At 43.4% G+C, this 57,671-nt stretch carries 40 protein-coding genes (1 of these 40 only partly in view); 10 read left to right on the top strand and 30 right to left on the bottom strand.

What is annotated here, in order from left to right:
• Both F3J22_RS04990 and F3J22_RS04985 read left to right on the top strand, forming a co-directional pair.
• On the top strand, nt 1–561 hold the 3' portion of the coding sequence (locus tag F3J22_RS04990; protein WP_167014900.1) for a YafY family protein. Its footprint begins 414 nt before the window's first position; 561 of the gene's 975 nt are visible here — the last part of the coding sequence; its start codon lies beyond the left edge, outside the window; its stop codon occupies nt 559–561.
• A gap of 161 nt (nt 562–722) precedes the next feature.
• Entirely contained in the window at nt 723–1,325 is a 603-nt protein-coding gene (locus tag F3J22_RS04985; RefSeq protein WP_167014898.1) for a GyrI-like domain-containing protein, read from the top strand.
• A 6-nt stretch (nt 1,326–1,331) separates the two neighbouring features.
• Here the strand turns inward: F3J22_RS04985 and rnc are convergent, their stop codons facing one another.
• From rnc to F3J22_RS04970, 3 genes are all read right to left on the bottom strand, one after another.
• Nucleotides 1,332–2,012 carry a ribonuclease III gene (gene rnc, locus F3J22_RS04980; RefSeq protein WP_240155003.1) on the bottom strand — a complete coding sequence of 227 codons (681 nt, stop codon included), beginning with the start codon at nt 2,010–2,012 and terminating at the stop codon, nt 1,332–1,334.
• A gap of 61 nt (nt 2,013–2,073) precedes the next feature.
• Nucleotides 2,074–3,327, bottom strand: a complete 1,254-nt coding sequence (gene fabF / locus F3J22_RS04975; protein ID WP_167014896.1) for a beta-ketoacyl-ACP synthase II — start codon at nt 3,325–3,327, stop codon at nt 2,074–2,076.
• 23 nt (nt 3,328–3,350) lie between these two features.
• Nucleotides 3,351–3,587 carry an acyl carrier protein gene (locus tag F3J22_RS04970; protein ID WP_012788038.1) on the bottom strand — a complete coding sequence of 79 codons (237 nt, stop codon included), beginning with the start codon at nt 3,585–3,587 and terminating at the stop codon, nt 3,351–3,353.
• A gap of 445 nt (nt 3,588–4,032) precedes the next feature.
• On the opposite strand from F3J22_RS04970, the gene F3J22_RS04965 reads away from it, so the two are divergent.
• Genes F3J22_RS04965 through F3J22_RS04955 form a run of 3 tightly spaced genes read left to right on the top strand, consistent with a single transcriptional unit; the run spans nt 4,033 to nt 9,587 of the window.
• Nucleotides 4,033–5,100, top strand: coding sequence for an efflux RND transporter periplasmic adaptor subunit (locus F3J22_RS04965; protein ID WP_167014894.1), 1,068 nt, complete (start codon nt 4,033–4,035; stop codon nt 5,098–5,100).
• Nucleotides 5,101–5,115: 15 nt separating this feature from the next.
• Entirely contained in the window at nt 5,116–8,235 is a 3,120-nt protein-coding gene (locus F3J22_RS04960) for an efflux RND transporter permease subunit (protein WP_167014892.1), read from the top strand.
• Nucleotides 8,236–8,252: 17 nt separating this feature from the next.
• Nucleotides 8,253–9,587 (top strand): TolC family protein, encoded by a 1,335-nt coding sequence (locus tag F3J22_RS04955; protein ID WP_167014890.1) that lies wholly within the window; start codon nt 8,253–8,255, stop codon nt 9,585–9,587.
• Nucleotides 9,588–9,795: 208 nt separating this feature from the next.
• Here the strand turns inward: F3J22_RS04955 and F3J22_RS04950 are convergent, their stop codons facing one another.
• Nucleotides 9,796–10,695, bottom strand: a complete 900-nt coding sequence (locus tag F3J22_RS04950) for a glycerophosphodiester phosphodiesterase family protein (RefSeq protein ID WP_167014888.1) — start codon at nt 10,693–10,695, stop codon at nt 9,796–9,798.
• 266 nt (nt 10,696–10,961) lie between these two features.
• Between F3J22_RS04950 and F3J22_RS04945 the strand changes: the two genes are divergently transcribed.
• Both F3J22_RS04945 and F3J22_RS04940 read left to right on the top strand, forming a co-directional pair.
• Nucleotides 10,962–11,501, top strand: a complete 540-nt coding sequence (locus F3J22_RS04945; RefSeq protein ID WP_167014886.1) for an RNA polymerase sigma factor — start codon at nt 10,962–10,964, stop codon at nt 11,499–11,501.
• A gap of 2 nt (nt 11,502–11,503) precedes the next feature.
• On the top strand, nt 11,504–12,868 hold the full coding sequence (locus F3J22_RS04940; RefSeq protein ID WP_167014884.1) for a S41 family peptidase: 1,365 nt from the start codon (nt 11,504–11,506) through the stop codon (nt 12,866–12,868).
• A 59-nt stretch (nt 12,869–12,927) separates the two neighbouring features.
• Here the strand turns inward: F3J22_RS04940 and F3J22_RS04935 are convergent, their stop codons facing one another.
• The 26 genes from F3J22_RS04935 to F3J22_RS04815 all read right to left on the bottom strand — a co-directional run bounded on the left by F3J22_RS04935 (nt 12,928) and on the right by F3J22_RS04815 (nt 51,238).
• Entirely contained in the window at nt 12,928–13,656 is a 729-nt protein-coding gene (locus F3J22_RS04935) for a hypothetical protein (RefSeq protein WP_167014882.1), read from the bottom strand.
• A 69-nt stretch (nt 13,657–13,725) separates the two neighbouring features.
• Nucleotides 13,726–15,087, bottom strand: a complete 1,362-nt coding sequence (locus F3J22_RS04930; protein ID WP_167014880.1) for a hypothetical protein — start codon at nt 15,085–15,087, stop codon at nt 13,726–13,728.
• A gap of 85 nt (nt 15,088–15,172) precedes the next feature.
• Nucleotides 15,173–18,298, bottom strand: a complete 3,126-nt coding sequence (locus F3J22_RS04925) for a TonB-dependent receptor (protein WP_167014878.1) — start codon at nt 18,296–18,298, stop codon at nt 15,173–15,175.
• A 74-nt stretch (nt 18,299–18,372) separates the two neighbouring features.
• Entirely contained in the window at nt 18,373–19,281 is a 909-nt protein-coding gene (locus F3J22_RS04920) for a FecR family protein (RefSeq protein WP_167014876.1), read from the bottom strand.
• Nucleotides 19,282–19,358: 77 nt separating this feature from the next.
• Nucleotides 19,359–20,000, bottom strand: coding sequence for a hypothetical protein (locus F3J22_RS04915; protein WP_167014874.1), 642 nt, complete (start codon nt 19,998–20,000; stop codon nt 19,359–19,361).
• A gap of 110 nt (nt 20,001–20,110) precedes the next feature.
• A complete protein-coding gene (locus F3J22_RS04910; protein WP_167014872.1) occupies nt 20,111–20,539 on the bottom strand; it encodes a hypothetical protein in 429 nt (142 codons plus the stop codon).
• A gap of 11 nt (nt 20,540–20,550) precedes the next feature.
• Nucleotides 20,551–20,679: a hypothetical protein gene (locus F3J22_RS30670; RefSeq protein WP_255492045.1), complete on the bottom strand. Its 129-nt coding sequence runs from the start codon at nt 20,677–20,679 to the stop codon at nt 20,551–20,553.
• Complete coding sequence (locus F3J22_RS04905; RefSeq protein ID WP_167014870.1) at nt 20,669–21,082, bottom strand: hypothetical protein; 414 nt, start codon at nt 21,080–21,082, stop codon at nt 20,669–20,671. The genes F3J22_RS30670 and F3J22_RS04905 overlap by 11 nt, the downstream gene beginning before the upstream one ends.
• On the bottom strand, nt 21,079–21,432 hold the full coding sequence (locus tag F3J22_RS04900; protein ID WP_167014868.1) for a hypothetical protein: 354 nt from the start codon (nt 21,430–21,432) through the stop codon (nt 21,079–21,081). Before F3J22_RS04900 ends, F3J22_RS04905 begins: the two co-directional genes overlap by 4 nt.
• A gap of 50 nt (nt 21,433–21,482) precedes the next feature.
• A complete protein-coding gene (locus F3J22_RS04895; RefSeq protein WP_167014866.1) occupies nt 21,483–21,851 on the bottom strand; it encodes a hypothetical protein in 369 nt (122 codons plus the stop codon).
• A gap of 4 nt (nt 21,852–21,855) precedes the next feature.
• Entirely contained in the window at nt 21,856–22,611 is a 756-nt protein-coding gene (locus F3J22_RS04890) for a hypothetical protein (protein ID WP_167014864.1), read from the bottom strand.
• A gap of 1,056 nt (nt 22,612–23,667) precedes the next feature.
• Nucleotides 23,668–23,964 (bottom strand): hypothetical protein, encoded by a 297-nt coding sequence (locus F3J22_RS04885; RefSeq protein WP_167014862.1) that lies wholly within the window; start codon nt 23,962–23,964, stop codon nt 23,668–23,670.
• A 459-nt stretch (nt 23,965–24,423) separates the two neighbouring features.
• Nucleotides 24,424–24,843, bottom strand: coding sequence for a hypothetical protein (locus F3J22_RS04880; RefSeq protein WP_167014859.1), 420 nt, complete (start codon nt 24,841–24,843; stop codon nt 24,424–24,426).
• 9 nt (nt 24,844–24,852) lie between these two features.
• Nucleotides 24,853–25,908, bottom strand: a complete 1,056-nt coding sequence (locus F3J22_RS04875; protein WP_167014857.1) for an RHS repeat-associated core domain-containing protein — start codon at nt 25,906–25,908, stop codon at nt 24,853–24,855.
• Complete coding sequence (locus tag F3J22_RS04870; RefSeq protein WP_167014855.1) at nt 25,886–26,149, bottom strand: hypothetical protein; 264 nt, start codon at nt 26,147–26,149, stop codon at nt 25,886–25,888. Before F3J22_RS04870 ends, F3J22_RS04875 begins: the two co-directional genes overlap by 23 nt.
• Before the next feature lie 358 nt (nt 26,150–26,507).
• Nucleotides 26,508–26,984 (bottom strand): hypothetical protein, encoded by a 477-nt coding sequence (locus F3J22_RS04865; protein WP_167014853.1) that lies wholly within the window; start codon nt 26,982–26,984, stop codon nt 26,508–26,510.
• A 58-nt stretch (nt 26,985–27,042) separates the two neighbouring features.
• Nucleotides 27,043–35,466: an RHS repeat domain-containing protein gene (locus F3J22_RS04860; RefSeq protein ID WP_167014850.1), complete on the bottom strand. Its 8,424-nt coding sequence runs from the start codon at nt 35,464–35,466 to the stop codon at nt 27,043–27,045.
• 4 nt (nt 35,467–35,470) lie between these two features.
• The gene (locus F3J22_RS04855; protein WP_167014848.1) at nt 35,471–36,202 is read right to left on the bottom strand and encodes a hypothetical protein; all 732 of its coding nucleotides are present in this window, start codon (nt 36,200–36,202) and stop codon (nt 35,471–35,473) included.
• A 2-nt stretch (nt 36,203–36,204) separates the two neighbouring features.
• On the bottom strand, nt 36,205–44,145 hold the full coding sequence (locus tag F3J22_RS04850) for a PA14 domain-containing protein (protein WP_167014846.1): 7,941 nt from the start codon (nt 44,143–44,145) through the stop codon (nt 36,205–36,207).
• Between the two features lie 34 nt (nt 44,146–44,179).
• Nucleotides 44,180–45,274 carry a hypothetical protein gene (locus tag F3J22_RS04845; RefSeq protein ID WP_167014844.1) on the bottom strand — a complete coding sequence of 365 codons (1,095 nt, stop codon included), beginning with the start codon at nt 45,272–45,274 and terminating at the stop codon, nt 44,180–44,182.
• Between the two features lie 9 nt (nt 45,275–45,283).
• Nucleotides 45,284–47,326, bottom strand: coding sequence for a hypothetical protein (locus F3J22_RS04840; RefSeq protein ID WP_167014842.1), 2,043 nt, complete (start codon nt 47,324–47,326; stop codon nt 45,284–45,286).
• 689 nt (nt 47,327–48,015) lie between these two features.
• Nucleotides 48,016–48,282 (bottom strand): hypothetical protein, encoded by a 267-nt coding sequence (locus F3J22_RS04835; protein WP_167014840.1) that lies wholly within the window; start codon nt 48,280–48,282, stop codon nt 48,016–48,018.
• Nucleotides 48,283–48,335: 53 nt separating this feature from the next.
• Nucleotides 48,336–49,256 (bottom strand): ankyrin repeat domain-containing protein, encoded by a 921-nt coding sequence (locus F3J22_RS04830; protein ID WP_167014838.1) that lies wholly within the window; start codon nt 49,254–49,256, stop codon nt 48,336–48,338.
• Between the two features lie 56 nt (nt 49,257–49,312).
• The gene (locus tag F3J22_RS04825) at nt 49,313–49,747 is read right to left on the bottom strand and encodes a hypothetical protein (protein WP_167014836.1); all 435 of its coding nucleotides are present in this window, start codon (nt 49,745–49,747) and stop codon (nt 49,313–49,315) included.
• Between the two features lie 34 nt (nt 49,748–49,781).
• Nucleotides 49,782–50,378, bottom strand: coding sequence for a hypothetical protein (locus F3J22_RS04820; RefSeq protein ID WP_167014834.1), 597 nt, complete (start codon nt 50,376–50,378; stop codon nt 49,782–49,784).
• Nucleotides 50,379–50,482: 104 nt separating this feature from the next.
• Nucleotides 50,483–51,238, bottom strand: a complete 756-nt coding sequence (locus F3J22_RS04815; RefSeq protein ID WP_167014832.1) for a carboxypeptidase-like regulatory domain-containing protein — start codon at nt 51,236–51,238, stop codon at nt 50,483–50,485.
• A gap of 180 nt (nt 51,239–51,418) precedes the next feature.
• Here F3J22_RS04815 and F3J22_RS04810 point away from each other — a divergent pair, with 180 nt between their 5' ends.
• The 3 genes from F3J22_RS04810 to F3J22_RS04800 all read left to right on the top strand — a co-directional run bounded on the left by F3J22_RS04810 (nt 51,419) and on the right by F3J22_RS04800 (nt 57,567).
• Nucleotides 51,419–52,354, top strand: coding sequence for a ribose-phosphate pyrophosphokinase (locus F3J22_RS04810; RefSeq protein WP_167014830.1), 936 nt, complete (start codon nt 51,419–51,421; stop codon nt 52,352–52,354).
• A 237-nt stretch (nt 52,355–52,591) separates the two neighbouring features.
• Nucleotides 52,592–56,071: a SusC/RagA family TonB-linked outer membrane protein gene (locus F3J22_RS04805; RefSeq protein ID WP_167014828.1), complete on the top strand. Its 3,480-nt coding sequence runs from the start codon at nt 52,592–52,594 to the stop codon at nt 56,069–56,071.
• A gap of 11 nt (nt 56,072–56,082) precedes the next feature.
• Nucleotides 56,083–57,567: a SusD/RagB family nutrient-binding outer membrane lipoprotein gene (locus tag F3J22_RS04800; RefSeq protein ID WP_167014826.1), complete on the top strand. Its 1,485-nt coding sequence runs from the start codon at nt 56,083–56,085 to the stop codon at nt 57,565–57,567.
• Nucleotides 57,568–57,671 lie beyond the last annotated feature (104 nt).

The following is a 57,671-nucleotide window of genomic DNA, read 5'->3' as shown; positions in this document are numbered from 1 at the left end:
AGCTTTCCGAACAAATTTCTCTCAGACCTTCAGCATGCTATTGGAAATCAACATGTTATAAGTTTAGAGTATTTTTCTATTAAAGATGAGGCTGCTACGAAGAGAGATGTAGAACCTATCGGGATATTTCATATGAGCGCCAAATGGCATCTGATAGCCTGGTGCCGGCTGCGCGGCGGTTACCGCGACTTCAGGGCCGACCGTATCCGGAAGCTCCATACAATGGGCGAGCGCTTCGACAGAAGCCACCATGTGACGCTAAAGGACTACCTCGATCGTTATCATAGGAACGACCAGGAGCGGATGCAGGAATTCACCGTGAGGATGCGCAATCAGGTGCTTCGCTTTATTCACGATCAGAAGTACTATTATGGCCTTGTTTCCGAGAAAAACCTGGGGGAAGAAACAGAAATGGTATTTCTCCAGCCTTCTGTCGAGTATATCCGGCGCTGGCTGATCATGTTTGGGAATGATGTCACCATCGTTGCCCCGGAAGAGTTAAAAGCGGGAATGAAAGAGCTGGCGAAAGAGCTACAGGACCATTATCTCACCGAAAAATAAATAAAAAGCGGGCTCATCTACCTAAAAATGCCAAAAAACAGGCATTTATCTCACAAAATCACAAATAATAAAAAGCAGGCTCCTGACATAAGGCTGTCATTTGCCGGTTGTTGTTTTGTATAGAAAAATAAAACCCTGATTTCTTACTAAAACTAACCGCGATGGACAAACTGGATCTTACCAAGGCCTACAGGAGCTACTATACAGCAGGCACATCAGCAGAGCTGGTACATATTGAAGATGCCTTATTTCTTACCATTATTGGTCAGGGCGACCCTGATGGAGCTGTTTTCAGCACCGATGTGGAAGCCTTGTATACCGTTGCGTATGCTATTAAATTCATTAACAAGGCTTTACAAAAGGATTTTGTAGTAAGCAAGCTGGAGGGTAATTGGTGGGTAGATGATAAAAGCGTAGATCCCCTGACGGTACCCCGGCATTTATGGCGTTATCAGCTGATGATACGGGTGCCGGACTATGTAGAAGCGGCGCAGCTGGTGCAGGCAGTTACTACGGCAGAGAAGAAAAAGAACAATTCCCGGTTAAGGGCGGTGGATTTGAAAAATGTGGAAGGGGGCAGGGCGGTACAGGTGCTGCATATCGGGCCGTACAGTGAAGAGCCGGTGAGTCTGGCTAAGATGGAAGCCTATGCGAAGCAGCATTTTCTGCAATATATGGGGCCACATCATGAGCTATATCTTTCTGACCCGCGGAAGATAGTACCGGGGAAACAGAAGACGATATTAAGGCATTTTGTAAGGTAAGATGAATTAATCTTTGGAATCGTCGCCGAGGCCAAGGATCTGAATTGCCTGGGAGGCGGCTATCTGGCTGGCATCTTTTTTATTAAAGGCTTTACCGCTACAGATCAGCTGGCCGTCTACTACGGCGCCTACTGTAAATATGCGTCTGCCGTTATCCATTTGTTCTTCCAGCAGTTCAAATTCGAGGGCTTTGCCGTTTTTATTGGCCCAGCCGTACAATTTGTTTTTGTGGTTCATCTCAACGCTCTCGAGTTGTTCGAGGTCGATGTAGGGCATGATAATGCGGCGATGAACGAACTGTTGGGTTTTATTGTAACCTTTATCGAGGTAAACAGCTCCTACCAGGGCTTCCAGTGTATTTCCGAATATCTGGGAGATTTTGAGGAAGCTGTTATATTTATCGTAGATGGTGAGTTTACGCAGCCCCATTTTGATAGCGATATCATTCAGTTGCTGGCGGTTTACTATTTTAGAGCGCATCTCTGTGAGATATCCTTCTGTTTTGTAGGGATATTTTTTGAAGAGGTAGTCGCCTACGATTGCTCCGAGGATGGCATCGCCGAGGTATTCCAGCCGCTCATTGCTTTCGAGAAATTTCTCTTTGCTGGAGCGGTGGCTCAGGGCTACCTCGTATAGCGCAAAGTTACCGGGCGGGAAGCCCAGTAAGTTATGCAGCTCTTTATACAAGTGCCTTTTTCGAGATACAAGTCGATATAGAAAACCTGGCAGTAAATTCACACAATCAAGATCAAGGAACAAATTTTTTGAAAATAACGGAGGCGTTATGTCCACCGAACCCGAAGGTATTGGACAGACCGGCTCTTACTTCTCTCTGTTGTGCGGTGTTAAAGGTAAAGTTTAATTTAGGATCCAGCTGAGGATCGTCGGTAAAGTGGTTGATGGTTGGAGGCACGATTCCGTTGATAATCGACAGTATCACAGCGATGGACTCTACAGCTCCTGCTGCGCCGAGAAGGTGTCCTGTCATGGATTTGGTGGACGAGATATTAAGATTATATGCGTGTTCACCAAACACGTGCTGGACAGCTTTAATTTCGGCCACATCGCCCAGAGGGGTGGAGGTACCGTGAACGTTGATATAGTCGATATCGCCGGCTTGCATACCTGCATCTAAGAGTGCCTGTGTCATTACGTTACGGGCACCTAAACCTTCAGGATGCGGAGCGGTGATATGGTAAGCATCGGCGGTAGCGGCGCCACCGGCGAGTTCAGCATATATTTTGGCTCCTCTTTCCAACGCGTGATCCAGGGATTCCAGTACCAGTGCACCGGCGCCTTCGCCCATTACGAAGCCATCGCGATCGAGGTCGAAGGGACGGGAGGCAGTTTTAGGATCATCATTTCTTTCGGATAGCGCCTTCATGGCGTTGAAGCCGCCAACACAAGGTTCATTGATGACATTTTCAGAGCCGCCGGTAACTACCACATCCGCTTTACCATAGCGGATATTGTACATTGCTTCAATGATGGCATTGGTAGCGGATGCACAGGCTGAGGCCACAGAAAAGTTTGGCCCTCTGAAGCCGTGGCGTATCGAAATAGAGCCAGCAGCGATATCAGTTATAAGCCTGGTAATGAGGAAAGGGCTGAAACGGGGTGTCCCGTCGCCGGTATAAAATTCTTTCAGCTCGTTACTGTAGTTGATCATACCACCCACACCTGTGCCCCAGATAACACCAACTCTGTCTGGATTGACATTATTAGCATCTATCTTGGCATCAAGTATAGCCTGATCTGCGGATATAACCGCTGTTTGGGTAAAGGGGTCCATTTTACGGGCCTCCTTCTTGTCCAGGTAGTTAGTAGGATCGAAATTCTTCAGTTCGCAAGCAAAACGGGTTTTGAACTTGGAAGCGTCAAATTGCTTGATAAAATCCGCGCCGGATACACCGTTCGTCAATCCGTGCCATGAATCGGCCACAGTATTGCCGAGCGGTGTAAGAGCGCCTAAACCTGTAACGACAACTCGTCTTGGTTGCATTAAAACAATTCTGATTAGTAGGATTATTTTACGTGTTCTTCCAGGTAAGCAACTGCCTGGCCAACAGTAGTAATAGTTTCAGCTTGTTCGTCAGGAATGGAGATGTTGAATTCTTTTTCGAATTCCATGATCAGTTCTACCGTATCCAAAGAGTCAGCGCCTAAGTCGTTGGTGAAGCTGGCTTCAGGAGTTACCTCGGCTTCGTCAACGCCCAATTTGTCAATGATGATCTTTTTAACTCTTGATGCAATGTCTGACATAATTTTAAGTGTTTTTGGTTTAAAACTTGACTGCAAAAATATAATTTTTATTGAATTGCCAACAGGAAGGCCAAATTTTAACTGCTCAAAACCCTCGAAAATCGGAGCAAAGTCAATACAGTGAACACTTTACGGATTTTCTGAATTTAAGATTTAATAATAAAACCATACTAAATTTCCCCGATATTCCTACCACTCATATAATATAATAGGACAAATTTCCATTCAACCGTTTATTTCGCCTTTTATCTAAAGTGTTAACGCTATTTAACAGTAGCCGGTTCCCAACAGCTCTGCCATTTATTAAATTTGTCGGGCTTATAGAGGAAAAAAGCTATCAACGTTAGTAGGTTTTCTAATCAGATAGTGCTGTAGTGCTGTGCTTGTAAAACGATTTAGCCTTTCCTATACGCCGATCATCGAATTTCTAAACGCTTAATATTTAATGGCCAACACCAAACGAACCTTCCACGCTATAGCTGTAGTGGGAATTGCTGGTATCGCCTGTCTTTTTGGTTGCGACAGGGCTGGTAGTAAAAAATCTTCTGAACCCGCCAAGGCCCCTGCCAAACCGCAGGTTGTCATTGATGCATGGATTGTCAAATCATCTGCCATCGACCAGTACATCGATGCCAGTGGTACATTGCAGAGTAATGAGGAAGTAGAGGTAAAACCCGAAATTAACGGACGTATCACACACCTTTATTTTAAAGAAGGTACCAATGTGAAAAAAGGCGACCTGCTGGTAAAAATCTATGATGAAGACCTGAAAGCCCAGCTGCAGAAGCTGAAATTACAGCAACAATTAGCCAAAACTACCCTGGAACGCCAGGAAAATCTCCTGAAAATCAACGGTATCAGCCGCCAGGATGTAGACGTTACCCGTAACCAGGTAAGCGCCTTCGCTGCTGATATGGACTATACACAGACGCAATTACAGAAAACTGAATTACGTGCGCCCTTCAGCGGACGCCTCGGTTTACGGAATGTTTCTGAAGGTGCCATCGTTTCTAACAGCGTGGTAATCACCACCCTGCAACAGATAGACCCGCTGAAAATCGATTTTACCGTGCCTGAGAAATACAGAAATGTCATCAAAAATGGTGATAAACTCCGTTTTACAGTAGCCGGCGACGTTAGTGAGTACCAGGGTAATATCTATGCCATCGATCCTAAAATCGACCTGAACACCCGTACAGTGAAATTACGTGCCATGGTTCCCAATAATAACGGCAACCTGTTCCCGGGCTCCTTCGCGAAAGTTAGAATCAACCTGAAAGATCTTCCCGCAGCTATCATGATTCCGTCCCAGGCCGTTATTCCTGGTACCCGTGATAAGAAAGTTATCGTGGCTGACAGTGGCAAAGCCAAATTTGTGATTGTGGAAACCGGTATCCGCGATGAAAGTAATGTACAGATCACCAACGGCCTCAAACCTGGCGACACTGTCATCACCTCTGGTATCCTCCAGCTGAAACCTGGAATGCCGCTGAAGTATAACAAGATCCAATAATCTGAATAACGTATTATGAGTCTGCCGTCCTTATCTCTTAAACGGCCCGTGCTGGCAATTGTGATGAATATCATTATCGTGATATTCGGTCTTGTGGGCTTTACTTTCCTGGGCGTCAGGGACTTTCCTGCCATCGACCCGCCTATCGTGAACGTACGCACCTCCTATGCAGGTGCCAACTCCGATATTATTGAAACACAGATTACCGAACCGCTGGAAAAACAAATCAACGGTATCGCCGGTATCAAAAATATTTCTTCCAGCTCCAGCCAGGGTAGTAGCAATATTACCGTGGAATTTGAACTGGGACAGGATCTCGAAGGTGCTACCAACGACGTGCGTGATAAAGTTTCTCAGGCACTCCGCAGCTTACCTCCCGATATCGACGCGCCACCTGTAGTATCCAAACAGGACGCCAACTCCGACGCGATCATCTCCATGACCGTACAGAGTAATACCCGTAACCAGCTGGAAGTAACGGAATACGGTACCAACGTACTCCTGGAAAAACTCCAGACCATCCCGGGCGTTTCCCAGATCCAGATATGGGGTGAGAAACGTTACGCCATGCGTATCTGGATGGACCCGTCCAAATTATCTTCCTACAGTCTGACCCCTTCCGACGTGCAGGCCGCCCTGCAACGCGAAAACGTGGAACTGCCTTCCGGTAAGATCGCCGGTAACGCCACCGACTTTACGGTGCGTACCTTCGGCCGACTTGTCAGCGAAGACGATTTCAATAACCTGATTGTGAAAAACGTGAACGGCAGCGAAATCCGTATCCGCGACATCGGTCAGGCCGTGCTGGGACCAGAAAATGAAGAAACGGTGCTGAAAGAATCGGGTATCCCGATGATCGCGCTGGCGCTGATCCCTCAGCCAGGCTCCAACTATGTAGCCATCGCTGATGAGTTCTACAAACGATTTGAACTGCTGAAGAAAGAAATACCGGAAGATTATAAAGTAGATATCGCGATGGACAACACCAAGTTCATCAAGAAATCTATTGAAGAGGTAGAAGAAACGCTGCTTATCGCACTCGTGCTGGTAATCATCATCGTATACCTCTTCTTCCGTGACTGGCTGATGGCCTTCCGTCCGCTGATAGATATTCCGGTGTCCCTCATAGGCGCCTTCTTTATCATGTATGCCTGCGGCTTTACCATCAACATCCTCACCTTGCTGGCGATCGTACTGGCAACGGGACTTGTGGTGGATGACGGTATTGTGGTAACAGAGAATATCTATAAGAAGATTGAAGCGGGTATCCCGCGTATGCGTGCTGCCCGTGAAGGTTCGGAAGAGATCTTCTTTGCGGTTATCGCCACATCGATTACGCTGGCATTCGTATTTCTCCCTATCATATTCTTACAGGGCTTCGTTGGACAGCTGTTCCGTGAGTTCGGTATCGTGGTAGCAGGTGCGGTATTGATTTCCGCATTTGTGTCCCTCACGCTGACGCCTGTACTGAACGTAAAACTGGGCCGTGCCACACATACACACTCCTGGTTCTATACCAAAACAGAACCTTTCTTCCGCGCCATGGAAGATGGATATAAAAAGTCGCTGGATGCGTTTATGCGTTTCCGTTGGACCGCATTTTTGATTGTATTGGTTTGTCTGGGCATGATCTATGGCCTGTTCAAAGTATTGCAGTCGGAGCTGGCTCCGCTGGAAGACCGTGGCCAATTCCGCCTGTCGGTTACCGCGCCGGAAGGAACATCCTACGACTACATGGATAACTATGTGGACAGACTCACGCAGTTCATGGCCGACTCTGTACCGGAGCGTAAGATCGTGCTGAGTGTGACCTCACCTGGATTCAGCGGTGCAGGTGCTGTAAACAGTGCATTCGTGAACGTAATGCTCACCGAGCCAAATGAACGCAGCCGTTCCCAGAAAGAAATCGTGCAGATGGTAAACAGGAATATGAGCCGTTTCCCTACCGGTAAAGTATTTGCCATTGAACAGCAAACCATCCAGGTAGGGCGCCGTGCCGGCTTACCGATCGCATTTGTACTCGAGCATATCAACTTCGACTCCTTATCCCATGTACTTCCAAGGTTTATGGACGAAGTAGGTAACAGCCCGGTATTCCAGGGAACAGACGTAGACCTTAAGTTTAACAAACCGGAATTACGTATACATATCGACCGTAACAAGGCCACACAGCTGGGTGTATCCGTACAGGACATCTCCCAGACCTTACAGCTGGCCCTGAGTAACCTCCGCTATGGCTACTTTATCCGTAATGGTAAACAGTACCAGGTAATGGGGCAGGTGTTCCGCCGCGACCGCGATGACCCTAACGACCTACAGAATCTTTACGTTCGTAACAGCCGTGGGGAAGCTATTCAGCTGGATAACCTGGTGACCATCGAAGAGGAGACCAGTCCGCCGATCATCTACCACTTCAACCGATTCAAGTCTGCGACCATTTCTGCCGGCCTGGCTCCTGGAAAAACCATCGGAGACGGTATTAAAGAAATGTACCGCATTTATGAAAAGCTGAAGAAAGAGAATGTGCTGAACGATAACTACAGCACTGCATTGTCAGGTTCTTCCCGCGACTATGCGGAAAGTGGCTCCAATACCATGTTTGCGTTATCGCTGGCATTGGTACTGATTTACCTGGTATTGGCTGCGCAGTTCGAAAGCTGGATAGATCCGCTGATTATCATGATCACGGTACCACTGGCCTTTGCAGGAGCGTTGTTATCACTGTGGATATTTGGTCAGACATGGAATATCTTCTCTCAGATCGGGGTAATCATGCTGATTGGCCTGGTAACGAAGAACGGTATCCTTATCGTGGAATTTGCCAACCATAAGCGTGAAGAAGGTTTAACGAAATCTGATTCTGTAATCACGGCATCTTCCATGCGTTTGCGTCCGATCCTGATGACGAGTCTGGCAATGGCGCTGGGTGCATTACCTATTGCCATGTCGCTGGGTGCTGCGGCTACCAGCCGTATACCTCTGGGTATTGTAATCGTGGGCGGTATTATCTTCTCCCTGATCCTTACCCTTTATGTAGTTCCTGCGATGTACACTTACCTGAGCCGTAAAAAAGCAGGGAAACCAGCAGAAGAGGAAGAAGAAGAAGAAACAGCGGTGCTGAAAGTACATGCATAATTATTATTAAACAGATTATGAAAAAGTATATCGCTAAAATTTGTTTGTCTGTAATGTGTTTCATGGCTACTATCACGGTAGCCATGGCACAGCAGCAGGTGCTTACACTTGAGCAGGCAATCGATGTGGCATTGAAAAATAACTATAATATTCGTCTGGCGAAGAATACTGCAGAAGTAGCAGCTAACGATTACGCCTATGCGAATTTCGCGTTTGCACCACGGCTGAATGCCACTGCCGGCACCACCTGGAACAGAACTGCCACCAAGCAGGAATTTGCCAACGGCACCAAGCGTGATACCAGCGGCATCAAAGGCACCAACGTTAATGCCAGCGTAAACCTTAACTGGACGCTGTTTGACGGTCTTAAAATGTTTGCCACCAGAGATAAGCTGGACGCTATCCGTTCGCTTGGCGAACTGGCCATCAAAGACCAGATACAGAATAGCATCGCCACCGTTATAGGCGGATACTATAACATCGTACAGGAAAAACAACAGCTGAAAGCATTGGCAGAACAAATGTCTATCTCTGAAGAAAGAGTAAAACTCTCTGACGCCAAGTTTACCACAGGCCTGGGACCTAAAACAGACCTGCTGCAATCCAAGGTAGACCTGAACGCGCAGAAAGCATTATATCTGCGCCAGCTGACTATAATAGAGCAAAGCAAGGCCTTACTGAACCAGCTGATGGCCGTTCCATCAGGCGCTACGCAATATGATGTAATGGATTCTATTCCGGTAAACATGGCTTTGTCGCTGGGAGAATTGCAGGACAATATCTCTAAAAATAACACCAGCATTAAAGTACAACAGCAGAATGTTACCGTTTCTTCACTGGCGGTAAAAGAAAGCAAAGCAGATTACTTCCCGGTAATCTCCTTTAACTCTGCCTATAACTTCAACAAAAATACTTCTAATGCAGCCTCCAATAACTTCAGCCCTAAATTCAACAGGAACGGCGTATTGAACTATGGCTTCACCGCTGCCATTCCGATCTTTAACGGCTTTAATGTTAAAAGGCAGGTACGTAATGCACAGCTCAACCTGGAATATCAGAACATCACATTAGATAATGTGAAATCCCAGATAGACCTCGGACTGGTGAATGCATTCAAAGATTATGAATATTACAAACAGGCGTTCGCGTTAGAAGAAGAAAACCTCGACCTGGCAAAAGAAAATATGATGGTAGCGCTGGAACGCTTTAAGCAAGGGGTTTCTACTACCATTGAAGTAAAACAGGCGCAGCAAAGTCTGGAAGATAGCTATTACAGGTTGATACAGGCGAGATATAATACCAAGCTTGCCGAGACGGAGTTGAGGAGATTGAATAGTTCGATTATACAATAATGTTTTTTTCAGATTATATAAAAATCCCCGATAGCGAGTGCTGTCGGGGATTTTTTATTATGTTTTGTTTTTGCACCCGATACCTTCGGTATCGGGTGGGGGCTGCCCCGCTCCGCGGTGCCGCTATCTCCTGGAAGAGTCGTGATAGTGTCTCCTTCAAAACGCAGGTATTATCACGGCAATCGTATCCATGCCAGGGCCGCAATAATTATTTTTGCTGGTAGCTACCAACTATTTCAATCAATCTATTCGGGTAATTGGTGATAATACCATCTACGCCCAAATCAATCATCTTCTTCATATCATCCACTTCATCAACCGTCCACGGTAATACCTGTACTTTTTTATCATGGGCTTCCTTTACCAGGTCCGCAGTAACCAGCTGAAATGCGGGACTGTAGATATTTGGTGTGAATCCCAGTGTTTTGATATTAGTCTCAAAAGATTCCTTATTAGCAATCAGCCAGGCAGTTTGCTGTTTAGGAAATTTCACGTGCAGCTGCTGCAGGGTGCGTGGATCAAAAGACTGAATCGTTACCCTGCTGGCAATTTTCTTCTTGTTAATGACACCCATTACCAGGTCAACAAAAACATCGGGAGCAGGATTCAGTTTGCCGTCGCCCTGTGCCTCAGACTTGGTTTCTACGTTGTAATAAACCGGTGTGAGGTGATTTAATTTCACGTAATGCTCCACGCTATCAATCAGTTCAGCCAGGAGTGGACGATACGTTTTAAAATTCTGCTGTTCCGGGAAACGGGCATTGTGTTTGGTACCTGCATCGAATTTACGGATGCTATCGTAGGTCATGGAGTAGAGCAGCAGCGTCTTTTGCTCATCCTTTGTAATTTCGGAACCATCAGGCTTAAGCATGAAGGCCGCCGACATAAAGGCATCATGAGACACCACTACTTTATTATCTGCAGTAATGATGCAGTCCAGCTCCAGCGTGCGCGCACCCAGCTTCACCGCATTGATCATGGCAGGAATGGTATTTTCCGGCATCAGGCCCATTCCACCGCGGTGTGCCTGCACATCTAATTTCGTTTGTGCCTGCACGTTACCTGTAAACAATGCAGCGCTTAATAACATAGGAAAAATAGCTTTCATCGTTATATCTGTTCGTTGTTTTAAAAATAGTATCTGCAAAGTAAAACCGAAAGTATCTGGCTAAAAAAGACAGTAGTACTAAGTTAACAATTTAGTAATAAATCCGTTGATGAGCTGGCAATGCTTTTTGCAGAAAGAACTAACGGTACCGGCTATAGCACGATGTCTGTCATTTCTTCGTAAATGCGCTATGACACAGCATTTCTTAACATTCCTGTAACATTCGTATTTTATATTTATACAGCGAAACGCGTCAACTGCGAACTATGTCTGATAGCCCTGTCAAATCCAAATTTGAAAGTCTCTTTGCCAACAACAATGAGAAAATTTACCGGTTTGCCCTGAAGCTCACCGGCGATGCATCGCGGGCACAGGATATAACCCAGCAATGCTTTATCCGCCTGTGGGAGCATATAGATAAGGTTGAAGAAGGACAGGATATATTTCCGTTATTGTTTGTATATGTAAAGCACCTGGTTATCGATGAAGCCCGCAGGCATTATCGGGAGAAGAAGTTAATTGCAGCAGCCACCGAAGAGCAGAAAACACAGCCATCATCGGATGATAACGTAGAAAGATATGTTATCCGTAAAGAGTTTGACCAGCAGATGAACAGCGCCGTACAGCAACTTCCGGAACAACGAAAAAATGTGTATATGCTTAGCCGTTATCATGGCTATAGCAATAAAGAGATTGCGGATAAACTATCTATTTCTGTAGCCACTGTTAAAAACCACCTGGGACTTGCCATGCAGGCCATCAAACAACAGGTGAGTGCCCATTTTGATATAGAAAAATCCCGGTAATTATGCGTACCTACTGTACTTTGTTAGCAGCCGGCCTGACCATTTGTTTCAGCGCCTGCCGACGTGATGCCCCCGTTAGTCCCGCCCCGCCCACAGGACCGGTTACACAAGCCGAAGTCAACACCTGGATATCCGATAGTTTACATCATTTTTATTTGTGGAACCAGCAACTGCCAGCAAAACCGGATACAGGGCTGACTCCACTCAACTTTTTCCTCAGCATGCGCCATGCCGCAGACCCCTTTTCTGTGTTGTATAATCCGGATGATGCCAGCACCTTACAAACATCTTTATACACTAATTTCGGGATAGACATCAGCGTTATTGACTTTCCGGCCTCGCCCAGCGGGGTTATTGCCGTAGTGAAATTAGTTACCCCTAATACATTTGTGGCTACTAAGTTCAGCCGTGGCAGTTATATATCCCGTATCAACAATACTCCCGTTACCGCTGCCAATGCGGCCCAGCTGGTAGCACAAGTATTACAAAACAAGACAGGCTCTTTTACTCCGGCCACCTTTTCAAATGGCGTACTTACAGAAGAAACAGCAGTACAGCTGGATTTCGGCTACCCAAAAGACAAACCCATATATACGGCCACGTTATCATCTGCCAGCAAAAAAATCGGATATCTCTACTACAACTCTTTTAACGACAATTACAATACAGACCTTGTCAACATCTTCCGAAATTATATCTCTACAGGAATAACAGACCTTATACTTGACCTGAGATACAATACCGGTGGCAGTATTGCGGCGGCCGCGCTATTATCGGCACTGATCACTGATGGCATCAATGAGAGCAGTACCTTCATCCAGTTATCAGGGAATAATATACAGGGCAGTTATAAGATGAGTTTCGGAGAAACAATGGCAGTTCCGGAAAGTGGCGTTGCCATTAAGTTTGCTGACATTTCCAATGCACGGCTGCGACTTTCCAGGGTATACATTCTTACTTCTCATCAAACTATTTCAGCGGCTGAACTGACTGTTAATAACCTCAAGCCCTATACGAAAGTGATACAGATTGGCGCTGCCACCTATGGCAAAGACAAAGGCGCCGTTATTGTAAGAGACCAGCGGAACCCTAAGCGGATCGTCTGGGTGATGCAACCCATTACTTACCTGCTTAGCAATGCCAGTGGTCAGGGTGGCTATACTGGCGGTCTTACGCCGGATTATACTGTCGATGAGATGAGTAAACAGCCCCTGGCAGAACTGGGTGATCCTGCTGATCCATTGATTGCAAAAGCAATAGCTTTAATTACCGGCAACGGAAGGGCCACCACCAGTGAAAACCTTGTAGCTACGTACTTCCAGGCGCCGGCAATTGCTAATGAGGTGATCATTCCACACAAAAAATAAAGCCATTCCTGATAGGAATGGCCTGGGACAGCAAACATATATTACACACAAAATTCTTTCTATAACATTGTCTGTGTTGTTTTTATTGTTCCATTGGTATCTGCAATAGTTGCAAAGTAGATGCCAGCATATATTACATTCGCGAAAATGAACATATAAGGCGTACGTGGCAGTGGGATCACTTGCCCGGTGGCAGGATCTTTTAAAATACCCACCCATTGATATTGCTTGCCCGTAGCATCTTTAAAGGGTAATGTCAATGTGATGGGATATAATTTTTTATTACTGAGACCTTTCAGCAACACAAAATCAGTGGTTATATTACCAGGCACTTTTAAAGAGGCTATCTGCAGGTCGATGACGTCGTATTTATAGTAAGTACTGAGGTTCAGATAGATCTGAAAGGTCAGCGAATCAGGGCTGACAGTGGTAGCAGGCATGAAACCGCTCATCCCCAGCGTGCTGCTGGCCATGATACGGAATTCCTGTTTAGTATTAGGCAGGATAGTAATGGTAGTATCAACAATCAGAGAATCGGTACCAGCCTTATAGAAACCCAGTTTCCCAGGTGTGTTGCTGGCTTCTTTCATAAATCCTTTGTAGGAGTCTGTCAGTGCTGAATCCATCAGCTGTCCGTTCCATTTCACACTGATAGCGGGCGTTCCTGGCAATGCCATAGATCTATACGACACCTGTCCATAATACACTTCTTCAGGTGAAGCGCCTTTGCGACAAGCTACAAAGGAGAAAACTAAGAGTGCAGCGATTACTAATTGTTGAATACGCATATAAAAATTCATTTGAAAAATAGGGGCCGGCAATTGCTTACCGGCTCCCTGGTAGTTTTAAACAAAAAATTAGAATCTTGACCAACCATCAGCCCAATTAGCATCGTTCGCAAATGCACCCGCACCAGCAGCTGCAGAAGAGAAAGTAGGTTGATAGTTAGATGGAGCATAAGGCACGCGAACAAATGGGAAGTTCAGCTCAGCCAATGCATTAGGATTTGTACTAGCATCTTTCAGGTTAGATGAGCAACCAACGCTCCAGGTAGTAGATGTCCATACACCAGACAGCTCGTAAGCGTTAGGGTAAGTATAGGCATGTACGTAGTTGTTGCAGAATACATCTTTACCAGCATTGTATTTGTTATATGTGCCAGTACCATCCAGAGAAATACCTACGTTGAAACCAAGGAAGATAGAGTTGGTGATTTCAAACTCAGAATTTCTTCTCAGGTGAGCAGCGCGGCCGTATTTACCAGTACCAGAAGGCTGGCCATTGGAGATGTTAGCTTTAGCAGCAGTAGGCAGACCAATGATGGTGATGAAGTCATATTTAGGACGGGTGATAGGCAGGTTGTTAGAACCACTTGCATCGTTATCACTTTCAAAACCGTTAGATTGGCTAAGGTCTGCACGGGTTGTATCAGACATACCGATTGATTCAGTGATAGAACCAGTGTAACCATTATCGGTATCAAACATATCATCCAATGCATCTACTGCGATCAGGTGAGAAGCGTTTACAGTACCTCCGAAGAATTCGAAAGCATCATCGTTGGATTTGTATACTTCGATGTAGTCCAGAACAGTACCAGAACCAACGCCACCCAGGGTCAGACCGTTGATTTCGTTGTTAGCAGACAATGGATAACCAGCGTATTCGATACGAACATATTTCAGGATACCAGAGTTGTCGTTATCGATTTTTTCGGAAGGATCGCCATACTGAGCATTGGCCAGTGGCGTACCAGGGATACCTTCGATCGTAGCGATAGAAGGCCAGTTAGTAGTAGCACGGCCCAGGATGATCACACCTGCCCAGTCACCAGATATAGGTGTAGAGCTGGCAGAGGTGAATACAATAGGGGATGTAGCAGTACCTTGCGCAATGATTTTAGAACCACGGGTGACAATCAGACCACCGCCTGGGTTACCGCCAGTAGTATGGTCGCCGAGTTCACCCAGGAGGGTAGTACCAGCCTGGATAGTCAGTTTAGCACCGTTAGATACATAAACCAGACCACTCAGGGTATAGGTTTTGGAGGCTGTCAGGTACAGGTCTGAAGTGATTACGCCTGTGATAGTGCTATCAGAAGCGAGGGTACCTGCCAGTACCGGACGATTGTTACCGGCATCTTTCTTACAGGAAGTTGCCAGGAACATACCAGCGAGGGTCATTGCTGATAATGTTGCAAATAAGGTCTTTTTGTTCATGGATTTTGTCTTTTGAGAGTTTTCTTTTGTTTAGATACTTACCTGATCAGGGTGCTGTATTACGCGTAAATTATTTTGAGTAAAATCAGAATTTATAGGTAAGCGTAGCGCTATAAGTACGTCCCGGAGCCAGTCGGTAGTTAATCAAATCACGGGACGACTGGTATTCCATTTCAGATTTAGAAGGATTTTTAGGAATTACTCCCTGAAACATATTCTGATATACTACACTATAACTATTAAGGATATTAGCCATGCTCAGTTTAATTTCCATTCTATTGCGAAGTAGTTTTCCTGAAATCTGTGCATCGAGTGATTTCAGCGGTTGTTCTATGAAAGAGTTCTGCCAGGTATCTACCGGACGGAATACCCTGTTGGTAACGAAGTTGTAGTTCATACTGGCAGTGAATACCGGCAGATCATAGTAGATACCTGCATTCATCATATAGTTGCTTGCTCCTGACTGCGGACGGTGTTCATATGCACCCACTTTTTCCATTACACGTAACCTGGTATCATCATTTTCATCACGGATAATAGTAGTAGATAATGGTTTCACCCATGCATCGAGGTAGGTAAAATTGCCATACAGGGTGAAATTGCGCAGTACAGGCACATTGGTGAAAGCAAACGACTTACGCACTTCTACCTCTAAACCATAGTTATCAGCAGATTTATTATTTTTCAGATTAAAAATTCTATTGCTACCCTGTTGATAGATCTCCATTGGATATTCCAGCTTCTTCATAAAAACAGAAGCGGACACAATATCTCCAGGGGAAGGATACCATTCATACCTGAAATCATAATGTTTGATGGTGGTAGAGCGGATAGGGTCCAGTGCTAAATATTCCCCTCCCAGCTCGTAATCATATTCCCTGAAATAAGACAGTTCTCGTAAATCAGGCCTGATAATGCTTTCAGCATATGCTAACCGGAGATTCATGGCCGGAGTCAGACTATAGGTAAGATTTGCAGATGGAAAGAAGCGCAGACCAGGCTCTCTGTTTAATACTTCACTGGCATCAAGCTTCTTATTACCATTATTAGCAGGATTTATAGCTCTCTCCAATACAGCATTCACATCGTTGAGGTTATAGTTTTCTGCTCTCACACCCCATACCAGTCTGAATTTTCCCCATTTATTATCCAGCATGGCATATACTGCATTCAGCGAAACATTTGCCTTGAAATCGTCGCGGTCTCCGTCCAGTTGGGCTACCTGACCCGAGTCTTTGAAATATTTTGACAGCGGCTGTGGTACACCGTAAGATTGTTGTGCAGTGGACGTATTGGCAACGAAAAAGTACCTATCCTTATTCCAGCCGCTATAGCCAATTTTAGCGGTATTGGCGAGTGGGCCTAGTTTAAACGGAGCAGAAAGCGCCATATCCCAGCTGAGATTCTTTTCTTTAGCACGGCTCCACCAGCGAAGTACACCAGATCGTCCGTTAGGAAAATAATTGGAGATACTTATATCATTCAGGTCTGCATTTTTATTAGGGTAATATTCAGCAATCAGCATATGGTTATCAGGCCGTATTTTGTCCATAGTCATGTAATTAGCCTGCCATTTGAGTTTAATGCCTTTGTTACCAAAGAGATGTTCCCCTTTTAACTGGTGCTGCAGAATTTTACTTTGCGTAGTGATATCCTGGAGCTGCATGCTTTTAGGTCCGCTTGCGTCATGGTAGCCTTTTCCCACGGTCAGTTGCTGGTCCAGCACCTGTAAGAATAAGCCATTATAGCTGATTTTATTACGTTCATTTCTGTACCCTACTCCCCATAAACCATTGATATTACTGGTAAATCCGTACCGCTGACCATGAAAGATGGTACTATCCGGCTCCTCAGTATATGGTCGTGGTTCAAAACCATCGCGGCCGGAAATAACATCCTGTGTGGCAAAAGTATTTCTGTAACCAAGGGAAGCTACAAATCCGAAGTGCCTGTTCAGTACTTTACCTCCGGAGATCTGGAAGTTTGGTGATACCGGCGCTTTGAGGTCGGTTAAGATCCAGTTATTGTTAAACATGGATTTATCCTTAGGCCAGGCAGCAGCAGCGTCAGCCAGTTCTTTATTAGAACTCCAATCGGTGCGGCCATACCATTTCCTGTGATCGGAAATTTGTCCGCTATATTCTTTTCCTTCCAGTGGCAGCGAGAGGAATTGCTTACCGGTGGTTTTGTCGTTGTAACTGGCTCCCACAGCGATGTTAAAGAAGCTTTCCGTTGGGATATCGATGGTATTTACCTCCACCAGACCGCCACCGAATTCGGCGCTACGGTCCGGTGTAAGGGTTTTCACCACCGTCACATTTTCTATAAGGTTTGCAGGGATAATATCGTAGTTGAAATTCTTTCTGTTTAATTCCGTGCTGGGCATGATCTGGCCGTTTAATACTGCCAGGTTATATCTTTCGCTCAATCCTCTTACTACAACATACTTATTTTCCATAGTAGATAATCCGGATACACGCTTCAGCACTTCTCCCACATTCTTATCAGGTGTGCGGCCGATCTGCGCGGCGCTGATACCATCCGTAATGCCCGCGCTGTTTTTCTGCAAGGCATAGAGGCCTTCCACAGAAGCACGTTTATACGTTCCCGTTACTGTCACTTCTTTTAGCTTAGCACCATTATTTTTCAGGACAACATTCAGCGGGGTGGTACCTTTGGGGGCAACCACCACATCTGTTATTTTGCGGGAATCGTAGGAGATGAATGAAAAGGTGAGGGTATAGGAACCCGGCGCCAACGGCAGATCGAAAGAACCGTCGACGTTGGTAACGGTGCCGGCTCCATTACTTACCAATATAGTTACACCAGGAATAGGGTCATTTTTACTGTCTACCACTTTACCGGTTACACGGCCATCGGCGCGACTGGCAGGCTTTTCCGCACGACCTTTACGCAGGGCAATCGTGTTGCTGGTAGTCAGTTCTATATCAATAGGCGCATTATAATCGAGGTATTCGAGTACTGCAGTAAGCGGGGCCGCATTAAACTTCACAGCGCCTACCGTACAATGTTGTAAATATTCAGGATCGTATACAAAAGTATAGGGTGTTTGTTTTTGCAGTGATTTCACTATTTCCACCGCATTAGACTTTTCAAACTGAAGGGATACTTTGTCATGCAGTCCTTTGTAAGACTGGGCGTACAGATGATTGGCTGATACCGTCAGCATCAACAGGGATACCAATTTCACGGGCATACGATTCCCTGTACAAAATCCTCGTAAAGATTTTTGCATACTTATTAACTTATTAAGAAATGATTAGTTTACTTTTTTCCGGCCACCAGGTATGTGCTATCGTTTACACGCGTACAGGATAAGTTATGCACATAGGCCAGTGAGTGGAGAATGTCTTTCACAGGCATTCTGGCACTGAATTCACCTGATATCTTTTTGTTTGCCAGTTGTTTATCCTGCAGTACAATTTTAAGGCCTTCACGTTGCTGCAGGCGGGTCAGCACGTCAGCCAGCGTGGTTTTATTAAAAATGATTTTGTTGTTCTTCCAGTCTAACAGTTCGTTACTATCGAAATGCGCCGTAACAGGAGGGGTATCTTCTTTACTGGTAAGCATTTCGCCAGGTTGCAATATTTTTGAGTACCCACTATTACCGGTAACTGCTACTTTACCTTCTATCAGGCTCACCTGGATACCGCCATCAGCGCGGTTATCTGTGGATATCTGGAAGGTTGTTCCCAGCACGGTGGTTGTCAGGTGCCTGGTATGTACATTAAAGGGCTGTTTAGGGTTGGTTACCACTTTAAACAGTGCCACGCCTTGCAGCCAGAGGTTACGGCCATTTTTGTTATAATCATTCGCATAGCCCAGCATACTATGAGCGTTTAGCCATACCTGTGAGCCATCGGGGAGATTGTAAATCTGTACGTTGCCGGTATTATTGAAGATGGTATCGATTTGTTGTGCCATCGGTCTGGCAGGTTCATATTTGTAGATGCCTGCCAGGAGGATGATACCTGTAGCCACCGCGGCGGCAACGCCGTACCATAATTTATGTATGCGGGATTTAGGTTTATTAGCCTGAATATAGGTCTGCTGCAACATATTATCCAGCATAGGGGTTGCTTCCTGCTGCAGGTATTCCTCTACGAGCATCTGTTCCTGTTCGGAGCAGTTACCCTGGAAGTACCTTTCTAATATGTCGCGATTCATTTGCATACATAGAGAGTACGCTTCAAAAAAGAAGGAGGACTAATGGGAAAGCTGGAGTTAACAATTTGGTAATACCAGGAGGATTAGCCCTTAAGCTTTTTCTCGTCGGTGGTGCGGTAGATGGCGCGCTTTACCTTACCAGTGGCGTTGATGCGGAAATCGAGGATACCATCACCATCGAAGTCGCCAAGATCAGCCTGGGTGAGGGGTTCGGCTGTCTGGAAGTCGTAGGTATGTACCAGGTTACCTTTAGGGTCCAGTTGCAGGAGGAGATATTCACATCCGTTGTTGCCACTGAAAGAAACCAGGTCCAGCTCCAGGAGGAGGTACTTATCACTGCCAAGACTAAACGAAGTTAACTCGGTAGGAAGCAGGATAACACTTTGCTGAATAGGCTTAGGAAGGGCAATTTGTTTTCCGTTATAAAGGAGAACAGGTTTTGTATCAGCGAGCGACTTGAAGTTCTTCAGCATTTTCGGTTTGGCGGTCTTATCGATCAAAGAGACTTCTGTAAGACTGTAGTAACCGAGTTTCGCCGCAGAACTTTCCAGGAACACGATATCATCATCGTCCGATTCAACTTTGGCAATCTGTGAGGAAACTTTAGTGTAATTGGAGATTTGAGTTTTAAAGGGAGAATTAACCTTTGTTTGGGCATGGCAGCCGTGGCAGCCGCTGACAAGGCTGGTTAAAGCCAGCAGGGCAATAGGGAAGGAGCGTTTCATGGCGTATAGGTGTATTTAGGGTACAAAGATGTTAAAAATCCGACAATAATTTTGGCGTTAAAACAGGAAATCTATTCAAAAAAATAAAGCGGTTAGATATAATTTAATTCCTATAATGCACTCAATCTTCTCATCTTACTAAGTAGTTTCCAAACCAGATGTAGTTCTTTCTGAGGTAGCCTGCCCTCCAATTCACTTTTTCTTAAATAACTGATAACCTGAGGTGACAATAAGAGCTGCAATTGCTCATCTAAAAGTAGATTACAAGCCAGACTTACCCAATATCCTGATTTCATATGTGTAAATAAGAAGAGCACTAATTCATTAAAAGGAATTATATCTTCTATTCTATAGTTACTGTCACAGATATTCCTTTTCAAATCAGTCACCGGTAGCTCCAACTGCGGCAGCAGGCGCATAAGCGATTCGGGCTCTATTATTGGTTCAAAATATTCTGCTTGTTTCAGATAAAGGTGATCATCTGTATGAAGATATATTTGAGTCGATTTTACTCCGGTATAGATAAGCGTTCCTGTCATAGTCGTTGTTATTACCACCAGCGATCAACATCCTTCATCCAGTTATAAATACGGGCAAGCATATCTTCATCAATTTTAGTTTCTACATGCCAGGAAGCCTTTCCATCTCTCAGCGTTTTCCGGAAATAATTATCCGGCAATAAATAAGCCTTTTAGTCTGAATGTCCCATTGGCTAACTTCTTAAATTCCAATTTCAAAGACGATTCGCCATCCAACTCACCCTCATTATTAAAATACTTGCTAATCAGTATAATATCGTACCCCTCTTTTACCACGGTACTTTTTTTGAAGAAGGAATCAAACCAGTGTTTTTTATTGATTTGCAGCAGCTTGCTTTTGAGTGTAGCAGCATCTTTAACGTTACGATCTGCATTATTACCAGTGCAATTTAAGTCAAAGGGATAAGCACAGTACATTACCAAAGAATCAATATTCTTTGTTTTCAAATAGGATACTATTTGTTCTCTGGTTTGGCCGTAGCTGTAGCTGGACACCAGGCTTAGCAGCAACAGGATAATAAAGGCTGAAAATTTATTTTTCATGATATTAACTGGTTATTATTAACAATTAATTTATTAAGATCTCTTATGGCATATTTTTTCAACGTAGCTATCACCTGACCCGCTTTTATCCAAAAGGTTTCTCCCCAGCCATCCGAGTGAAACGTATCACTTATTTTTAGATAATCCACGTTATCAATATCATACACGAAGAGTGGTATTTCAGGGTTGGATGTCAGCGACTGAAGTAAAGTTTTCAACTGAACAATAGTCGGGCTCCAGGAAGCGAAAAGAAACACAATTGCTTTCTCCTGAGTCACTGCTGAAATAGTATAGTTATTTACTGATGTAGATGGATGTGCCGCACACCATGTCTCCAATTCTTTTTGCATATTAATTCAGTTACGGATCTGCAATCTCAAGATTACCAGGATATATTTCATTATCCAATACTTCTTATTTCCGGGAAACAAAACAACTCCTTATCTGTATCAAATGTTAAATTATCCAGTGAGATCCCTGCAGCTTCAGCGAAAGCCTGAAGGCAGGCAAAGAGAACAATTAAGTTATTGGTATCAACAGGATACCACAGGATTTCATAAACTACAATCTTTACACTTCCTGTTTTCAGTCTTCTAAAATAATCATAAAATATTGCTCCTGCAGATTTGCACATGAGCTCCCATTCGGGACAATGACACGCTATATCAATAGCTATTTTATCATCGGCAGCAACTTCTAAGTCGAATACAATTTCTGCATAACATCCTCTGTTTTTAACTTGCCTTCGAAATATATGTCTCCTCATCATTCAATTAATAATTTAAAATCACCTCTTTAACCCGAAGACTGTCAGTATCTCCCAAACCTCCTAACGGCATAGTACTTAACGCTACCAGCTGGCCATTTTCAGCCTTCATATAACACGCTCCGTCCTGGTTCAATACGGAGATAGCATATACTTTATTGGCTGCAACATCGAAGATAAACGCATTCACTATATGACTAAAAGAAGAGAATCCGGCATCGCTGGCATATCCTTCTACATAATAAAAATCTTTACCATCTACCTTATATAAAATTAAAGAAGGAAAATCTTTGAAATCAAAACCAGCATGCCTGATTGGTTGACCATCTTCACCTTTGGAAGTCATCAGGTGGCCATTGTAATAGAATGCAGTCTGTTCTGTGCCACTTTTAGCAGGAACATGGCTTTCCAGTCGGAACTGGTGATCAGGAATATCAAAGGTAGTTATAGTCGACGTAACGCCATTTTTAATGACCTCCCGGGCGCTTACTTTGGCCGCAATAAGCTTTCCGAAACTCGAATCGTAATGAAAGGTATTTTTTACGTAGTCCTCTAATTTATCGGAGCTAATAGCTATTTCACCCTCCTTCAAGGCTTCAGGATCATTATCTGATGGTATGTTTGTTATTGAGACCGAATCAACCACGGCACGCCCGGACGGGTTTACGGTTACGGAGTCTATCAGCGGCTTATCAGACTGTTTGGGCTTATGATTACCACAGCTGTAGCAGCATAGCAGCAAGACTATAGGAAGATATTTCATGTGGTATAGGTATATTAAGCTATAAAGATAAGTATCAGATCACCATTCCAAAATCAGCTAAGTAAGTATTTTAGCCAGTTTCAAGTTTTTCTATGCTATCAGTTAAGATACTCATTTACTTCAAGGAACTACAGCAACCCTTTCTCAATTTCAGTTTATAAGACCGTACTTTTAGAACATATTTATACTCCCTGAAAGGATAAATTTTTAAGTCTCCGCTAAACGTTTCTGTATAACAGATTGCGCAAGGCCCAATTGTACTATCCAGTTTATACTCAGCCTTATCATCATCGAATTCAATGTAAATATCCTTATGAAGTAATTCTACCGGCAAGCCCTTTCCTTTCACAATCTTTGATACACTCCATTTGGGAACACAATCGCAGGCATAAGCAACATAGCTGGTATTAATAACAACGTGCTTATGCACTATCCTGAAATGTTTTATCCCAACAAAAGCCGCTATCAGCAATATTTTCAAGGATATCGCAACAAACATCACTCTGGCCAGCAGGGACATTTTTCTAAAAATTGCGGGCATTATCATCATCTTTTCTGAATACTTACATGTACAGTGTAGTAGCTATTTTGCTCGGTCCATATAGCCGTACACACGCCATCAGCATTTGATTTATAACGACCAGCTTTCATTTTCCTGATTAAGGGCGTCTCATGTATAATGTCATCCATATCGAGGGCTGAAGCTTTTCGGTTAAACAGGTAGATAAGGCTAATGCTTCCCAATCTTTTACTTTTCGCTCCATAATTCAGATACAACGTACATGATTCATAATTCCGGGTACTTCTGATGGCTATAGGCCTGAAAGATGTCCAATACACAATCGTATCTTTTGTATTACAGTCCGGACAAACATCTAATTCGAGCTTCTGACTTGTTTCACTCAGCTTCTCGCCTGGTGTGAAACTTAGTTCACGAAAATGAAAGGGTTTAGGCTTAGGTTTACAGGAAGTATATAAAAGTATAAAAAACAGGAATAGCAGATAATTAAATTTCATCAGATAAATTTACAGTAGTTGGCAGATCAGTTCATTATCCTAATTTATGAACATTAAAATATTCAACTTCGGCATATTGCTTTTTACATGTGCCTCCTCCTTCTTATCAACAATATTTAAATGGCCAGAGCGTTGCATCTTACCAACATGTACTGCCTGATGTGTAACCGAACACCATACCAACCCATGCACCATAAAGTTATCATGATCGTATTCAAAAAATACAGACTCCATCACACCATCTGCTGCAAAAGGAGAGGGGATAGGATTTTCGCCATCCAATACCCTAAGGGTAAGTTGTAACCAGCCGTTCATCTTGGCTTTACTGTTCTTCATGGTAGGGATATCTACTTCTTTTTATTAAACCAGTGTAATAGCCTAAAGATAAAAAAGCAGACCAATATTATTTAATAATACAGATCTGCTTTTTATTTATTATAAATGCTACTTCTACTCACAACAATAGCTATTTTTCGCCGTGTGTTAATAGTCCTACTACTTCTGCCACTTGCATCTGTCCCCCCAATTCTGGAAGGATTAAATCAATTTCAATAGTCAACAGAATTGCCAACAGATATTTTTCGGTTAATTATTATATACTACTAAATCCGCAGAAATGGTAATACCCTCACTTACTTCGCATTTTACAATAACAAAAATAGATTTTGCTATTGTAAAAGAGACAATAGGGAAGAAAGTAACTTACAATATTGTTAACAAAAAAAGCTTTGTGAGTACTGTACCGAAATATCGATACAATACTTACAAAGCCTTGGGGATTCTCAAGTAGAAAAATTATTCTCCAATTAAATCCTGAATTTTTTTAAATGCAGCGGTATCCTGGAGAACAAATTCCCTCACTTTAAGAGAATCGAGTGATCTTATAAACCCACTACCTTTCTTATATCTTCGCATATTTACTTTCTGAAAATATTCATTTCCTAAATACACACAATTAATTTTATTCAAATTAATTCCGGGTGATTTTACAGACAAAATAAGTAAAGAATCGTTTGCCTTGTCAACGTTAACTAATATTACTTTTTTATAATACCATCTACTTTTACCCATAGAATCAAATGTAATAAAAACAGGTATCGGTTTAATTACATAGTTAATTTGGGTACTTAATGAGCCTGTAACTTGCGCACTTATTGATCCTGCTCTAAGCACTAGTATTGATATAATTAGAAAAAAATATTTCATTGTTTTCATAATTCTATTTTATGGAATTGTGATAGCACCTTTTGAAGCGTCTGCTGCTCTTCCATCACGTACACCTGAATATTCTGCAGAGTAATTAAGGTAGGTCGCAGCACTATTTCCATTTGCATTTTTCTCACCGTTAGCATCTACTGATATAGTTACCGACCTTATAGGCAACTGAAATTTAGCCGCAATTTTTGCCCTAACTTGCTCCCATTCACTTCTTCTATCATTATTACCTATTATTAGTTTAATTCTATCAACAAATGCCACATTGAGCCCTGATTTCGTCATGAATTGTCTGACATCTCCATTAATAGACCCAGCTACGAAATCCACAACAGTATTCTGATTTAGCGCGCCTTTTCCTTTCCCTACACTACCATTAGCTGATAACTCTGCTCCAGCGAAATTAGCCCCAGTGAAATCATTTTGTTTGGTAACAACTGCCTGATTTCTAAAGGATCGATCTCCATATATATATTCATGGGTATCGGGAGAAGACTTATCCACAGCTCCATCCCATTTTCTGTTCCCATAATCAGCCCCTACAGCGAGCGTCTCATCGGCCAAACCATCAGGAAAGTCTTTATTATCCCCATCTTTTATATGGACACCACCAGTATACACGGTCATTTCTTGCTGGCTCAAATTACCATCTCGCGAGGTTATCTGAAGGCCATCTGGTTTATCTTTAAAATACAATATATCTTTTTTTGTAACAGGCGCGGATGAACCACGTTCTTTAACCATTAAATCTACCAGTGCATGTGTTTTAATTACTGAAATTGTTGAAATCCGCATCGCGGTAATCCGACCAAATCGATCAAAATCATTTTGGATTAAATATTTCTCTAATCCATCTAAATCAATTGCTCTGATGATGTCATTTTCGGCAAATGCATAGGTCGAGTTCCATGGATATTCTTTCGCCAATGGATCCACACTCAAGAACCTCCCCACCCTCGGATCATAAATCCTCATTCCATAATCCTGCTGATTCCCTTCACCTTTCACCTCATTATCATTCTCCTTACCATTAAACCCATACCTATACACTCCGGCTCCATCCATTCACTGAACTTCCGCCACTGCCACCGGCATAAGTCCCATCAGCATTGTAGGCTGTAAAATCATCACCATCGGCTGAAATAAATCCAGGATATATATCTATCGATCCTGATGCTACATACTCTTTTGGCTGATTGTTAGCCTTGCCGCTAAGTTCCAGCGATTGCGGAACATAACAACTGTTAACGTTATCAGACTTGTTTACCCAGCCTCCCGATGTGGATTTACCATTACTGTCAGGCATCAACGAACCAAATTGATAGTAATCCTGTGTGGAGGATAGTATTGGATTATAGTGATCTATACTGGTTCCGGTTAAAGAAACAGGACGTTTACGATCTGAAATTGTTGCCAGAACACTGCCAGGTGATTACTTAATTCAAAGACCTTATTACCGTTTATATACAGAGCTCTGCATAAATAAAAACAAGCCGGTCATTAAATTTTGACCAGCTTATTTTACTAACATCATTAATATTCCTTATTTCTGATTTTCTCCAATACCTTATCTAGCAATGAGTAATTATATGGAGTTATTTTAGCATCATTAATAAGCGTACCAATAGAATAGTTATCAACATCTTCGAATTTGGTTCTTTGTTTTATCGTAAATAGCACTGTCTTCCAAATCCGCTATCGTTCAATGGTTTACCTGAAATACGTTTTATAGAATCATTAACAGGAAAATCATAAATATAATATTCATAACTATTCCATCCATTCTGATAGCACTTCATTATCACAGGTTTTCCAAAGCCATAATATTGTCTCAATATCACCAAATACAATTTTTGCATTAAATCATAAATCTCAACCATTTCTCTGTTTTTCAGATTTAATACTTTATTACAACCTTCGCTATCTTCTCTTACAGTCTTTACATCAATATGAATTGAAATCTTATTGGCATCAGATCCAGTATCAATTCTTAATTCATCTTGGTTATCAATTCTAAATTCTATAATTCTTCCTTTTGAAATCGTTTTAAATCTTTCGTAAGTATATGCAAACTGGTTTTCATTATTTCGAAAATGGCTTAATAGACGATCTACATCAAACGACTTCCGTTGATGTTTCATATAACACACAAAAGATATTATTAATAAAACAATACCAAATGCTATGAATAAGTATTTCTTAATAGTTATCATGATAATATTTAAATCCCATTTTTATCCAATAATGATCCTGAGGATTGTCTCCATATGGTGGAAGTAATTTATAATATTCAAATGTCCCTCCATCAGTATTTGGAATAGCTACGCGAACCTTTAACACTGGCCTCCAACTTTCTGGCACTAATGGGGAAGACTTCTTACCTGCTTTAAAATCGTCTTCCCATTTTCCCATTTCTATTTCACCAGCTTTTTTAAGCATAAACGTTTCAGGAAACCAATTAAACTTATCTCCAACAAATCCAAAATGCATATTATTTAAATCCTCAGCCCTAGGGCATTCACCTTTATATTGGTAGTCTAGGAATTCAAACCTTGTCTCGCCTAAATCACCAATACCTTTATCTTTATCTTTTCGTTCAAAAGCAACTCCCAATATATGATTCGTCATTCGCTGTACCTCCTTATCAGGATCCTCATTATGACCACTGCGATATTTATAATCCCATTTCCCATATTGACGAACATAATTCTTAAATGTCGTCGGTAATACTATTGTCCATTTGGTCTCCGATCCATTATCTTCTAACAAATTTTTAAACCAAACATTTGCATTAATAGTTCCTCCCAAGGAACCTATAGGTGTAAGTTTACCTTTATCAAGCATAAAAGCTCTCAGATCTTTATCATTTCGATCGTAATGAATTGCATAACCTCTATTATCCCATACACTACTATCGCCCAAAGCATCACTCAGTAATACAGGATTATTATTGAATGTAGAATATTGGCTTAATGAAATATTCGGTTTCGGATCTCTATTCCATCTCCTTCCTATCCTCGGATCATACTCCCAGAACTGAGCCGTGTAACTATTTCCGTCACCCTTGATCTCATCACTCTTCTCCTGCCCATTAAACCCATAACGGTATTTTCCGGTATTATACGTCCTACCCGGCATCTGCATACCAAATGGATAGTAATCACCAGCTGAAAGCAATACCGCCTCAAATCCAGACACCGCATTATTATCGACCTTCTGCTTTTTCCAATCTGCAACAGTAGCAATTACGTTACCAAGGTGATTACTAATCTCATAGTACCTGTTTCCTCTCTGGAAGCCAGACGTGGTAGCCTCACCCAAACCTGGCATATTGACCAGCAACTGAGACACCGGACTTTCCACATTCACTACTTCTTCCATAACGCCCAGCCTGGAGACACCAAACATGTATGCTTCCGTTCTGGTCAGATTTCCATTATTGATGCTCGGATCACCTTTCACATATACCCCCATTACATTTCCACTTCCATCACGAACATACCATGTACTTACATCACCTACCTGCTTGGATATTCGGTTACCAGCTACATCATAAAAATATGAAATATCAGGTTTACCAGAGCGTTTAATCCGATCTATTTTTCCGTAACTATTCCACTCAATGGTAGTACCGGCCTGCCTATCCGATATTAAATTACCGATGGCATCATAGGCATAGTTATCAAGCTGTTGATTATCAATATCTACATCGTAGTTGAATTCATCCACGCCATCATTGATAGATGTCAGCTGATTCTTTCCAGTCGTATAGTTATAAGTCAGGCTATCCATATCCAATGACTTCCCTGCCCATGTCTTATTACCACGACGCACATAGTTCAGGATATTTCCATTCGGATCATATTGAATACGCTCATGGAAATCAGGCACTTTGTTATGCTGCCATGAATTGGAAGCAACATCATAACCCTTAGAAACATCCATCTGAACAAGGCGATTCAGCACATCATAATTATAGGTATACAGCAATGGCTCACTGAGTTTAGGGATAGACACACCTATACCAGAAATATTGCCATTGAACAGGTGCTTCATCTTCGAAGTATCTTCAGATACACCAGCAAAAGCCTTGAAAGTACTGATTGGTTTATAATCTCTCGCTCCAAAATAATTGAGCGAATAACCATAAACATCTGCAGGAGTATTACTACCAGTAGCGCCATCGTTACCCATATCGGTATTGTTGGTACTGTTTACGCCTTTAATCCAGCCCTGTAAAGTATAGGCATAATCAAGCCCCTGCACTTGTTGCTGACCAAGCACGGTACGCGCAAGCTGGTGATTTCTATTGTACTGGTAGAAGGCATCATTTTCCCAGAAAAGACTATCCCTGCTGGTTTCCGCAGTAATAACCTCATTTTCCGCATTATAACTATATCGGTGATAGAATGCATCCGGTTTACCAGATTGATAACTTACCGTATTTACTTTTCCACTTACCAGGTCATAGTTATAATCCAGGTGTTTAAACCTGTTACCGGAGGTCTTCATACTACCGGCATTGAAATCCTGCAAAAGTGTTTTTACATTACCAACAATATCATAACTATAGTAAGATGCAAAATCATGGGCGCCACTAATCAGGGAATTATGATCAGGATATTTAGAGCTGTAAGCCACCCTGTTTCTAAGATTCTCTGCCACCAATTCTGTTTCTATCGGCGAATATGGCACATCATAGCTGGTAACCACAATATCCTTCCTGGTAGCATCCGCAGCGGTAAGCCAGCCACTCAGGGTACTTTCCATCATACTGATTTCATCAGTCATAGCAGTTGCACTCGTCAACTCGCCCACTTCTACAATACGACCCAGGGCATCGTACCTGGTGTAGCTGTATGCATTTACTCCTTTTTGTTTGGCATTCTGTGATACAGCGAGCCTGCCTAGTTTATCATACCAGAACTGACTTTCACCACCATCAGGTGTTGACTGGAGTTTTACACCATTCAATACATTATAGCGATACTGTGTAGCCATTTTATGCGCCGGTACCATCTCATCGTATTGGCCACGCGCGACAGTTACCTTTGTAAGCCAGTCTGGAGACATGTCTACTACTGCTCCTGCCGGTGGAATAGTTTTCACCAGGTTGCCAGCCTGATCATAGTAGTACAAGGTATAGTGGTACTCTGAAGAACTATAATCAAGTGTAAACTTCTCCGTATTTATAGCCTCATCGATGTAATAGTACATCATATAGTTAACATTGTAAAGTTGGCTTCTCCTGTCGTTCATCCAGTTTCTCCAGCCCTCGGCAAACAGATCTGGATTATCAATAGCTTTACAGGAACTGAAAATAGGGGTATCTATCGGCTCAAAAACAATATCTCCATCACCACATAACTTAGGGCCTACGTAAAAATTAAAGCAGCTGTCGCTGGTAGATGCACCACAACCTAGTTCTGTCAGGACAGGGCTGCAATTGGCCACAGTTAACACCGGACGCTCAAAGATCTTCTTGGAAGGCACCTCATGCAGTTCATTCCCGGAAGCAAGAAAATTAACCGCTTCACTGGACACTCCTGCCAGGTCATCATTACAGGTCGCCTTTCCAAGATCATCAACAAATAACAATACTGCTTTGGAGTTCTGCGTTCCGCCAGCCGCATAACCGCCCACGCGTGGATAAATGTTGGTAATTGTAACCTGACCCATCTTTACACGATTGGCCCATAAAACCGTATTATCCGGCGTCACCCGGTGTAAAACGATATCCTGAGGTGCTGACTCGTAAGCAATACTAAAAATAGAGCCATTATCATCTGTTACGCCAAGAGAAGTGATCGCTGTATTATTACCTTCAGGATGATTGAATTTAAGTGCAGAAACAATATTCAGGTCGTCGTCCACATTTAGAATAAATGCATCTCCGTTATTATACCCCCAATCAGTTGCACTCTCAACATTAATCCTAAAACCAGAAGCCGTTTTATGGATTGAACGGAACACCGTCTTTAATCCCGATTCAGCTTTAAAAGACCGTTGCTTAGTCACATGCCCATCTGTCAGGTCAAAACCTATGATTACACCATCATAATATTGCCCGCCAACAAAATACCCAATCCCCACAACCATTACTTCATTACCATTCTGCATCACATCATAGAACTGATCACTACTAACACCATCCATGATCTTCACCCATTCCAGATCACCATTAGCAGACAACTTGCCTACATAATCATTACCTACACCTGCCGCCAAGTTCTCATTACCCACAAAAGCATAACCGCCATCGGAAGTCTGGATTAATTTACGTACGTCCTCACCATTGGCACTACCCTCACTTATTGTTCTATTCCATTGTACGTTTCCATTTGCATCCAGTTTGGTGATCATTGCCCTCATTATCTGTGAGGTAGCCGGTGTGCCATAAGAACGGGTAGCACCACCAGCAATATAGCCACCATCGGCTGTTTGCTGTATACCACTGAACCAGTCATTATAAACACCCCCATAGGACTTGGACCATTGAACATTTCCTAACTGGTCCAGCTTAATAACGTAACCATCTGTACTACTGCCTACTGGCGTAGCACCAGCCATGATATACCCTCCATCTGAGGTAGGAGCCATATGCTGGATCGTATCCTGGCTACCAAATACATATCCATTTATTTTACGCCCTCTGATACAAATCAGCGAATCCCAGCTGACTTTTGTAGCACAGGTATCCATGAAGTGCAGGAACTCATCACTCGATTTATGCGTGTTCAACTCCCGGTTCATAAACGTTGCAAAGAGTTTGTTCTTCTGCAGCTGTATGCTATCCAGGTCGGTACTGTCACTAGTCATTACGGCAGTATTGCCCGGGTATTTCATATTATATTGTAGTACCGCTGATTTTATCGCGTCGCAGCCAGCACAAATAGGGGCGGTATAACATTGTAATGCCGGTGGGAGTTTTACCGGCTTGGTCATAAATCTACAAGACCCACCGGTGGTGCCACAGGCGTATAATAAGTCGCTGATTTCCGCTCCAGTCAGATTGATATTCTTTCTGACCTTTAAGTAATTGGAAAAATCCCCATCAGCACTGGTTCGTGTATACGTATATTCCTGGAACAGAGCGTTGAGCCGCTCACATTCGCAGGGCTCAGGTTTACCAACCACGATCTTGTTGGTGAGTGGAGGCTGCCTATCATATGGCGCCGGATAGGTAATCAGCATGCTGTTACATTCCAGCGGATTAGTGATATTATGGGCTGCATTGTATTGCGCCAATACTTCTTCGAAACTGTTTGCAACACCAGCTACCGGCGCCTTCAGCGAGCTGCTGCCCATAGGATGGTCCGCATCCGAACCGTTTTTACATACAGCAATCAGGTTTGGAATGATCTCGTCTAATGCCGCCTGATTGTATTTACAAGGCGCCAGCTGTTGTACCCACATGGTAGCATAGGCCTTACAGTTATCTTCATAACCACGCAGCACATTAGCATTAACGGAATCCTGCGCCTTCTGCTTGTCAGGACTGGAAGGGTCCATATAGGACATATTATTTTGTTGCAGGACTTTCTGCGTCACATTAAAGTTAAGCTGCATACCGGCGGTAGTCAGCTGATCTGCCGTAGGACGGCTGATATTATCACTGCAGGAGGCATTCTTCACCAGGTCATTGATCAGGTCACGCTTAACCTGCAGATATAACCCGCGGAAGGTCCTCCAGGCAGTATTCAGGTCACCAGGACAAAGTTTGCTTGCATCAAATGCTGATGCTGCTGTGGAGAAACTATTCAAACAACTTTGATCATCCTGTGTGCAAAGCGCTGTACTGGTAGCAAAAGCCCAGAGATTGATATTGCTGACGTAGTTTTTCATCTTACTTTCTATCTGCTGACGCAGCGTTGGAAAGTCGGTAGAAACCGGGTCTGCTTCTGCTGATACCGCAGGGAAAGTATTGAACGGCGCTGTGGCATTAGCTGTTGGGTTTAGGTAACCTTTGGCTTTCGCCTCGTCATAGGTATCTACTTCTTCAAAAGTAAGGTCCCAGCTATGCGATTTCTTGTACTTCTCAAACTCCATCAGCTTACAATATTCAGGATGGTAGGGTAACAGTGCTTCTGCCCATTCTGACTTGAAGGCCTCCGTAAACTCGGCTGCGGAGAGTTGCTGCGGAGTTACAAAATTTTTGGTAGAATTGCTGAAAACAGTACCACCATAGTTTATAACCGCTTTTTGATACACGGGTACACTCTGGTCATTTTCCTGATAGAAGATCGAATATTTGTTGTCAGATATGTTCAGGTTCGCATATTGTCCGGATGGCGGGGTCATATCCAGCAACATCGCTTTGCGGATATCTACATCTGTTCCGGCAAGGTTACATAAGTCATCACATTGATGCAACAAATTCTCAAATTCCTTTTCCAGTACTGCATCAGACTTTGGTGTTTCGCCATCTGGAAGGTAGCGATAATAATTATCCCTATAATCCTGGAAGGTACCTATAGCAGCCCGGCAACTGGCGCAATCAGGCGCACAATTTCCCACACCATCAGAATAACGACCTTTCCATTCATTAATTTCATCTTCCAGTGTCAGGCAAGACATAGCTGTATTCGTATAAAACTGGATCCATTCATCCAACGCCCTGCTATTAACACGCGCCACCTTGGATATCTGGTAGCTACCTATAGGTAAGTCGAGCGAGAAATCAATAGTATCATATTGCAGATCATCGCTTGGAATCATGGCATTCCCTCTGCTGACAAATTTGCGGTATGGTTTGCCTCCAAAAACTTTATTTCCCTTCCCATCTGAAATCGTAATCTCAATATCAAATGGTAAGGTTACAAAACCAGTATTAATGTACTTAGTAGAACAATCACCAACTTGCACCTGTGGATGCGTTACCTCATAATGGAAAGTATAATTACCTGGCACCGTTACCAGCTTGGTAGTATTAATGGTATAACTGAAGTCTTTAACTAAATTACGCTCCGGAGCAGATAAGACTTCACTGATAGCATATACCTTCTTTTCAGGAATATCCCTTAGCTGTGCACTGTCGGGCGAGCCTACAAGGGCAGTAGCGATTATACGACCATGCATATCCAGATAAGAAACACTTAACTGACCATTGGCATCTTTCACCATATTTTTGAAATAGTGTGTATTTTCTCCTGCCTCTGTTCCAAACATTGCGTCTAGCTCTGCCTGAGAAGGTGTGCCGTAGAAATATTTGGTTTCATGGTTACTACCCAATTGAAAATCACGACCTACGCCACCCTGACGACTGATACGACCCGTACCGTCACGCATATACTCCGTTTCAGAAAAGGCATAACCGTCTGCATCCGGCAGGAATCGATCAAAACCCTGATCTTTCAATGGGTTCTGCGAAGAGTAATACTGATTGGCACCGGCATCTGTACTCATCTTTGCAGCACTGGCATCCTGGAAATCCTGCGGATTATCCAGTTTATCGTATTGGTCTTTATCATAGTTAGCACCATTGATACCATGATTCAGCCCCGGCGTGTACTTGAGCACATTACTCAATAATGGAGCAGGCATCACGCTAATGGCAGGACGACCCTGATAGTCCAGCAGCGTTTCTGCTGCAATGATATTATTGGAAGTATTGTCCTTAGTTACTATCTGGCGATTATGAAGACTACCATCAAAATAATTTACCACCACTTTTCTCTTTCCATCCTCTGCATAACTAATAGCAGATTGCCAGTTCATCCGGCGCTGATGCCCCACAAAATCAAATCTTCCTAAACCAGTAGGCTGTAAGGAGCTCCAGTTGGCCTCCACACGCTTTCCTCCGGCTTTTTCCTGAACTGGTCTGACCCTGTAAAAAAGCGCACCTTTGCTGTCATACATCAGCGGGATAGCATAGCTATTACCGGTGATAGTAACGCGGGTAGAACTATTATAAAATAATTTTAAAGGGTCAATTGGGTTACCATATTTGTTATCTGCCAATACACTACTATCTGCATAAGTCCATTCCAGATCATAAACATCTGCGCCCAGCACCACTGGCCAACTTACCAGTATTTCATCCGTAGAATCAGTATTGGGAGGGTTAACGGTCGTAAAGGCAGTGACAACATCATCAGTACACGAAAGTTTATATGTCGGAGAAACTTCCATCATATTCTCTACCTGTAGCGATGCAACCACATTGGAAGGTGCATCCACATGTAATATTCTCACGGTTACATTATGTGCACCGGAAAACATAAACGACGTTCTGCTGGTGTAAGCTTTGGTCGTATCATAATTGATCGTTAGTGTACGCTGAATGGAATCAAGCTGATTATCTCTTCTGGTATAAATAATACGAACATCTACAGCAGCCGTAAACAGCCCTGGCAGAACATTTCGTGAGTATTCATTTAACTGAAGGCTTACCGCATTTCTGACGCTGTAAGGGGTATCCAGTTTAGGTTGCAAGCCAGCATTGAAATAAACTGAATCATAGACCTGACTTAAGGAGTCGGTCGCCAACTGGCCTTTCTGTCCATCGAGTATTCGCTTTAAGACAGTGGCCGGGGCATGTTGTGCTACCACCTGATGGCTGATCCCCATCAGGAGAATCATCAATATCAGGATGCCGGATTTTAATCTCTTAGTTAAAGGCATATTGCTACAGATTTGGGGATCCTTTAAAAATTTTAAAATTTTTGTAAGCTGATGACGGCTTAAACTCGGAACCCTCTTTTATGACGAAAGCAGATTCAGAGAATCTTTCCGGGTCTGGAGATAAGGGAAGATAATTGCTGAATGCAATACTTATTCTGGCATAAGGATCATAACCTTTTCCCGGATCCTGCCCCTCATCCATCAACATGCTGGTCTGTACGACATACTCTACCGCAGTGATATATCTGCTCTTATTATCAACATGAATCGTCATCTTCTTATAATGCTGATCTGGCAGGAAAGTAACGATCATGGTGGTATCCTTTTTACCTGGAACCATGGCATATGACTGGATACTTGCCGAATCCAGCAACATGTTCCATACTACTGTCAAATCCACCGGTGATTCTTTGGGTTTAGACAATACAATGAGCTGATCGGTTTTAAATACCATGATATTGTATTGATCGTTACTAAGCATAATTGTACTATCAATCAGATAACGATATTTATTTCCTTGTACTTCCAGCCTACCTTTCAAAGAGTCGAGTGTTACGCCTGGTTTAGACTCGTTGCTGTATTTATAGGCGATATCAAAGGCAAGGGCTTTTCCTTCATAAGGAGCCTGTAACCGGCTGAGGTACTGCAGGGCAACTGTCCGGTCTATCGTTTGGGCTGCTGCCTGCCGGCAAATCCCGGCAAGTAGCAGCAATAAGTATATAGTTAACTTCTTCATAATTAGTCTTCTTTTAACAAACCATCTCTTGACTCTTTAATCGTTTTGATACCTCTTTCTGTCTCTTTCTTCACTCTGATCAGCACACCATCGTCATCATATTCATAGAAAGTGGCAAAGTTGTTTGCATCCAGTTCAGCTATCAGCCGCAGGTTCATCGGGCTATAGATAAACGATTTCATATTGGCATTGTAAGGATGCAAACGGATATCATCGAAATAAACAGGGACATTACTATCTGTTGCTTCCATGGAGAAAGTAATAGCAGTAGCATTTAATGGAATATCCACGATCTGCTCAAATCGCTGCCAGCCTTCGATGATAGGACCCGATGGCCTTGCAGTAACAGTAACATTTCCTGATTGTGTCGCAATCACTACCACCACTCTGCTATGCTCATAGGTAGTACAATTACAGGTCTGGCCTTCTTTTACCCAGCCACTTACCAGCTGACGTTTTCCAACAGTAGGAGCGAATGCCGGCAGTAATACATTATTGTTAACCCGCATACTCTTCAGGGTAGGCATTGTAGTACAGGCATCAGTCTGCATATTGGCTATCAGACCGAATCCTGCGGCATTTCCGCTGGTTACATTAGCAGTAATACCTGCAGAGCCCCCACCAGGGATTTTGATACTGTAACGTCCTGTATGGCTTTCAGCAGTACTAAAGAGATTCTTATATCCGGAGAAGTCAAAGTTCCTTGGCACCTTACAAGCACCGGCATCACAGGAAGCTACTTCAAAGTCATAATCCTCGAATCCTTCATTACCTGTTTCTCTGTATTGTGCATTTTGTGAAACACTTACAGGCAGACTATAATCAAAGCCATAATTCATGGATGAATAGATGCCCAGCGGATTACGTGTTTCTAATTCATACCCATGCGAGTTATAGAGTGTTTTTTCTTCCGCCCATCGCCATTTCATGGTATCGTACTGAGGCACAAGAAGCTTATCACTATTTCTGGTCCAGAATGGCACGAAGCTTTGTATGGTACCATCTTCACGTATATTGGTGTTTACGGGTGTCCTGATAGCAGCTGGTGTCCTGGAGCCCATATATACAAAGCCCTTCATCGGACGCCATACACCGGCAACATTATAGGTATATGGATTTACACTTGTATCGGTAATTGCACTGTAGCAGGATGCGGTAGGTAATACCTCACAGGTCACACAGCTGTCTACAACCAAACGGGCGCTCATTGTGTCTTTATAGGTTACATCCAGTTTTGGTTTATTAGTCTCAGTGGAGATATTAAGACCATTGAATGCGAAGTAACTTGAACCACCGTCATTATAGCTGGTCATAATCATACCGACGTTACCGGCAGGTTTTCTTAACCATGCTTCTACAAAAGGCTTAGCACTAATCTGTAAATTCTGGAACGGACTGCTTATCTGTGGATGCGTCCATGGCGTGGTAACATCTCTGAACATATTCAGATCGGAGCTGGTAGTCCATGCTTTGGTAGGTAAACCAACAAACACCACGTCTCCATATGGATTATCATCAGAAAGCGTATGTGCGTTGGTGATAGCAGGTGGATTAAATCCTTCTGCCGCTGCACTGAAAGTCACCTTAGCATCAAGAATTACCGCTGTAGGGTTAATTACACTGATACCACCGAATTTAACTACAGAAGTCATGATAGTAGCAGGGTTCGACTGATAAGTCAGCGGAATTCCCCAGCTGCCTTTAATTTTCGTCGGGTTCCAATCTGCCCAGGCGTCAGTAGAAACATCGTCACGGAAATACACATTCATACCACTGGTAGGTGTAAGGGAAAGTGACACCGGATCTGACTCTGCTGAGAAATTCAATCCGGTAGTAGCATCGCAGGTGCCTGATTTCATGTTGGCAAATGGAATTGCTTTACCAGTAGTAGATCTGATAGAGAGCAGACAATCACCAATTTGTGCTTTGTATATTGTATCAACCGGGTTTGTAGTGAGGGCATAGAACAGCTTATTGGCATTCTTAGCTAAAAGTGGACAATCAGAGATGGAAACACTATATCCTGCTGCATTTGCGGCATTTACCACTTGCTGCACGGTCATATTATCGCTTCTCCTCATGAAAAGTCGCTTCTGATTCAACAAATAATCGAACAGCGGTTTAATACAGGAACAAGTGCAGGAAATACCGGAAGTAGATTGTGCAGCGAGCGATTGAGGCTGCGCTGCAGCAGCTTTAGCAGTACTTGTCGATAATGCCGACATTACAATTTTAGGTCCGTTAGCGGTATGCACCATCCGGGCAATACTATCGACGGTTTCAGCAATAGCAGGTGCTGCTACCTTCAAACTTGCTCCCTGTGTCTTCAGCAGGGAAGAGGTACCCGTTGTTGTACAATCCTGATATTTTGTAGCCACGCAAACTGTACCCGGTGCACCTCTCCGGCTATCTCTCACCTTCCAGAACTGGCCATATTGAGCAGCTGATGCATTAATTACATTGGAGGTAGAGTCGGGGATCAGGTTTCCGGCCCAATTGTGAGGATCTTCCATTGACACCACCGTACCAATCGTCTCTTGTATATTCCTTCTGCCGGAACGAACAATTTTCAATGATACATCATAACCTGTAAATGGACGGCCATCCTTAGTCATAAAGAAGAATTGCGATGGCGTTGTATACTGAGCAGTATCTAATACTGTCAGTATCGCATTTCCAGGGAAGGAAGCCAGCTGTGGAGTACAGCCATTCTGATCTATTGCATTTCGGGAATATACCAAGACTTCATCTCCTGCACTAAATAACTTAACCACTTCTGCCTGTGTCAGACCTTCTGTTAAGCGACCATCCCTGAACGTGACACCATCAGCCACCACTCCAATATTCTGGTAGGCGCCTGACATGCCATCATACGCCCATGATGCAGGGTAAGACGTACTGAATATAGGATCCTCAAATTCATTTTCTATTTTTGTTACAATCGGCGCACCTGTTTCTGCATCGAATATCACATTTGATGTTACAACCTTGCTTCCTTTATCTACTGTAACAATATTGGATACAATTCCATGTCTGTTGATAACTTTAGTGGCGGCATAAGAGTGGAACATATTGGTCTCATGCTGTCCCATTGGAATAATAAATGGAAGTGCCAGTACCGGAGGAATAAAGAAAGTGAAAAGTACGCCGTTGACATTCAGATTGCTACTGCTGGTAATTGATATCTGCTCGCGCATATCTGTCATTAACTCCACATCAACACCTAACACCGCATTACCCCTAATACCACCCTGCCTGTCAGCTACATCAGCATAATTATTCAGCTTCAGCGATTTTCCTTCAAAATAATCAGACTTATAATTTGTGGTAGTTATAGTTATAGGTGTTCGATCATCCTCTTCTCCATATATTGCTTCAGACCTTACTTTACCAGTCATGTCATTCAACTCTACATCAAAGCCTTGTGATAGCGTAAGATAGTGTTTGGCATTTACTTTCAGGAAATTTGCAATCTTCGGCTGATAGGAGTATTCTTTCAGCGGAGTACGGGTAACGATTGTCGGATACTCATAAGAGGTATAGAAACATTTCTCTGTAAATCCGGCAGCCGACTTCTTACCTGCACCATGAATAGATCTTATCTGAACTTTTCGGTACCCTACTGTAGCCCCCGGGAAGAACCCTTCGCCTAATGGTTCCTCAGTATAACCCATATTGGTAGGTGCAAAGAGCGCTGCCTTTTCAAAAAACGGAATCGGATTATGGAATGGATTTTCTTCACCTCCCAACGCCGGCTCATATGCAGCAACACCACTGCTGATTTCAATATTTGGATCGTCGTTCAGGAAAGTAGTATACTTATACTCATTTCCATAAACTGATTCTTTCTGACCAGTCATTTGGTTCCAATGGTCATATATTAACACACTCTTCACCCTTACGCCACCACCATACTTTTTACCGGTAACGTTGTTGATACGCACCAGGGAATGCAAGGTATCTATATCTCTTGCCCATTTATTATCTCTTGCGATTGCATCAAATCTTCTGAAAGCATCTTTAATATTGGTAGCCTGAGAAAAGACAATCTTCACCATATCAGACAAACTCAGGTCATCTCCTACGTCAGATCCCGGATATGCTTTTGACGGCAGATTTAAACGAAGAAATTGAATGGCAGTCATTACCAGCGGGCTGTAAGGACCATTTAATGTACCATCTGCCTTTATTCCGGTAATTTCAATTGCCACTAAGTTTTTACCAATCACCTGGGTCTTTCCTGTTGCAGTAGCATAACATGGAACATACTCTCCACCGCTTCCCCATTTGTCGGAAGGCATATTGACAAACAAACGGAAATACAATTGCTTGTTGTCAGGTATAACAGAGAAAGCATTATCATCATTAATCTCCCATGGTGTTCTTACGACCACATACCTGAAATCTTCTTTTGTATTGTACATACTATTTACAACACCCTGCATAGAAGTAGGCATGGTTGCAGAAAATCCTACAAGACGTACCATCTGTGCAGCAATTTTATTCTGTACATAGGCATAGTCGTCACTCTCGTAATTTACTTTTATTCTTCCTCCGGAAGGAAGGTGAATAGAGTCCAACGTCCAGGCGGCCACGTTGGCAGCAGCTACTGAACTATCCTGCAATGCATAGGGATAATCTGCGTTGGTAACTAACTTATCCGCCGCAGCTCCCGGGTTCTGGCCCGGATCCTTATAGGTGCCCCAACGGTCATTTGATTTAGGGTTAAAAGTCGGATTCCTGGCATTGTAATTAAATACATAAGGATTTCTTTGCCCTTTTTTATTGCCATTATAGGTAAACCATACTTTTTTCAGTGTCAGTTTTCCGGAATCATTCACCGCTCCATTTACACCCCGACATAAGTCATAAGCATATTCAAAATGCACCGTTTTCACCGGCGTAGCCAGCGTATCATATTTCAGGAAATCAGCCTTGGTATACAGATTGATTTCATCTAGTTTTTTTGCCAGATGATTCTGGATCTTATGACCGTTTTCATCAATTGCGAGAAGATCTTCACGATTACTCACCTTGAAGGTGGCAATCATATTTTTCGACTCTATAGAGTTCAGGTACCAGAGTTCTTTTTCTCCATAAACATAACTTCCTTTGTCGTCACGATCATCGGTGCGCATACCCGGATTGAGGCTGGCACTGTCGGAATATGGTGTGCGCCACTGATAAGGCTTTTCTTTACCTGCAACTTTTGAATAGTTAAATCTTACCGCTTCTCCCAGGTCATCATCACTGATACCATTCCCTGTAACATCTACATAATCTGGTGAAGTAATACCGGTGAGCAGAAAGGAATGCGCATAGGCTGGCATTTCATCCTTATTAAAGTAGTGATCATTCCCCTGCGAATTACGTGTCGTATTATCTATTCCGGGCGTATAATCCACCAGACCTTCTGCCTCATTACCTTTCGCATGATCTACAGAAAAGGTAACATCCTTCTGATTGAAATTGTATACAGGAATACCATAGGTATATTTCCGCCCATCAGGATTAAGTACATCAATTTCTGAAATGTGATTCGCCTTACGGAAACCGTTTACGCGCTTTTCCTTTGTCAATACATCGCTGGCCTGGAAGGATTCTTTTTCAGGAGGGTAGAAATTATGCGACCAGAGATCCCCTTCAGGACTGGTAAACTTAACATTCAGGTTCGCATCTCCTTTGTTCTGATAAAAATCAACCCTCACCCTGTAAACCTGGCCAGCTTCCAGATAAACATAGTTCTGGGTAACATTGGTACCATGTATCCTCCAGTCATCTATAAACAGACTATCGTTGACCCATAAACGAACACCGTCATCAGATGCCGTTCTAATGGTATACTTACCACTCACAGTAGCTTTGATACGGCCAGTCCATCTTACGGAAAATACTTCATTCAGTTGAGTACTCCCTGCAGTAATGACCTTGAAAGAGGTGGGATTACTAAACGTGATATTACTGTCTATCCGTTCAAATAACTTTTCATTAAAATTTATTCCTTTAAAATATTCACCCTTAAAGCCAGTTCCCGGAATTTGTGTATCGTCTGTAACATCATCACAATTCGAGATGCGGTAACGATTGAGCTGATAGTTATCAATATATTTGACCTGTCCGGCTAGCGCAGCCTCTTTTGCTGTCAGATAAGAGATAACCTGGGACCGCTTATCCCGTGTCCGACGAACAACATTGTCCGGGGTCATCTCCCAGTATCTGTGGCTATACCACTTATCAGGAATATACGCCATGCTGCTAGAGGTTCCTGCAATGTCATTCGAATTATCTATCTGGGGTTCCCAAATATCTAAAAAGTTGAGGCCTGAATAAAAATTATCCCAATCACCTGTCGATATCTCCGCCGGATTCTTGAAATAGGAAGCCTCAAAGTCTTTATTGGATTTACGAAATGCGAACAATTCAGCAAGCGGATTAGCCGCAAGCCATGGTCCCGATTCTGTAAAGGCATGCGTGTAATTTATATCGGCACCCATATGCGCCAGGTCACCGGTACCCAAATCAATACCGCCACTGAGCGCATTATCACGGGTACGCATATGGTGATCATATACATAGCCAATATCACTTCTAAATGCACGGAACATACCACCAGTCCCTTCTCCTGAAATATTAAACACGTCGTACGTGTAAGAAGGAATAGCAATATTGGAAGGCTTCGGCTTTGCCCGATATGGCATTTCTTTCTCTCTGTTATAGTCAAGAAGGGCTTCGGCATTTCCATTTGCATTCTGATAATTCAGATAGCCATAAGCAGCACGTATGGCCGTTGTGTCCTCATCAGCGATAAACTGATTACTTACGTACCCACTCAGGGAAAAGTTGGGATGTACAAACTTGTACGCCAATCCACCTTTAATAGACAGCGCATAGGATGTACTGGTGTAAGGAACGGAAATGGTTGGCGTAAAAGATGGGTATACAAAAGAGATACCGCCACTAAAGAGGTTCTTCTGCGTACCGTAACTTTTTGACGCTTGTTTCTTACTTTCAGTCGCCTTTACTTCTTCCCGCTTCGACAGACGTACGCCACCTGAAAACTGCAGGGCTTTCATTCCTCCACGGGAGTTATACCCGGTACCAATAGTAAGCGAGCCACTCATACTACCGTTTTCCGATACAGCTTTCTCCAGGAAAGAATAAGATAAGGTAGGGGAGATCGTCAGGCCTTCCTGGGAATTATTGGTAACAGACAATCCTCCTGATAATGGACCAGAAGCCTTTTCTCCTACATTAATACTGGCATTGATACCTGTTTCCAGACCCCAGCCACGATAAGTGTTATGAAAAATCCCCAGCTGTGCGCCTACTCCGAATGGCACCCCCACAAATTCCGCATCGGCGGCAGCAGTAACACCAATTGTTTTATTATCTTTTATAGACATGGTTTTGGTTACGGAATCCAGCCCATTGAAATCATCCGGTAACCCACGCATATTTCGTGTAACAGTTCCCGGATTGATATTCCAGCCAAGTCCTGTCCAACTGGCTTCCTGGTCCATAGACACGCCACTGTTATAACCAAGTGCCACAGGATAGCCACCCACATCTATCAACGGAATACTATAACTGAAATCACCGGTAAAGAGATCTACCATGTTGTCGCCATTAACTGACGTAAATGCCTGCGTTTCCGGCTGCGTAGGACCACCGAAAGCCGAAGCCGATTCGGTTTTCTCCACAGCAGTTTCCGCTACTTTATCCTCCACCTTAGCCACAGCAGCAGCCGGAGAGGGGACAGGAACAGGAGCAATATTATTTTTCTTAGAATCTGTATTGCCAGCAGGCGCCGCATGGAGCCGGACCACAGGTGGCCGCGAAACAGCACCCAGCGCAAATTGTGGGATGACAGCTTCAAAATAAATCAAAGCCAGCATCGTATAGGCAATCGTCTTTTTACCTTTCTCACAGAGAGCCAGTATCATTGCTTAATTATTTTATAGGTATCGGGAAATAGGCTTATTGTCTTTCGGAACGTTGATAGTGAAACTTAATCATCCAGCTATCATTCCTTGAATTCTGTATTCTAAACAGATAATTCCTGTCACTTACAAGATGGAAATCCTTATCCAGTAAGAGCTCCAACTGATTACTACCGGCATCCACAGGAATGCTTCCTTTATAAACTACTTTATTATGATGATCAAGATCTATCAGCTCAAATGACGCAGTACTATCTGTCGTTTCATTCGTGTATTGGCAAAGCAGTCTTTCATTACAGTTAATCACGGTACCATCGGTAGTTCTCTTTAACTGTACATAGGAGCTTTGACTAACACCGCTGCTGCGTAACGGTTGCTTTAACCGGAATGTCCATACCTCCGCCTGTGATACGGTCATCTCTGTATTCTTTGCAATCACCGTCCAGGCATAGGTTTTGGCGGTATCCAGGTTCATGGCACCATCTGCGAAATTCACATAGTTCAAGCGCAGATTGTTAGCCTGGTACACCGGTACATTCTGCTGTACAGCCTCGTAAGCATCTTGTCCGGGGAAAACTTCCGTAACAATCATCCGGTAATTCAGATCATTAAAAATATTCACCGGTGCAGGGGGAATCCACGTAAACTGGGGCAAACGGCTGTCCAACATACTCCTATCAGCCGGGTTATTTAACAAAGGAGGACTCATCGGCTCCACCGAAAAAGGAATACAATCTTCTCCCCCCTGACCTCTTTTATCTCCTTCCACAACCAGATTATAACAGGCCAGGTAATTACCCGCAGCAATCATCCCATTCGGATTACGGTCCATAACCGGAGATAAAATTTCATACTGGATAGGGGCGAAATCATTTACCTGCATCTGCCGGGCACCTTTATCCAGACTAAAAGTTTTCGTGGCCGCAGTCATCACCACCTGATTGTTCCGGACATCCCGAAGGGTAAACAGAATGCGTGCATAAACAGGATTGGCCGAAACGGACACCATCCTGACATTCCAAAGCTGCGCTTTCAGCAATACTCCACCAGAAGGCAACAGTGGGGTCATACTCACCTGTGCCGAGGCTTTCATGCAGAAAACCAGCATAGACAACCAAAGGATTTTCTTCATTTTTTAGCGTTAAAATATTTTTGTGTATACGATTCTTCCTGTTTTATTTGATACCAGCTTTCGTTGCGCTCCCGGAATATACCCCTGGTCACCCATGAAGGAAAACTCACCCACTTTCGGCACAGCTATCCTTAAATTGCCATTGTAGCCTAACTGCGTTATATCATACATAGTCTGGTAATTGTACTTCAAACCTCCTCCTACTTCCAACCAGCTTTTGAGTTTCCATTGCGCTGAAACATCCGCTCCATGCAATGAATAATCCGGGTTAATGGATTCTGATAATCCACCGTTAAGTGTTACCCTGCCAAAAAACACGGTATGATTAAGTGCCAGATTGCTACTGTTGAAATATATAAAACCACTATCTGTAGCGTGATTAAAGAATCGGGTATAAGTGAAGTTGGTATTCATCATCAGATGATGATAATCATAGCTGTAATTAGCCGTACCTGTGAGGGTATTGAAAACATTTTCCTGATAATGGCCATCATCGAGCTTCATGAGCTGAGAGCTCGGATAGTAGCCTACAGACAACACAGGCCATCTCTTACGTTTAAGGGTCAACTGTAAACTTTTAAAAATTGTATTACTCTGGATACTGGTATTTTCAAAAACACTGTTAAAATCATTTTTCCGGATACCTGCTGATAACAATAATTGCTGTTTCCAGAAAGGCTGGTCCACCTTTACTGACCAGGCAGTTTGATTAGAACCGGTGTTGTAAATACTAAACGATTGAAAGTTAGCATTCATCTTTTTCACCATAGCATTCATACGTGTGCCCGTTACCGGTAGAAATCCGGTATAAGTCGTTGCTATTGCATCAGCAGAATGATCATTGAAGGAAAAGATACTGGAAAAGGCAGACTGATCTCCTCTTTTATAATATGGCAGAGATGACCTTGCCGCCTCCACAGCTATTGTATGATGCGGGAATACCTGCCAGCGGCCTTCCAACGAAATCCCCATCAGCTTTGTATCAGGCTCCTGAATATGCTGGCCGGGATCCGGTGCTGTAGTATTGAAATTGTACAACTGCTTCCGTCCTGTATAAAAAGAAAAAATTATACTGGATTTATCACGCAAACCATATCCCAATCTTGCTATACTTAAATACTGCTTACTCCTTTTCTGATTGATGGTATAATCCCTGAAAACATAATCCACAGCGCCGGTAGCAAAGGCAAAATACCAGTCAGGATTATACTCTGCCTGAAATCCAGTAATACTGATATTCTTCGCAGTAAGCTCAGAATAATCAACCATAGTTCTGCCAATGCCAACAGAACGTAAGGCAAGTAAAGTACGACTACCTTTGGGCAACAAACTATCCGGCAGATTCATAGACTCCAGGTCATCGGCCAATTCCCTGTTAGTAGCATGTTTTCCAAGCGCATCTTTCATTCCTGATCTGCGGGAGTCATACTGCGATCGTTTGCGGTTGTAGAGCGCCTGCGTCTTCTCTATTTTAGCTAATATAGAATCAGCTCTTTGCTTTAGCAACGCTAACTTTTCCGCACTATTGGCCATCCCGGAATCTTTGGCAACCGGATCAGGGATACCAGCCTGCGCATAACCACGGTTCAGGTCAATATTAGGCCTTTTAAGATCCAGCTTTTGCTGGTTTGCAATAGAATCACGCACCCTGCCATATAGCTGCTTTTCCTTCTCCTCAACAATCTGCTGAGAAAGAGAAGGAGCTTTCATCTTCGCCTGCAACTGATAGAGCTCCAGGTATTGAGAATCCAGCTGAGAACGCATTCTCAGTAATTCTTTCCTGTCCTTTTCGCGTACATTATCCCAGCCCATTGCCTTTTGCAACAGCATATTTTTGAAATCACGGTTAGTGTACTGCATATTCACGCCGGTGATATTCCGGACGAAATCAGCATTACTCTTACTCGTTGAAAATGCAATACGAAATGGATATTTATCCTTCCAGACCAATTGAAGGTTCGTCTGCAACGTATGTTGCACGATATCCCTTGCCTGTATTGGCGTATCTCTTGCAGACTGATAATAAAAGTCGTACAGAATATTACCATGCACAGTCAACAAATTCTTTCGTACAGGCGTACTGGTTATTGGCTTTACTCGAATGCTCCGTTCAGGGGACATCCTGACATCTGACAATCGACGATACATTGACACAGGAATGAGGGCAGGAGCTTTGCATGAAGCGCCTGGAACACTAATAAAACCTGAATCTACCGGTTGATAATCCTTTGACAGTGGTATCTGGGCAAAACAATTACGGGTAATCAATAACCATAACAGGGTTATGATTATTCTCTTCATAGGGTGGGTTCAACCAATTATAATGCTCTTACAAAAATTTTAAAGGTGATGACAAAAAATAGGATATTATTCACCACAAAACTATAATAAAAAACTGCCCATCAAAATAAAAATTTAAAACATGTAAAGTTTAATATGGAGAAGTTTTTAGAAACCCTTATTGACATTCGATTATGACAAAAAAAAATTTTTTTGAAAGTAAACACTTAAGTAAAAACATCTAAGTAGAAACACTTATTATACCTCCAATGCCTTTACCACATTGAAATACAGAGGATATGTCATGAAATTAAACACAAGTTACTTTCAGTTGAAATAGCAAGCTCAAGCAAATAACATAGCTACTATTTCAGGAATAAACATCATATACATAAATGACAAGACTGAACTGTTTTCCTGCTAAACATTCATTACAAAAAACAGTTACTGCATACACCAATTCACTTTCTATGAAATATCTTTTTTAATCTCCGCTTCACACCCCAGAACCATTCCCTCCTGAGATTGGTACTAACAAAGACGAAACCAAAAACATAGTTCGCCCATATAGGAAAATCAACCACTTCTTTGAACTTTTCAAAATAAAACGGATAGGAGTTTGTACCTCTCAGTTGAAGAATCAACCCAATCAAAGCAATAAAAATTCCAAATAGGACGCCCAGCAGGTTTCCCCACTTTTGCATAAATTCTCCGATGGCCTTAATCATAATTAGTTGCATTAATAATTACCGCTTCCTCCATCATCACCGTAATTAATTGTTTAATATTTACGCAGATATTCCTGCCAGTTATCAGGATAATCTTCCTGTATTTTTTTCTTTATGAAATCTGGAACAGGCTTCTTCCAATAATCAAGTCCATGTGCTTTAAGAAAAGCCACCACCTTCATTTTCTGACCATAAGCTTCACTATCAGGAGAATACACATCTTCTCTCATTAAGTCCAGAATGTAAACCTTTTCTCCCCCTTTTCCGAATTGTGACCTGTCGAAAAAAAGCAAATCATATTTAGCGCCGCTTTCCAGGAGAAACAATGCAACATCATAATGGTCAAATATCAATGCTTCTTTCAATGGGAAGTCACCGTAATCATTAACATGATTAACATCTGCACCTCCTTCAACCAATATCTTTACCTTTTTCAATGCGAAGTCACCCGCTTTCAGCGTTGCACTGGCTTCCAACAGGGGAGTCTGTCTGGTGGTATTCCCTTCTCTTCGGGGCCCTACTTCGTCATCATTTGGGTTCGCACTTTTAGAAAGTAACAGCGACAGTAATCTGAGCGTTGCTGTCTCCTCGTTTTGAATGTCTGCCGCTAATATTATTGCTGATTTTCCATCATAACTATCATGTACATTGGGATCTGCACCATTATTCAACAGGAATTCAGCAGCTTTGAATTTATGGTTCATAATGGCTAACATCAATGGTGTCTTTCCATAATAGGGCTCCTGCAAATTCAATACGGATGTATCCTGCTGAATTGCAGCTGCTATCTCCTTAGTATCCTCAGACCTCACAGCCTTAATCAGGTCCCAGGCTTTAGTCTTCTTAAACAACCTGAAATCATACCCTCTCAGCTGACTTCCATCCACATCATCAACTACATCAATACAACTATGCAGCAAACAAACAACTGCTGACAACAATAAAATGAAAACAAGTTTGTACTTCGTAGACATAGATTTTGGTTTTAATCTACCCGAAATGTGGGGCTCATATAGTAATGCGTCTGCATTTACAGATCAAGGTAGTACATCAATTCATAACGGCTTTCACCTTTAGGCATACGATAAACATTAATTCTGTTATTATAGATTTCCCACATAAACCTTCCATCTTCCCAATCAGTTACATAAAACATAGCATCTACCGTATCATCACAACAACCTTCATCTGTGTTAGCAACCTTCAATGCCCAACAACAACATAGGATTTGATATTGTAAGTAATCGCGGGCATAATCACGTATGCTGCCACCAAAAAACACATGACTTGTCCAATTGATTTCTTCAGTTGGAAATCGCCAGCATTTCATATAAAACTCAGCTCTTTCCCGATCCACTACAAAGTCAGAAGAATCTGCTATTGTTTCTAATAATACTTTTTCAAGTAGCAACACCTCCTCTCGTGCGCATGTAAAACCTCCGGATACCGTAATATAGTTGCCCATATCATATTTAATTATTAATAATAGTAACCCACAACTATTTAGACTCCCGATAAATACTATCAATCAACATTTTTCCATTTGCCTGCACCACTCTAAAGCATAAACCATTCGACAACTTCACCATAATACCATGATCATTTGCCATAGGCTTGTAATTGACTACCCCCACATTTTTCAAGTCCTCCATCTCACTATCAATCTCCTGCGACTTCAACACCAGGTCATAGTCCAGTCCTTCCGGCGGCCCGTCCAACTGCTTACGCTCCTGAAACCGGCTATCACAATCTTTAAAATATTTATGCAGATCATAAAAGTATTTTTCAGAAAAATAACCGGAGCTTTTAAAGATTTTTATATAGCGGTCTACGCCACCATAATCAATACGATAGGGGAGAAGCGTATCAGACATGCGGACCAGACTAATACCGGCAACTGTGTCGTAATGCTGTTTATACCAGCTTAGTGCGTCTTTTGCCAGCTTTCCGGCCGCCGCTGTATCAATTTTATCGGGGAAGATGTGTGTCTTTGGAGGAACCGTATCGGTTATGACACTATTATTTTGCTGTGGCGAAGCACATGCTGCCAAAGCAAATACAAATATACAGGGCCAAGAACATTGCTGTATTTTCACAGGTATTATATATTTTTAGTAAGATGCCCACCTATACTATATTACACGGCACTACATACAATTGCTGCAATTGTAAAATCTGGTATAGGAAGATATATATTTTATTATTGTTTTGCGGGAGAAGCGCCTACAGGATCTGTAGCCTGGGCTTTGCCTTTTTTGTATTCTTCGAAAGAATTCTTGATATACAACAACAGATCATATTCTGATGCTGCATTCAGAAAATCATATCCGGGACGATACTTGTACATAAATGAATCCAGCTCCGGACTCTGTAACTTCGTCATTCTGCCAACTATCTCAGGAGAATAACGGTAATCTATGTACTTCTCTTTTTCCCAGTACTCCAGTTGTCCGCGGAATTCTTCCTTACGCTTACGTGCCTTGCTGGGAACAAGGTAACTCAATGCTGTCACAGGATTTGCCGGCAACGTTTTCAACACGTCCATAGCGCCAGGCTTCTTATAATTGAAATATCTGTTGTACTCTTCACGCATGGCAAGAGAATCCTTATAATGACTCTTACCCTGTACATTCACGCCTTCCAGCTCATACAAACGCTTCTGTAACAAAACATCCATACTTGCCGACATACCCGGCATCACCACCACTCTTGTCGCATAACCGATCATGGAAAACTCAATAGTATCCCCAGCCATTCCTTCTAAATAGAAACGACCACTTTCGGTACTGAGTGTCCCTGTCATCGCTCTCTTATTTACGATTGAAACAAACGGTATTCCTGTTTTTGTATCCTGATCCGCCACCATACCGGAAAGCCGGACCTGTGCAACAGTATCCTGCAGGTTGATGAATAAGAAAAGAAACAATGCTCCGATATATGCAAAAAAACGAATCATGAATATAGTAATCTCTCAAAATTAACTTTCCACTAGCAAATGAAACGTTAAAATAGAAACCTTTAACATCTTATTTTGCCAGCAATTGACAGCGCTCAGCGACAAAAATATTAATTCTCAGCGGGATAAATATCCCGTCTATCCATATTATTATCTATTTTTACCATAGACATTTAACACATGCCACAGAAAATCATCTTCGCAACTCAACATTATCAGTACCTGAAAGAGAGACTACTGGCCATTTCCGTACCCCAATGGGAAAACGGAGAGCTCGATATCCGCGATTTTCCGGATGGAGAACACTACCACCGTATCCTCTCCAATGTCAGAAACCGCGAAGTGGTCCTCCTCGGTGGCACCATCGATGACAAAGAAACACTCGAACTCTACGACCTCGCCAGCGGCTGCATACAGCTCGGCGCCAGCGCCATCACCATTGTAATCCCGTATTTTGGCTATTCCACCATGGAACGCTCCGTTAAATACGGCGAAATCGTGAAAGCCAAAACCCGCGCCGTACTGTTCTCCAGTCTGCCTACCACCGCCCAGGGCACACAGATCGTCCTGATCGATCTCCACGTAGACGGCATTACACACTATTTTGAGAGCGGTGTACGCCCTACACATCTCTACGGCAAGGAAATCGTAAAAGAGGCCGCTATGGAGCTCGTAGATGGCTCCCCATTCGTGCTCGCCAGCACCGATGCCGGACGCGCAAAATGGGTAGAATCCCTCGCAAACGACCTCCACGTACCAGCAGCATTCGTATTCAAACGCCGCCTCTCCGGTGAAGAAACCGCCATCACCGCCATCAGCGCCGATGTACAGGATAAAACTGTTATCATCTACGACGACATGATCCGTACCGGTGGCTCTCTCATCCACGCCGCCGAAGCCTATAAACAAGCAGGAGCAAACGATATCTATGTCATCACCACACACGGCATATTCGCAGGCAACGGATTCCAACGCATCAAAAACACCGGCATCATCAAAAAAATTATCTGCACAGATACTCATCCTAACGCACTCTCTATCCAGGACCCCATGCTCGAAGTACGCTCCGTAGACCACATGATCCTCAACTTCTTCGAAAGCAACCACACCCTGTAACAGATCAAGATAAATATCGGCAAATAGTCCTTCACTGTCAACAACTTCACAGATGTTGGCATACCTCATTTTGTAGTGAGAAAAAATATAAATTGATTTTTTTTGTGCCCCAACACATTGTAAGGCTTCATTCGATTGTATAGTTATATGGATAGATCATAGCAATGTAACTGTAAGCCACTTAGTTCGTGCTCATCCACCTTTAAAAAAATTTGTAACCAAATCGCGCATTATACAATGAGAAGCCAAGTACAAGCCTGGTTGGGGCTGTGCTATGCCCTTTTCTGCTATACCACGAGTAGTGCATACACAATCCCACACGGGCAATTTAAACTACAACAGCCCAAAGCTGACACCACTACGCCTGTGGTAATAAAACCCGCTGCCGACACAACGGTAGTCCCAAAAGATTCCAGTAAGGCAAATCCGGCAAATCCTGCACAGAAACAGGATTCATCTAAAAGCAACGATACCGGAAACGCTAAAAAAGATACCGGATTAATCCTTCCTCCTGATCCTCAAAAACAAAAAGATGATCTGAATAAATTTACTTTCTCAGGCACAGTAAAAGATGATAGCGGCACACCTATCCCAGGTGCAATGATTAAAAATAAAAATTCTAATCTCGTTGCGCAATCATCTCCTACTGGAAAATTCAGTATTAAGGCAGCTATTAATGACCAGATTTCAATTAGTGCTCCTACCTATGCTGAACAAACAATCACTGCAGCAAAAAAAGAAGCTACAGTAAAACTCTCCGCAGCGAGCGATTCTAAAAAGGTACTGAACGAAGTAGTAGTAACTGCCCTCGGTATCAAGAAAAACCCTCGCAGCGTCGGTTTTGCCATGTCAGAAGTAACAGGAAATACCGTGCAGGAAGCTAAAGAGGTAAACTTCGTAAACGCACTCTCCGGTAAAGTTCCTGGCCTCCAGGTAAATACCAACAGCGGATCTATGGGTGGCTCCTCTAAAATCACCATCCGTGGCGTGAAATCCATTCTCGGTGATAACAACGCCTTCTTCGTTGTAGACGGTGTGCCTATGATGAATAACAACACCAACCAGGGCGGACAGCTCAACGGTGGTGGCGGCTACGACTATGGTAGCCCGCTCCAGGATATCAACCCGGATGATATCGAGAATATCTCCGTGCTGAAAGGTGCCGCCGCTACTGCATTATACGGCAGTCGTGGTGCAAACGGCGTTCTCCTCATCACTACCAAAAAACGCCCCGACGCAGAAGGCGGCATCGGTGTTACCTACAACCTCAATGCGGAAATGAATCAGGTATCTGTGCTTCCTAAATACCAAAACCAATACGGCGGCGGTGCTAACGGACGCTTCGATACACTCTACTATAATCAACACCCGGAAGGATTTCTCAGCGAATCCGCCGCTACATATGATGACAACAACGGTAAAGGACGCTACGACCTCATGCCGCAATACTACGAAGACCAATCATGGGGGCCTAAACTCAACGGCCAGGTAATCCGCCCTTACTGGTCATGGGGAAAAGATAAAAACAACCCATACTTCGGACAAACAACTAAATGGGTTGCACAACCCAATAACGTTCGCGATTTCTATAAAACAGGCGTCACCCTGAGCAATACTATCGCCATGAGCGGCAACAACGACAAAGGCGCCTTCCGCCTCTCTTATGGCAACATGGACCAGACTTTTGTGCTCCCGAACGCTTCCCTGAAACGTAACAACCTGAGCTTCAACGGTAACTATAAAGTAGCGAAATTCCTTACAGCAACCGCTGCAGTGAACTATAGCTCCCTTAGCGCCACCGCACGCCCGGGTACCGGCTTCACCGGACCTAACCCAACCCTCCAGTTCACCATGTACGGCCAACGCCAGCTGGAACTGGACAAAGAAAAAATATACAAATACCCGGACGGCTCCCAGATGACCTGGAACCGCCGCGCCTGGAATAATGATACCATGTCATCCAGCAACGGCCCTTACTGGAACCGTTACATGGACTATGAAACCGATAGCCGCAACCGCCTCTTCGGCTACGCAGGCCTCGATCTCGATGCTACCAAATGGCTCCAGATCCGCGGCCGCGTATACATGGACGACTATAACACCCTGGAAGAAGAAAGAACGGCCAAAGACTACGTAGTAGGCGGATACATTAAACGCATCCGTACCTCACGTGAACTCAACTACGAACTGACAGCAAATGCTCATAAAGACCTTAGCAAAGACTTACAACTCAACGCTACTGTCGGTGGCAACGTCATGAACCGTAGATGGACCGTTACCGGTGGCTCTACCAACGGCGGACTCATCACACCAGGTGTTTATAACCTCAACAACTCCGTTGCGCCGGCAACACCTATCGACGAATACTACGAAAAACAAATCAACTCCGCATTCGCTACCGCTAACCTCGGATTCAGAAACTTCCTGTTCCTCGATCTGACAGGCCGCAGCGACTGGAGCTCTACCCTCGCAAAAGGTAATAACCAGTATTTCTACCCTTCTGCGTCTATGTCTTTCGTATTCTCCGACCTGCTGAAAGACTGGAAATGGCTGAGCTTTGGTAAACTCAGAGGTAGCATGGCCGCCGTAGGTAACGATGCGGATCCATATCGCTTATACGATACCTACCAGTACGTGTTACCTTTCGGCAACAACCCGATTAACACCTTCTCTCCAACCAAATACAATGTTGATCTGAAACCTGAACGTACTTCTGAATTTGAAACAGGCCTCGAACTGAAATTCCTGGACAACCGTATAGGCTTCGACGTTACCTACTATAACAGAACTACAAAAGATCAGATCATCACCCTCCAGATCCCTGCTGCTACAGGTTTCACCGGCACATATGTAAACGGAGGAAGTGTACGGAACCAGGGCGTGGAACTCGGTATCAACCTGAACCCGATCCGTCTCAAAAATGGTTTTCGTTGGGATATCAACGCCAACGTTGCCCGCAACAGAAACAAACTCCTCAACATGAACATCGACCAGTACAATACTTCGCTGCCAATGCTGACCATCGGTACAGACAGACGCACTCAGAAAGTATCTGTAGTGGCCAAAGTAGGAGAGGCCCTCGGAACCATCATGGGTACCGATTACAAATATGACGACAAAGGCAATAAACTGGTAGATGCAAATGGCTACTATCAGGTAAGCGATATCAAAGCTATCGGTAACGCATATCCTGATTATGTAGGCGGTATCACCAACACCTTCACCTATAAAGGAATATACCTGACTGCACTGGTAGACTTCCAGCATGGCGGTAACTTCTTCTCCTACACAAACCTGTACGGTGAGAAATCCGGGCTGCTCCAAAGCACCGTGGAAAACAATATCCGCGAAAACGGTATCGTTGTTCCTGGTGTTACTGATGATGGCAAACCTAACACGACTGTCATCACAGCACAAAACCATTTCAACTTCAACGGTGGTAACGTCATCAGTAAAGCCAACCTCTACGATGCAAGCTACATCTACCTGAGAGAAGTAAAAGTAGGTGTCAATATTCCACAGGCATGGTACAGCAAAATCAAAGCACAGTCCGCCCGTATCTCATTATATGGTCGTAACCTCTGGCTGATCAAATCCAATGCACCAAATGTGGACCCTGCCAATATCCTGAACTCTTCTTCAAACGTACAAGGTATTGAAGGCGGTGCATTACCATCAACCAGATCGCTGGGGCTTAACCTGAATGTTTCATTCTAAAATTTGTGAAGATGATTAGTAAGATATTCAAATATAGTAGCGTAGTAATGGTAGCAGCAACGATAGCCATCACCGGTTGTAGCAAACTGGACAACATGAATCGTGACCCTACAAAACCTACTACCACACAACCACAGATACTGCTGACAGGTGCACAGAAATCCGCCATGGACATACTCTACAGCGGATTACAGAATGGTTATATCGGGATGGAATACGCACAGTTCTGGAGTGGTAACTCCCGCACCAACGATGCGCAATACAACCTCGATGAAGGTAATAACGCCGCTTTCTGGAATACACTGTATACCTCGGCATTACACAACCTGGATGAACTGGTTAAGGAAAATAATTCCAAAACGGTAGTGCCCACCATTACCAACCAGAATGGTGTTGCACTGATCATGAAATGCTGGATCTATCAGATGCTGACAGACACCTACGGCAATGTGCCATATACCGACGCATTCCAGGTAACCTCCAACATCACACCTAAATATGATGATGCACAAACTGTTTACAAATCCCTGCTGGATACACTGCAACAGCAGATTACAGCAATGGATGAGAAACAAGCCAGCTTCACATCCGGGGATGTAATTTATAATGGTAATGTTGCTGCCTGGAAAAAACTGGCCCGTTCGCTGGTGCTCCGTATGGCTATCCGTATGGCAGATGCCAGCCCGCAAATGGCCCAGCAACTCATCGAAGCAAATTATCTGGGTGCTTTCACCAGCAACGCTGATAACGCGCAATTCCAGTATATCAATACCGCGCCTAATAAATTCCCATATAATGAGTCAGAGAGAGAAATAAGCGAATTTTTTGTAACAACGACGCTCACCGATTACATGAAAAGCATAAACGATCCACGTCTGCCAATGTATGCGCGTCCTGCAAAAAATTCCGATACCATCAAAGGCATGCCTTACGGCACCGCCGCTTCTGATGCAAAACGCCTCTCTCCGAACGACTACTCCTTCCCTGGCGCAGCAGCATATAGCGCCACTATGCCGGGTATTCTGATGACTTATTCAGAGGTGGAATTCATTCTCGCTGAAGCTGCTGCAAGAGGCTACAATGTAGGTGATGCGGCTACCCACTATGCAAATGGTGTCAGAGCTTCCATCAACTACTGGGCGAAACTCTCCGGCATTTCCGTATCGGAGTCCGACATCGCTGCCTATCTGCAACGTGTGCCATACACTGCCGCCGACTGGAGAAATGTAATCGGTACCCAGAAATGGCTGTCGCTGTACCTCCAGGGATTCCAGGCATGGTTCGAAAGGACAAGGCTTCATTTTGCAAAACCTGGTGGCAGTCCGCTCTTCATTGCGCCTGTGTCCGGCTCCGTTGATCCAAGTGTGTCCATGGTACCTTACCGACTCACTTACCTTAAGTCAGAAGCCACCCAGAATGCCGCTAATTACCAGTCTGCCGCTACGGCGATTGGTGGGGACAAGCAAGGAACCAAGCTGTGGTACAATAAATTTTAAGTAAGAAAAGACATGTATATAAACTAAAACTATAACACAACTACAATCAACACGCGCCCGGATCGGTTCTCATACTGATTCGGGCGTTTTCCTTTTTAGCCCCA

Source organism: Chitinophaga sp. Cy-1792 (genome assembly GCF_011752935.1).
GTDB lineage: Bacteria > Bacteroidota > Bacteroidia > Chitinophagales > Chitinophagaceae > Chitinophaga.
Note: the sequence above shows the minus strand (reverse complement) of the source record. Positions and strands in the feature narration are given on the sequence as shown.

Coding starts and splice junctions, on each gene's coding strand:
- F3J22_RS04985 (WP_167014898.1), top strand. CDS start 723: ATGGACAAACTGGATCTTACCAAGGCCTACAGGAGCTACTATACAGCA.
- fabF (WP_167014896.1), bottom strand. CDS start 3,327: ATGCAACCAAGACGAGTTGTCGTTACAGGTTTAGGCGCTCTTACACCG.
- F3J22_RS04970 (WP_012788038.1), bottom strand. CDS start 3,587: ATGTCAGACATTGCATCAAGAGTTAAAAAGATCATCATTGACAAATTG.
- F3J22_RS04965 (WP_167014894.1), top strand. CDS start 4,033: ATGGCCAACACCAAACGAACCTTCCACGCTATAGCTGTAGTGGGAATT.
- F3J22_RS04960 (WP_167014892.1), top strand. CDS start 5,116: ATGAGTCTGCCGTCCTTATCTCTTAAACGGCCCGTGCTGGCAATTGTG.
- F3J22_RS04955 (WP_167014890.1), top strand. CDS start 8,253: ATGAAAAAGTATATCGCTAAAATTTGTTTGTCTGTAATGTGTTTCATG.
- F3J22_RS04950 (WP_167014888.1), bottom strand. CDS start 10,695: ATGAAAGCTATTTTTCCTATGTTATTAAGCGCTGCATTGTTTACAGGT.
- F3J22_RS04945 (WP_167014886.1), top strand. CDS start 10,962: ATGTCTGATAGCCCTGTCAAATCCAAATTTGAAAGTCTCTTTGCCAAC.
- F3J22_RS04940 (WP_167014884.1), top strand. CDS start 11,504: ATGCGTACCTACTGTACTTTGTTAGCAGCCGGCCTGACCATTTGTTTC.
- F3J22_RS04935 (WP_167014882.1), bottom strand. CDS start 13,656: ATGCGTATTCAACAATTAGTAATCGCTGCACTCTTAGTTTTCTCCTTT.
- F3J22_RS04930 (WP_167014880.1), bottom strand. CDS start 15,087: ATGAACAAAAAGACCTTATTTGCAACATTATCAGCAATGACCCTCGCT.
- F3J22_RS04920 (WP_167014876.1), bottom strand. CDS start 19,281: ATGCAAATGAATCGCGACATATTAGAAAGGTACTTCCAGGGTAACTGC.
- F3J22_RS04915 (WP_167014874.1), bottom strand. CDS start 20,000: ATGAAACGCTCCTTCCCTATTGCCCTGCTGGCTTTAACCAGCCTTGTC.
- F3J22_RS04910 (WP_167014872.1), bottom strand. CDS start 20,539: ATGACAGGAACGCTTATCTATACCGGAGTAAAATCGACTCAAATATAT.
- F3J22_RS04905 (WP_167014870.1), bottom strand. CDS start 21,082: ATGAAAAATAAATTTTCAGCCTTTATTATCCTGTTGCTGCTAAGCCTG.
- F3J22_RS04900 (WP_167014868.1), bottom strand. CDS start 21,432: ATGCAAAAAGAATTGGAGACATGGTGTGCGGCACATCCATCTACATCA.
- F3J22_RS04895 (WP_167014866.1), bottom strand. CDS start 21,851: ATGATGAGGAGACATATATTTCGAAGGCAAGTTAAAAACAGAGGATGT.
- F3J22_RS04890 (WP_167014864.1), bottom strand. CDS start 22,611: ATGAAATATCTTCCTATAGTCTTGCTGCTATGCTGCTACAGCTGTGGT.
- F3J22_RS04885 (WP_167014862.1), bottom strand. CDS start 23,964: ATGAAGAACAGTAAAGCCAAGATGAACGGCTGGTTACAACTTACCCTT.
- F3J22_RS04880 (WP_167014859.1), bottom strand. CDS start 24,843: ATGAAAACAATGAAATATTTTTTTCTAATTATATCAATACTAGTGCTT.
- F3J22_RS04875 (WP_167014857.1), bottom strand. CDS start 25,908: ATGGATGGAGCCGGAGTGTATAGGTATGGGTTTAATGGTAAGGAGAAT.
- F3J22_RS04870 (WP_167014855.1), bottom strand. CDS start 26,149: ATGCCTGACAGTAATGGTAAATCCACATCGGGAGGCTGGGTAAACAAG.
- F3J22_RS04865 (WP_167014853.1), bottom strand. CDS start 26,984: ATGAAACATCAACGGAAGTCGTTTGATGTAGATCGTCTATTAAGCCAT.
- F3J22_RS04860 (WP_167014850.1), bottom strand. CDS start 35,466: ATGCCTTTAACTAAGAGATTAAAATCCGGCATCCTGATATTGATGATT.
- F3J22_RS04855 (WP_167014848.1), bottom strand. CDS start 36,202: ATGAAGAAGTTAACTATATACTTATTGCTGCTACTTGCCGGGATTTGC.
- F3J22_RS04850 (WP_167014846.1), bottom strand. CDS start 44,145: ATGATACTGGCTCTCTGTGAGAAAGGTAAAAAGACGATTGCCTATACG.
- F3J22_RS04845 (WP_167014844.1), bottom strand. CDS start 45,274: ATGAAGAAAATCCTTTGGTTGTCTATGCTGGTTTTCTGCATGAAAGCC.
- F3J22_RS04835 (WP_167014840.1), bottom strand. CDS start 48,282: ATGATTAAGGCCATCGGAGAATTTATGCAAAAGTGGGGAAACCTGCTG.
- F3J22_RS04830 (WP_167014838.1), bottom strand. CDS start 49,256: ATGTCTACGAAGTACAAACTTGTTTTCATTTTATTGTTGTCAGCAGTT.
- F3J22_RS04825 (WP_167014836.1), bottom strand. CDS start 49,747: ATGGGCAACTATATTACGGTATCCGGAGGTTTTACATGCGCACGAGAG.
- F3J22_RS04815 (WP_167014832.1), bottom strand. CDS start 51,238: ATGATTCGTTTTTTTGCATATATCGGAGCATTGTTTCTTTTCTTATTC.
- F3J22_RS04810 (WP_167014830.1), top strand. CDS start 51,419: ATGCCACAGAAAATCATCTTCGCAACTCAACATTATCAGTACCTGAAA.
- F3J22_RS04805 (WP_167014828.1), top strand. CDS start 52,592: ATGAGAAGCCAAGTACAAGCCTGGTTGGGGCTGTGCTATGCCCTTTTC.
- F3J22_RS04800 (WP_167014826.1), top strand. CDS start 56,083: ATGATTAGTAAGATATTCAAATATAGTAGCGTAGTAATGGTAGCAGCA.